This window comes from Mycobacterium sp. SMC-21, from assembly GCF_045310825.1.
Taxonomy (GTDB): domain Bacteria; phylum Actinomycetota; class Actinomycetes; order Mycobacteriales; family Mycobacteriaceae; genus Mycobacterium.
Genome location: NZ_JBJIAO010000005.1, coordinates 57672 through 114302, shown reverse-complemented (window position 1 = coordinate 114302; position 56631 = coordinate 57672). Strand labels below are relative to the sequence as shown.

58 protein-coding genes, 1 riboswitch and 1 other annotated feature (1 of these 60 cut by a window edge) are annotated in these 56631 nt (G+C 64.7%); of the genes, 29 read left to right on the top strand and 29 right to left on the bottom strand.

The features are described from left to right. The first annotated feature begins 204 nt into the window (after positions 1-204). The gene (efeO, locus tag ACJH6H_RS07725; protein ID WP_082934829.1) at positions 205-1371 is read left to right on the top strand and encodes an iron uptake system protein EfeO; all 1167 of its coding nucleotides are present in this window, start codon (positions 205-207) and stop codon (positions 1369-1371) included. Positions 1372-1393: 22 nt separating this feature from the next. Here efeO and ACJH6H_RS07720 read toward each other — a convergent pair whose 3' ends face one another. Then, positions 1394-2656, bottom strand: coding sequence for a glycosyltransferase family 4 protein (locus ACJH6H_RS07720; RefSeq protein WP_064860136.1), 1263 nt, complete (start codon positions 2654-2656; stop codon positions 1394-1396). A 339-nt stretch (positions 2657-2995) separates the two neighbouring features. Here ACJH6H_RS07720 and ACJH6H_RS07715 point away from each other — a divergent pair, with 339 nt between their 5' ends. The 8 genes from ACJH6H_RS07715 to ACJH6H_RS07680 all read left to right on the top strand — a co-directional run bounded on the left by ACJH6H_RS07715 (position 2996) and on the right by ACJH6H_RS07680 (position 12800). Next, positions 2996-4501 (top strand): lipopolysaccharide biosynthesis protein, encoded by a 1506-nt coding sequence (locus ACJH6H_RS07715; RefSeq protein WP_064860124.1) that lies wholly within the window; start codon positions 2996-2998, stop codon positions 4499-4501. After that, entirely contained in the window at positions 4498-5076 is a 579-nt protein-coding gene (locus tag ACJH6H_RS07710) for a hypothetical protein (protein WP_064860125.1), read from the top strand. Before ACJH6H_RS07715 ends, ACJH6H_RS07710 begins: the two co-directional genes overlap by 4 nt. Beyond that, positions 5046-6938 (top strand): O-antigen ligase, encoded by a 1893-nt coding sequence (locus tag ACJH6H_RS07705; protein ID WP_064860126.1) that lies wholly within the window; start codon positions 5046-5048, stop codon positions 6936-6938. Before ACJH6H_RS07710 ends, ACJH6H_RS07705 begins: the two co-directional genes overlap by 31 nt. Further along, positions 6935-8140 carry a glycosyltransferase family 4 protein gene (locus ACJH6H_RS07700; protein WP_406774596.1) on the top strand — a complete coding sequence of 402 codons (1206 nt, stop codon included), beginning with the start codon at positions 6935-6937 and terminating at the stop codon, positions 8138-8140. The genes ACJH6H_RS07705 and ACJH6H_RS07700 overlap by 4 nt, the downstream gene beginning before the upstream one ends. Positions 8141-8190: 50 nt before the next feature. Then, positions 8191-9087 carry a hypothetical protein gene (locus ACJH6H_RS07695; protein WP_234789732.1) on the top strand — a complete coding sequence of 299 codons (897 nt, stop codon included), beginning with the start codon at positions 8191-8193 and terminating at the stop codon, positions 9085-9087. Positions 9088-9098: 11 nt separating this feature from the next. Beyond that, the gene (locus ACJH6H_RS07690) at positions 9099-10226 is read left to right on the top strand and encodes a glycosyltransferase family 4 protein (protein WP_244872546.1); all 1128 of its coding nucleotides are present in this window, start codon (positions 9099-9101) and stop codon (positions 10224-10226) included. Between the two features lie 245 nt (positions 10227-10471). Continuing rightward, complete coding sequence (locus ACJH6H_RS07685) at positions 10472-11431, top strand: glycosyltransferase family 4 protein (protein ID WP_406774595.1); 960 nt, start codon at positions 10472-10474, stop codon at positions 11429-11431. Between the two features lie 97 nt (positions 11432-11528). Then, on the top strand, positions 11529-12800 hold the full coding sequence (locus ACJH6H_RS07680) for a hypothetical protein (protein WP_406774594.1): 1272 nt from the start codon (positions 11529-11531) through the stop codon (positions 12798-12800). On the opposite strand, the gene ACJH6H_RS07675 is transcribed toward ACJH6H_RS07680, so the two are convergent. The 3 genes from ACJH6H_RS07675 to ACJH6H_RS07665 form a co-directional block, all read right to left on the bottom strand. Continuing rightward, positions 12745-14274, bottom strand: a complete 1530-nt coding sequence (locus tag ACJH6H_RS07675) for a serine aminopeptidase domain-containing protein (protein ID WP_234789599.1) — start codon at positions 14272-14274, stop codon at positions 12745-12747. The two genes, ACJH6H_RS07680 and ACJH6H_RS07675, sit on opposite strands and share 56 nt — an antisense overlap. Positions 14275-14675: 401 nt before the next feature. Next, positions 14676-15937, bottom strand: a protein-coding gene (locus ACJH6H_RS07670; protein ID WP_406774593.1) for an IS3 family transposase whose coding sequence is annotated in 2 segments (ribosomal slippage) — positions 14676-15634 and positions 15634-15937 — 1263 coding nt in all. Because the reading frame shifts where the segments join, the coding sequence is not laid out codon by codon here. Then, positions 15507-15638, bottom strand: a sequence feature (AL1L pseudoknot). It overlaps the preceding gene by 132 nt. A 134-nt stretch (positions 15938-16071) precedes the next feature. Beyond that, positions 16072-16317, bottom strand: coding sequence for a hypothetical protein (locus ACJH6H_RS07665; RefSeq protein ID WP_064858246.1), 246 nt, complete (start codon positions 16315-16317; stop codon positions 16072-16074). Positions 16318-16879: 562 nt separating this feature from the next. Here ACJH6H_RS07665 and ACJH6H_RS07660 point away from each other — a divergent pair. After that, positions 16880-17398 (top strand): fibronectin type III domain-containing protein, encoded by a 519-nt coding sequence (locus ACJH6H_RS07660; RefSeq protein ID WP_212811439.1) that lies wholly within the window; start codon positions 16880-16882, stop codon positions 17396-17398. Positions 17399-17447: 49 nt separating this feature from the next. On the opposite strand, the gene ACJH6H_RS07655 is transcribed toward ACJH6H_RS07660, so the two are convergent. After that, entirely contained in the window at positions 17448-18443 is a 996-nt protein-coding gene (locus ACJH6H_RS07655; protein WP_165605494.1) for a hypothetical protein, read from the bottom strand. A gap of 94 nt (positions 18444-18537) precedes the next feature. Here ACJH6H_RS07655 and ACJH6H_RS07650 point away from each other — a divergent pair, with 94 nt between their 5' ends. Then, positions 18538-18879 carry a hypothetical protein gene (locus ACJH6H_RS07650; protein ID WP_131808694.1) on the top strand — a complete coding sequence of 114 codons (342 nt, stop codon included), beginning with the start codon at positions 18538-18540 and terminating at the stop codon, positions 18877-18879. Continuing rightward, on the top strand, positions 18867-19697 hold the full coding sequence (locus tag ACJH6H_RS07645) for an alpha/beta hydrolase (RefSeq protein WP_406774592.1): 831 nt from the start codon (positions 18867-18869) through the stop codon (positions 19695-19697). Before ACJH6H_RS07650 ends, ACJH6H_RS07645 begins: the two co-directional genes overlap by 13 nt. Before the next feature lie 88 nt (positions 19698-19785). On the opposite strand, the gene ACJH6H_RS07640 is transcribed toward ACJH6H_RS07645, so the two are convergent. Both ACJH6H_RS07640 and ACJH6H_RS07635 read right to left on the bottom strand, forming a co-directional pair. Continuing rightward, the gene (locus ACJH6H_RS07640; protein WP_406774591.1) at positions 19786-22095 is read right to left on the bottom strand and encodes a putative bifunctional diguanylate cyclase/phosphodiesterase; all 2310 of its coding nucleotides are present in this window, start codon (positions 22093-22095) and stop codon (positions 19786-19788) included. 308 nt (positions 22096-22403) lie between these two features. Then, entirely contained in the window at positions 22404-23615 is a 1212-nt protein-coding gene (locus ACJH6H_RS07635) for a diguanylate cyclase (protein ID WP_406774590.1), read from the bottom strand. 659 nt (positions 23616-24274) lie between these two features. On the opposite strand from ACJH6H_RS07635, the gene ACJH6H_RS07630 reads away from it, so the two are divergent. The 4 genes from ACJH6H_RS07630 to ACJH6H_RS07615 all read left to right on the top strand — a co-directional run bounded on the left by ACJH6H_RS07630 (position 24275) and on the right by ACJH6H_RS07615 (position 27920). Then, positions 24275-25642, top strand: coding sequence for a sugar transferase (locus ACJH6H_RS07630; RefSeq protein ID WP_406774589.1), 1368 nt, complete (start codon positions 24275-24277; stop codon positions 25640-25642). 149 nt (positions 25643-25791) lie between these two features. Continuing rightward, complete coding sequence (locus ACJH6H_RS07625) at positions 25792-26322, top strand: Chromate resistance protein ChrB (RefSeq protein WP_406774588.1); 531 nt, start codon at positions 25792-25794, stop codon at positions 26320-26322. A 42-nt stretch (positions 26323-26364) separates the two neighbouring features. Beyond that, positions 26365-27543 (top strand): MFS transporter, encoded by a 1179-nt coding sequence (locus ACJH6H_RS07620; protein WP_406774587.1) that lies wholly within the window; start codon positions 26365-26367, stop codon positions 27541-27543. A gap of 53 nt (positions 27544-27596) precedes the next feature. Next, the gene (locus tag ACJH6H_RS07615) at positions 27597-27920 is read left to right on the top strand and encodes a hypothetical protein (protein ID WP_406774586.1); all 324 of its coding nucleotides are present in this window, start codon (positions 27597-27599) and stop codon (positions 27918-27920) included. A gap of 140 nt (positions 27921-28060) precedes the next feature. On the opposite strand, the gene ACJH6H_RS07610 is transcribed toward ACJH6H_RS07615, so the two are convergent. Together ACJH6H_RS07610 and ACJH6H_RS07605 are read right to left on the bottom strand one after the other, a co-directional pair. Beyond that, the gene (locus tag ACJH6H_RS07610; protein WP_406774585.1) at positions 28061-28408 is read right to left on the bottom strand and encodes an aminopeptidase; all 348 of its coding nucleotides are present in this window, start codon (positions 28406-28408) and stop codon (positions 28061-28063) included. A 23-nt stretch (positions 28409-28431) separates the two neighbouring features. Continuing rightward, positions 28432-28662, bottom strand: a complete 231-nt coding sequence (locus ACJH6H_RS07605) for a hypothetical protein (RefSeq protein ID WP_061007354.1) — start codon at positions 28660-28662, stop codon at positions 28432-28434. A gap of 150 nt (positions 28663-28812) precedes the next feature. Here ACJH6H_RS07605 and ACJH6H_RS07600 point away from each other — a divergent pair, with 150 nt between their 5' ends. Next, a complete protein-coding gene (locus ACJH6H_RS07600) occupies positions 28813-29733 on the top strand; it encodes an MBL fold metallo-hydrolase (protein WP_406774645.1) in 921 nt (306 codons plus the stop codon). 37 nt (positions 29734-29770) lie between these two features. Here ACJH6H_RS07600 and ACJH6H_RS07595 read toward each other — a convergent pair whose 3' ends face one another. The 6 genes from ACJH6H_RS07595 to ACJH6H_RS07570 all read right to left on the bottom strand — a co-directional run bounded on the left by ACJH6H_RS07595 (position 29771) and on the right by ACJH6H_RS07570 (position 32345). Continuing rightward, complete coding sequence (locus ACJH6H_RS07595) at positions 29771-30337, bottom strand: hypothetical protein (protein WP_406774584.1); 567 nt, start codon at positions 30335-30337, stop codon at positions 29771-29773. Continuing rightward, a complete protein-coding gene (locus ACJH6H_RS07590) occupies positions 30334-30894 on the bottom strand; it encodes a DUF6286 domain-containing protein (protein WP_406774583.1) in 561 nt (186 codons plus the stop codon). The genes ACJH6H_RS07595 and ACJH6H_RS07590 overlap by 4 nt, the downstream gene beginning before the upstream one ends. Continuing rightward, complete coding sequence (locus tag ACJH6H_RS07585; protein WP_406774582.1) at positions 30894-31292, bottom strand: Asp23/Gls24 family envelope stress response protein; 399 nt, start codon at positions 31290-31292, stop codon at positions 30894-30896. The genes ACJH6H_RS07590 and ACJH6H_RS07585 overlap by 1 nt, the downstream gene beginning before the upstream one ends. Then, complete coding sequence (locus tag ACJH6H_RS07580) at positions 31285-31464, bottom strand: hypothetical protein (protein WP_406774581.1); 180 nt, start codon at positions 31462-31464, stop codon at positions 31285-31287. Before ACJH6H_RS07580 ends, ACJH6H_RS07585 begins: the two co-directional genes overlap by 8 nt. A 100-nt stretch (positions 31465-31564) precedes the next feature. Further along, a complete protein-coding gene (locus ACJH6H_RS07575) occupies positions 31565-31891 on the bottom strand; it encodes an Asp23/Gls24 family envelope stress response protein (protein WP_061007358.1) in 327 nt (108 codons plus the stop codon). After that, on the bottom strand, positions 31881-32345 hold the full coding sequence (locus ACJH6H_RS07570; protein WP_061007359.1) for an Asp23/Gls24 family envelope stress response protein: 465 nt from the start codon (positions 32343-32345) through the stop codon (positions 31881-31883). The genes ACJH6H_RS07575 and ACJH6H_RS07570 overlap by 11 nt, the downstream gene beginning before the upstream one ends. Positions 32346-32538: 193 nt before the next feature. Between ACJH6H_RS07570 and ACJH6H_RS07565 the strand changes: the two genes are divergently transcribed. Both ACJH6H_RS07565 and ACJH6H_RS07560 read left to right on the top strand, forming a co-directional pair. Continuing rightward, positions 32539-33111 carry an RNA polymerase sigma factor gene (locus tag ACJH6H_RS07565; RefSeq protein WP_061007360.1) on the top strand — a complete coding sequence of 191 codons (573 nt, stop codon included), beginning with the start codon at positions 32539-32541 and terminating at the stop codon, positions 33109-33111. Next, positions 33108-33566, top strand: coding sequence for a hypothetical protein (locus tag ACJH6H_RS07560; RefSeq protein ID WP_133427403.1), 459 nt, complete (start codon positions 33108-33110; stop codon positions 33564-33566). The genes ACJH6H_RS07565 and ACJH6H_RS07560 overlap by 4 nt, the downstream gene beginning before the upstream one ends. Here ACJH6H_RS07560 and whiA read toward each other — a convergent pair. Next, positions 33532-34506 (bottom strand): DNA-binding protein WhiA, encoded by a 975-nt coding sequence (gene whiA / locus ACJH6H_RS07555; RefSeq protein ID WP_406774580.1) that lies wholly within the window; start codon positions 34504-34506, stop codon positions 33532-33534. The genes ACJH6H_RS07560 and whiA overlap by 35 nt on opposite strands. Before the next feature lie 58 nt (positions 34507-34564). Between whiA and ACJH6H_RS07550 the strand changes: the two genes are divergently transcribed. Beyond that, positions 34565-35790 (top strand): IS3 family transposase gene (locus tag ACJH6H_RS07550; protein WP_406774644.1). Its coding sequence is split into 2 segments (ribosomal slippage): positions 34565-34796 and positions 34796-35790, totalling 1227 coding nucleotides; the frame shifts between segments, so codons are not numbered across the junction. A gap of 145 nt (positions 35791-35935) precedes the next feature. Here the strand turns inward: ACJH6H_RS07550 and ACJH6H_RS07545 are convergent. Next, positions 35936-36175, bottom strand: coding sequence for a hypothetical protein (locus ACJH6H_RS07545; protein WP_406774579.1), 240 nt, complete (start codon positions 36173-36175; stop codon positions 35936-35938). Positions 36176-37286: 1111 nt separating this feature from the next. After that, complete coding sequence (locus ACJH6H_RS07540; protein WP_061007363.1) at positions 37287-37742, bottom strand: helix-turn-helix domain-containing protein; 456 nt, start codon at positions 37740-37742, stop codon at positions 37287-37289. A 138-nt stretch (positions 37743-37880) separates the two neighbouring features. Between ACJH6H_RS07540 and ACJH6H_RS07535 the strand changes: the two genes are divergently transcribed. Beyond that, positions 37881-38408: an MFS transporter gene (locus ACJH6H_RS07535; RefSeq protein ID WP_406774578.1), complete on the top strand. Its 528-nt coding sequence runs from the start codon at positions 37881-37883 to the stop codon at positions 38406-38408. Positions 38409-38570: 162 nt separating this feature from the next. Continuing rightward, a complete protein-coding gene (locus ACJH6H_RS07530) occupies positions 38571-39059 on the top strand; it encodes a hypothetical protein (RefSeq protein WP_406774577.1) in 489 nt (162 codons plus the stop codon). Here the strand turns inward: ACJH6H_RS07530 and ACJH6H_RS07525 are convergent. Then, positions 39034-39639, bottom strand: a complete 606-nt coding sequence (locus tag ACJH6H_RS07525) for a TetR/AcrR family transcriptional regulator (protein WP_406774576.1) — start codon at positions 39637-39639, stop codon at positions 39034-39036. The genes ACJH6H_RS07530 and ACJH6H_RS07525 overlap by 26 nt on opposite strands. Positions 39640-39843: 204 nt before the next feature. Between ACJH6H_RS07525 and ACJH6H_RS07520 the strand changes: the two genes are divergently transcribed. Further along, positions 39844-40290: an MmpS family transport accessory protein gene (locus tag ACJH6H_RS07520; RefSeq protein ID WP_406774575.1), complete on the top strand. Its 447-nt coding sequence runs from the start codon at positions 39844-39846 to the stop codon at positions 40288-40290. After that, complete coding sequence (locus ACJH6H_RS07515) at positions 40287-43166, top strand: RND family transporter (protein WP_406774574.1); 2880 nt, start codon at positions 40287-40289, stop codon at positions 43164-43166. Before ACJH6H_RS07520 ends, ACJH6H_RS07515 begins: the two co-directional genes overlap by 4 nt. Here the strand turns inward: ACJH6H_RS07515 and ACJH6H_RS07510 are convergent. Then, complete coding sequence (locus ACJH6H_RS07510; RefSeq protein ID WP_061007368.1) at positions 43153-44754, bottom strand: FAD-binding protein; 1602 nt, start codon at positions 44752-44754, stop codon at positions 43153-43155. The two genes, ACJH6H_RS07515 and ACJH6H_RS07510, sit on opposite strands and share 14 nt — an antisense overlap. A gap of 120 nt (positions 44755-44874) precedes the next feature. Here ACJH6H_RS07510 and ACJH6H_RS07505 point away from each other — a divergent pair, with 120 nt between their 5' ends. After that, on the top strand, positions 44875-45474 hold the full coding sequence (locus ACJH6H_RS07505; protein WP_406774573.1) for a TetR/AcrR family transcriptional regulator: 600 nt from the start codon (positions 44875-44877) through the stop codon (positions 45472-45474). A gap of 192 nt (positions 45475-45666) precedes the next feature. Continuing rightward, positions 45667-46149, top strand: a complete 483-nt coding sequence (locus ACJH6H_RS07500; protein WP_237162975.1) for a hypothetical protein — start codon at positions 45667-45669, stop codon at positions 46147-46149. 46 nt (positions 46150-46195) lie between these two features. Here ACJH6H_RS07500 and ACJH6H_RS07495 read toward each other — a convergent pair whose 3' ends face one another. Genes ACJH6H_RS07495 through ACJH6H_RS07485 form a run of 3 tightly spaced genes read right to left on the bottom strand, consistent with a single transcriptional unit; the run spans position 46196 to position 47584 of the window. After that, on the bottom strand, positions 46196-46492 hold the full coding sequence (locus tag ACJH6H_RS07495; protein ID WP_406774572.1) for a DUF1330 domain-containing protein: 297 nt from the start codon (positions 46490-46492) through the stop codon (positions 46196-46198). A gap of 26 nt (positions 46493-46518) precedes the next feature. Beyond that, complete coding sequence (locus ACJH6H_RS07490) at positions 46519-47082, bottom strand: hypothetical protein (RefSeq protein WP_406774571.1); 564 nt, start codon at positions 47080-47082, stop codon at positions 46519-46521. A gap of 10 nt (positions 47083-47092) precedes the next feature. Next, positions 47093-47584: a universal stress protein gene (locus ACJH6H_RS07485; protein ID WP_061007371.1), complete on the bottom strand. Its 492-nt coding sequence runs from the start codon at positions 47582-47584 to the stop codon at positions 47093-47095. Between the two features lie 233 nt (positions 47585-47817). Here ACJH6H_RS07485 and ACJH6H_RS07480 point away from each other — a divergent pair, with 233 nt between their 5' ends. After that, on the top strand, positions 47818-48471 hold the full coding sequence (locus ACJH6H_RS07480) for a VC0807 family protein (protein WP_406774570.1): 654 nt from the start codon (positions 47818-47820) through the stop codon (positions 48469-48471). Here ACJH6H_RS07480 and ACJH6H_RS07475 read toward each other — a convergent pair. From ACJH6H_RS07475 to gcvT, 5 genes are all read right to left on the bottom strand, one after another. Next, positions 48449-49297 (bottom strand): sugar phosphate isomerase/epimerase family protein, encoded by an 849-nt coding sequence (locus tag ACJH6H_RS07475; protein ID WP_406774569.1) that lies wholly within the window; start codon positions 49295-49297, stop codon positions 48449-48451. The two genes, ACJH6H_RS07480 and ACJH6H_RS07475, sit on opposite strands and share 23 nt — an antisense overlap. Beyond that, complete coding sequence (locus ACJH6H_RS07470) at positions 49294-50298, bottom strand: Gfo/Idh/MocA family protein (protein ID WP_406774568.1); 1005 nt, start codon at positions 50296-50298, stop codon at positions 49294-49296. The genes ACJH6H_RS07475 and ACJH6H_RS07470 overlap by 4 nt, the downstream gene beginning before the upstream one ends. Continuing rightward, on the bottom strand, positions 50292-51668 hold the full coding sequence (locus ACJH6H_RS07465) for an L-serine ammonia-lyase (RefSeq protein WP_406774567.1): 1377 nt from the start codon (positions 51666-51668) through the stop codon (positions 50292-50294). Before ACJH6H_RS07465 ends, ACJH6H_RS07470 begins: the two co-directional genes overlap by 7 nt. A 118-nt stretch (positions 51669-51786) precedes the next feature. Then, positions 51787-52185 carry a glycine cleavage system protein GcvH gene (gcvH, locus tag ACJH6H_RS07460; RefSeq protein WP_406774566.1) on the bottom strand — a complete coding sequence of 133 codons (399 nt, stop codon included), beginning with the start codon at positions 52183-52185 and terminating at the stop codon, positions 51787-51789. A gap of 31 nt (positions 52186-52216) precedes the next feature. Continuing rightward, positions 52217-53365, bottom strand: coding sequence for a glycine cleavage system aminomethyltransferase GcvT (gene gcvT, locus ACJH6H_RS07455; protein ID WP_406774565.1), 1149 nt, complete (start codon positions 53363-53365; stop codon positions 52217-52219). Positions 53366-53518: 153 nt separating this feature from the next. Continuing rightward, positions 53519-53609: riboswitch (glycine riboswitch) on the bottom strand. Positions 53610-53720: 111 nt separating this feature from the next. Between gcvT and ACJH6H_RS07450 the strand changes: the two genes are divergently transcribed. Together ACJH6H_RS07450 and ACJH6H_RS07445 are read left to right on the top strand one after the other, a co-directional pair. Further along, complete coding sequence (locus ACJH6H_RS07450) at positions 53721-54500, top strand: DKNYY domain-containing protein (RefSeq protein ID WP_406774564.1); 780 nt, start codon at positions 53721-53723, stop codon at positions 54498-54500. An 83-nt stretch (positions 54501-54583) separates the two neighbouring features. Continuing rightward, positions 54584-54952 (top strand): hypothetical protein, encoded by a 369-nt coding sequence (locus tag ACJH6H_RS07445; RefSeq protein WP_406774563.1) that lies wholly within the window; start codon positions 54584-54586, stop codon positions 54950-54952. A gap of 9 nt (positions 54953-54961) precedes the next feature. Here ACJH6H_RS07445 and ACJH6H_RS07440 read toward each other — a convergent pair whose 3' ends face one another. Then, positions 54962-56631: the 3' portion of a DUF222 domain-containing protein gene (locus ACJH6H_RS07440; protein ID WP_406774562.1), read on the bottom strand. The gene runs 217 nt beyond the window's last position; only the last 1670 of its 1887 coding nucleotides appear in the window; its start codon lies off the right edge, out of view — the gene reads right to left on this strand; it ends in the stop codon at positions 54962-54964.

Below are 56631 nucleotides of genomic sequence, written 5' to 3'. Positions count from 1 at the left end.
CGGAGCTCTGATCGGTCGACGCGAGTTGGCGACGCCGGTGCGGCAGAATGCCAAGCTGGCGACCGGGACCGGCCGGGAGGCAGCTGATGTCGCCGTGCAGGAACACTTGCGCGTATCGCCACAGCTTTGCGGCTAGGTTGTTGTTACCGATGATCGGCCGGCGTTACTCGCCTTGAGCCCCACCAGTCACGAAAGGCCTCCCAAATGACCCGTGCTGCGAACGATGCCACGGCGGTCGGGACCGCCACCGTGTTGCTCAGCCTGGTCGCGGTGTCGCTGGCCGGGTGCGCACCCACGCCGCCACCGGCCTCCGACGGCAAACCAGGGCCCCACCAGATCACGGTGGCTGCAACCGATCATGAATGCACGCTGTCAAAAACCTCGACCGAGACGGGCCGGACCGACTTCGTTGTCACGAACAACGGCACCAAAGTGACCGAGTTCTACCTGTACGGTGCCGGCGCCCGGGTGCTGGGTGACGTCCACAACATTCAGCCGGGGCAGCAGCGAAACCTGTCCGTGGCCCTGAACGAACCCGGCTACTACTTCACGGCCTGCAAGCCCGCACTGATCGGCGACGGCATCAGCGCCGATTTCAAGGTTGACGGAAACCCCATTGCCGCGGACCGACAGGACGAGGCCGAGCAGAGCTACAAGCGATACGTCAGCAACCAGACCGGCGCCCTGGTGACCGCCACAGCGGCCCTTGTCGGCGCCGTCAAGAAGGGGGACGTCACCGGCGCTCAGGACCTGTACCCAACGGCACGGACGTACTACGAGCGCATTGCGCCTGTCGCACAGCGGTTTCCGAACAACCTCCAGACTCGGATCGACCTCGGCCCGGCCGAAGTGCATCCAGACGACAAATGGACCGGCTTCCACCGGCTGGAAAGGGATCTCTGGCTGAGCGGCCTACAACCTGATACCAACGCGGTGGCCGACAAGTTACTGGCCGACGTCAAAGAGCTCGATTCGGGTCTGACGAGTCCGGAATGGGCAGTCAGCGCCGACGAGGTGGTTCACGGCGCCCAGACCGTGCTGGCGACATTGGCCAAGGAAGCCATCACCGGTGGCGGTGAGATATTCAGTCACACCGATTTGTGGGACGTTCAGGCCGGCGTGGACGGTTGCCGCGTCGGGGTGGGTTCGGTACGGCCGGAAGTCGACCAACGTAGTCCCGAGCTCGGCAAGCGCATCGACCAGGCGTTTGCCAACGTTCAAGGATTGCTGGACAGACTGCAGTGGAACGGCGGCTTAGGCTTCGGACCCTACGACAGGGTGGCAGAGCCCCAGCGGCAAGAGCTTTCGCGCGCGATCGACGCGTTGAACATCGAGGTCGGCCAAGTGCCCAGCACTGCCGCCTCGCGATGAGCGCTGTCGGTGACCACCGCGATTACCGGCCTATTGCGAAAGCCTGGTCGTAGCAAGCGAAGACGGCGTCGCGCGCGTACATCGTGCCGAATTGTCCACGGGCGCCCTCCGATACCGCGCGGTTGCGTGCAGGATCAGTCAGGTCACAGAGGGCCTCGGCGAACTGCTCGGCCTGATCGGCCACCAGCACCCCGTGTTCCGTGCCGGTGGCGAACCCATCGGCACCGATATTCGTGGACACCACAGGCAATCCCCGGCCCAGCGCTTCGATGACTTTGAGTTTGATACCTGATCCGAACCTCAGGTAATTGACCAAGCCTGCCGCCGATGACAGGACCTCGGTGAGATCGGCGACGTATCCCTCCAGCGTCACGGACTCGCCCTGCCGCCCCACGATTTCGGCCAGCTCCGGTCCGCAGTCTCGCCCGATGATCCGCAGCCGCGCTTTCGGCATCCGGCCCAGCACCAAAGGCCAAACGTCAGTCAGGAACGCACGCACGCCATCCTCGTTGTGCGGTAGTGACAGCAACCCGACAAACACGAATTCCGGAGCTCCACCGTATTGGCGCGCACGGTACGGCGGCGGCTTGACCAACGGAGGCACCGCCATCACGTCGGCAGTTCCGCGGTGCGCGACTCGAGCCCGCAAGCGGGCTGCTTCACCGTCGTTCACCAGCAGATTGCGACGAAACCGCAATGCCGCGCGATCCTCGCTGCGCCGAGCCAGCAAACCTTCCATTCGCAGAAGCATCCGCTGCGGCAACTTGCTGTCGGCCAGCGGCCGCAATGGGCCGGGCACATGCTGCTCGAAATTGCCGAGCGGCCGGATCGTCACATCCGGGTACCGATTGCCCGCATCGAGCATCGCTGCGTATCGCTCGGAAAATAGGTCATCCAAATAACACAATTGCCAATCAGCACGCGCCGCATCGGCATACTGCGCCATGCGAATCGTGTCATAGATTTCGAAATCAGGGCCGATGCGGGCTATCGCTGCAGCTACTGCGCGTGCCACATCTGGTGAATACAGCAAAGATTCCTGTAGGGTCGATCGTCCAAACGGAAGGCGGGTGGACACCGCAGTCAGCGCCGCCCTTCGGCTCGGGCGCGGCAGTGGATGCAGGGTGACCGGAAACGCCTGCTGGGCGCGACCGCCGACGAGCAGGTAATGCACGTTGCCCGCGCCGAACCGCTCGCGGAAATACTCCAGGAAACCCGCCAGCACCACCTTCTTGCCGGCATCGGTCGGATACGGATCGACGGCACTGACCAGAGTCACCGACACCACAGCACCTGCCTCGATTCGCTACGCCGCCCCTACCCAACACCAGCAGCGGAAGTGTTCCCCACCTTACGGCGGTAGCCTGACACAAGCACCGCAAGGATGCAGTTTAAGCAAACATGTAGATGATCGACCAGCGCACAGAAAGTGGGTCCCCGACGGCGAAGTCTTCGACTCCTCCGAATACACTGACCACACGCCGGAGGATAGCTCGTCCCCAAATCGCGCTAGACAGTCTCAGCGCTTTTGAATGGAGTGATCGAAGTGATGGGACGCCACACGTCTGCGCGAAGGGTCGCAGCACCGGGGCTGTCAGAAAATTCGGCGACCGTCAGGGAAAGTGTGACGGAACCAGTCTCGGCCGATCCGCCGGAAGACACATTTCCGGAGTCCGCGGCAGCCAAAGCGGCGAATCTTGGCAAACAGACGATCTGGAACTACCTCGTCTTTGCGGTGAGCAAGAGCTCCACGCTGTTGATGACGATCGTCGTCGCCCGCCTGCTCACTCCCGAGGAATTCGGCGTCTTCGCCTTGGCGTTGTTGCTGGTCAACCTATTCGATTACGTCAAAGATCTCGGCGTCGGCCCAGCGCTGGTGCAGGTTCACCACCCGTGGAAACGAATCGCCCCGACCGGATTGACCCTTTCGATCGGAATAGGCGCCATCACCGGTGCACTTCTCGCCGCGACGGCGAGCAGCACCGCACGCCTGCTTCACCACCCAGACATCGCGCCGCTCATTCAGGTCCTTGCTGTCGCCCTAGGGATTTCGGCACTCGGCGTCGTCCCACTGTCTTGGATGCGACGCGATTTGAGCTTTCAGCGACGCTTGATGCCGGAGTTCGTCGGGGCCGTTGTCAAGACAGCGTTGACCATCTGGTTCGCGGCGACCGGCCACGGCGTATGGAGCCTGGTCTACGGCCAGATTGCCGGTGTCTCGATCACCACGGTCATGTACTGGTGGAGCGCTCCGACCTTCATGGCGCCGCGATTCCAATTGAGTGAAGCACGGGCGCTACTTCGATTCGGCATCCCGGTAACCGGAGTCACACTGCTCGCGTACGCCATCTACAACGTCGACTACCTGGCCATCGGAACCCGGCTCGGCACAACCGAACTCGGCCTCTACACACTGGCGTATCGAGTGCCCGAGCTGGTCGTGCTCAGTCTGTGCTCGGTCATCAGCGATGTGCTGTTCAGTTCGATGTCGCGCCTGCAACACGATCGGCGGGCGATGTCGGCGCAGTATCAGAAGGCGTTGAGTGTGGTTGTCGCACTGACAATCCCGATGGGCATCGGCCTGGCCGCCACAGCGCGACCGTTACTGGAAACGATGTACGGCACACGGTATGCCGCCGCCACGCATATCCTTGTGGTGCTGGCGTTGTACACCACGGTTTACTCGGCTTCCTTTCATGCGGGAGACGTCCTCAAAGCGGCGGGCCGCCCCGGCCTGCTGACAGCCATCAATGCTGCCCGGCTCGTGCTGCTGATCGGGCCCGTCTGGTGGGCTGCGGGCCACAGCGCCACGTTGGTGGCCGTCGCGCTTCTCAGCGTGGAAGTCGTGCATTTCGTGATCCGAATGATCGTTGTTCGCAAGGTGATTCCCCTAGGGTGGGCATCGGTTCTCTCGGTGATCGGCCGCCCGTTGGCCGCGGCTGTCCCGATGGGCGCCGCGCTATTCGGTATCGACGCTCTGCATATCCGTCTACCAGCACCGATCCAGCTTGCCGTTCTGGTTCTACTGGGCATGATTATCTATGCTTCGGCATTGTGTCTCACCGCACCTCAGCTGGTTCGGCCAGTCGTCAACCGGCTGGCGATAATGATTCGAAAGGGCCATCCATGAGTCGTCCGAAACGCCTGTGGCTGAACCCGCTTGTCGCGATCCTCGCGATCATCGGCGGGGTCCTGGGCGGAGTCGCCGGCACCCAATTGCTAAATTCAGCGACCTATCGCGCGACTGCACAGGTGGCCCTGGTTCCCGGGCCCGACTTGACGACAGCGGATTCGTCGGCCTATTGGGAGGTGCTCACTCAGGGACAGGTTCCGCGCACGGCGGCGACGGTCTTGTCCGATCCACGTTGGCAGGCAGGCGCCGCCGCAGCAGCGGGCGTCGACCCGTCGAAGCTGACGTTGTCCGCAGGCGCGGTACCGGAGACAACCATCGTGTCGATCACGGCCGACGCACCGTCGGAACACGCGGCGCAAACCGCTGTTGCCGATCTGCTCGAAAAAGCCACGCCTGAGGTCAAGGCGGTTTCGGCACCGTTCCAGCTCCGCGTGATCTCGCCGCCTAGCGCGGTGGAGATGGCGACGTCACCGATCCAGCTGATCCTGATCGGCGCCATCGTCGGCCTCATCGTCGGCGCCGTGGTCGGTATCGGGGTGACATGGCTACGCTCGCGCCGCGGCACCGCGTAACCGAGGCCTGGTCCACGCGGTGGATCGTCGGCGTCCTCGTGGTCATGGTGGTCATGGAGATCGCCAACATTTCCGAGGTCGCTGCGCAGTACACAAAACCCCCGCTGTTCAAGACCAGCATGGCGTTGGGTGCGGTCGCGGTCGTTTTCGCCCTACGTGATACTGAATCCCGAGCACGACTCAATCGCTGGACAGCCATCGGTGTGGCCCTCGTCGGCGTGTACCTGGCCGGTCAACTGATCGCGATGGTGGGCACTGTAGACCTGACCGCATCACAAGGCGTCTTATGGCGATCCGTGGTGGATTTGGTCTATCTCCTGATCATCCTCGTACTCACCCAAGCCACCGGTAAGCCGTGGACTGTGGCGATGGCGGTGGCCGCCACCCTGGCGGTGCTGTCGATTCTGACGATTGTCAATTACCTGAGCGGCGGACATCTGACGTTCGGTGGGCTCGCTTCAATTTCGCAAGCACAAGGGCAATTGATCACAACCCAGCGTTTCGGCGGCCCCTACGGTGACTCGAATTTCTGGGGCCGCCTGTTGGTCCTCGGCCTTCCCATGGGCTGGGCATTGGCACAGCGCAGTCGCCTCGCCGGCAACCAGTTGCTCAGTTTGTTCTGGCTGTTCACCACCGTACCCATGGTGATCGCCGTCTACCTCACGCAATCGCGCGGCACGTTGCTGGTGGCTGGTCTCGCGGTGGTGTTGTGGTTCATCGCTTCGGGCAAGCCGGCCAAGCTCGCATTGATTCCCCTTGCCATCGCAGTGGCGTTTGTAATTCCTGGCATCGGCAACCGCATCATCGCGCTGGGAAGCGACTTGTTCAGCGCCGACCGTAAGTACGATATCGATCCGTCTGTACTCGGCCGCCAAGCATCACAAGAAATGGCCTGGCAGATGTTTCAGCAACGGCCCGTCTTCGGTTTCGGACCGGCTACGTTCGGCGGCCAAGTCCCCTTCTACACCGACAGAGTGTCTACCGCGGTTCACGAAGGACTCGTGGCCCCGCACAATCTGTATGCGCAACTGCTCGCCGAATCCGGCGTCGTCGGCCTGATCACCTGGCTGATCATGCTGGGTGGCGTGTTCACGATCCTCGCACTGCGGATCTCTTCGGACCCCATTTCGGTGGATCGGGCACTGGCAGCGGCGACGCTGACCGGCGTCGTCACTTGGTCGGTCGCCAGCATCTTCCTGCACCTCGCGTACTTCCGCTCGTTCGCGATCGTGTTGGCCCTGGCCTGCGCACTCGGGCCTGCCGAGCCGGTACCAACTGCGATCAAACGGCGGATGCTACGGACCACCGCAACGTGGATGGTCGCGGTGATCGCCGGCGCCGCAGCCGCCGGCGTCACCATGCTGACGAGGACCACGCCAGCAGTGCAGGCCGCCCAGAAGGCGATCGTGGTGCCCGCCGGCCGACTAGACGGGTGGTCCTCCTACGCCATGAACGTCCGTGCTCGCACAGCGTTCCTGCCGACGATGGCCGAAGTCATGCACAACACCGAAGCCCCTGCCAAGATCGACGTCGACCCGGTCCGCGGAATTTTGACCTTCACCGTCACGGGTTCCGACGGCGATGCCGCGAGACGAAACCTTGCCAACGCGCTGGCGGTGGCGCGTACCCGTATCGATGACAACGTTGGTCACATGCAGTACAGCATCGCGGCGATAACCGATGTACAGCTGGAGCCCGTATCTCTGCGGTCCAAAGTGACGATCGTCTACGCCGCGGTTTGGGGTCTGGTGATCATGGTGCTCACCCGACTCGCCATCGGTCTCCTTGCCCGCCGCTTCCGGGTCAGCAATCCCGAACTGCCGACCGAGGCTGAGCACGAGTCCGCTGGAGCACCAGCGTGACGGACAACCGCACGGTGCTGGTCGAATTTTCCCCGTCGGGCGGCCTCTTCCAATTCGCTGCCCAACTCGGGGCGGCGCTGGCGGACCGTGGCGAACACGTTGAGCTGTGGACCGGTCCGGACCCCGAAATCACCTCCGAGGAAGCCGGATTTCTGGTCCGCTCGGTATTGCCCACCTGGCACCCCAATGACAACGACGACGCCGGTGGCCGTTTGCACTACTTGTTACGCCGTGGCACGCGCGCGGGTCGGCTTGTCCTGGCCTGGCTGACGCTGGCGGTCAAGCTGCGCCGGCGGCCGCCGCGCGCCGTGCTGTTCTCGCAGTGGCGGTTCACCTTCGAACCGTGGTTCGTCGTCGCAATCTGCAAGCTGCTGCCGCGCACAGTGTTCGCGATAGTCGCCCACGAACCGCTCCCCCGATCCGACGCGAAGGACACCAGCACCCCGAAGCAGGGACACCTGCTGCAGGCATCGTTCGCCGCCGCGTGGCGGCACATGGACGCTGCCTTCGTTCTCGGTCCGCGGACCCGGCAGATCGTCATGGAACATTGGCGGCCCAGCTGCGACGTCGTCGTCATTCCGCACGGCGACTCAGGCGTGATCAATCGAGGCCGCCCCGTGGTACCGGTCACCCAAACGGAACCGATCGCGCTGTTCTTCGGCACCTGGACCACCTACAAAGGCATCGACGTCCTGATCGAGGCCTTTCGCCGGGTCAAGACCGGCATGCCGACCGCCCGCCTGGTCATCGCGGGGGCGATCGGTGCCGACGTGAACGGCCCCGAACTGATTGCCAAAGCTGCAGCAGTCGGCGCGGAAACCCGTCCTGGCTACTGCGCGATGGATGAAGTGCAGAACCTCTTCGACTCCGCCAGGGTTGTTGTCACGCCCTACATCCGAGCCAGCGCAAGCGGCGTCGCGCACCTCGCGTACACGTTCGGTCGTCCGGTCATCGGCACCACCGTGGGCGATCTACCGGCCGCTATCGAAGACGAAGTGACCGGCCTGCTCGTGCCTCCGAACGACCCTGCGATGCTCGCCACAGCAATCCTCAAATTGTTGCAGAATCCCCAGTCAGCGGCCACACTCGGGGAGGCCGGGAGAGCCGCTGTGCAACGTTCCTGGGCTGTCGCAGCAGCCGCGATCAGCAATGAATTGACGGCGGCCACTGAACTGATCGGGTCGACAGAATGCGAGCCATGAGGACCAAGCGATTGCGACGGCGGGCCGCCGCCATCGGCATCGGAGTAGCGGTGGCGAGTCTCGCCACGACCCCGATCACCTCGCATGTCACAGCAAGTGCATCAGATTTTGCCCAGCCGTTTGCTGCGGACAGCCCGTTCCGAACGCTCATCCCGGCCGATGCTCCTGTCGACCCCAATAGCGCCGCGATGATCAGTGCCGTGGCCTGGGACCACAGCGCGAATGCTTCGACCATCGAATTCGGCATACCGATATATACCGCCGGCCCGAGAACGCCCCGATACACCGTCCCGTGCACCATCCCCGAATGGGGTCATTGCCCGTTCGACGGCCTTCAGGTACCGATCCCCGACGGGGCGCGACCGCAGGAGGGCTCGGACGGCGCCATGGTGGTGATTGACCCGGCATCCCGGACCATTTTCGAGTTCTGGCTCGCGAAGCCCGGCAACGGTTCGTGGACGACCGGGTTCGCCGCCGTCAACAGCCTCGACGGCTCCGGCTGGGGCGGCGCCAGCACAGGTTCGGGCGCCTCCCGGTTGGCTGGTGTGGTTCGCGTCGCAGAGATCGCGCAGGGCTCGATCCCCCATGCGCTCGCGATGCAGAGCTACAACGTATGCGCCAAGGTCTTTCGCCCACCGGCGTTGAAGACCGACGGCCAATCAACAAAGTCCGACTGCCTGCCCGAGGGCGCCAGGGTTCAGCTGGACCCGAGCCTGGATTTGGGCAGCCTGAACCTTACTCGTGCGGAGCGCCTCGTCGCCGAGGCTCTGCAGCGATACGGCGCCTACATCATGGACGTCAGCGCATCCGCCCTCAGTGTCAGCTTCGAACGCGATGACTCCGCCGCGCCCGGAACTGTTGGGGAAACATACGCGGCAGCCGGACTGCAATGGGATTACGACGGAATGACGAATATCCCCTGGAAGAAACTACGGGTACTCAAATGAGGCCGATTCGGGTGCTGACCCTGATCGATGGATTCCGGATGGGTGGCGCCGAAACGCTGCTGGCGCACTTGGCCGTCGCCATGCGCGACACCGAGGTCGAGATGGACGTCGTCGGCCTCGATCGTGCCTCGGTCAACGCCGAGAAGACGATGGCGATCCTGTCCGAAGCCGGCGTGCACCCTCACTCGCTGGGTGTACGCCGATTGCTGGATCCCACCGGTATTCCCCGCCTGGTGCGCGAGATCCGCAGGGGTGACTACGATCTCGTGCACACGCACCTTGAAATGGCGGCAACCTTCGCGGTGCCGGCAGCGAAGCTGACCGGCCGTCCGGTGGTATGTACGTTCCATCACGTCACGCAGCGCTGGCCCGGCCGCGCGCACTGGCGCGAGCAGATCGCGGCTGAAGCCGCGACGCTTGGCGATCGAGTGCTGTTCGTTTCCGACGCCAGCCGTACATCGTGGGCAGACGTGCACCGCCGAGGGCGCATCCCGAGAAACTGGGATGTGCTGCACAACGGAATCGACGTAACCAACTTTCAGCCCGGGGAGGTCAAGCCCGCGGTTCGCGCGGAATTGGGCGGTGGCCCCGCGCCGCTCGTCGTGTTACCTGCAGCGTTCCGCTTTTTCAAAGGCATCCCGGTGGCAATAGAGGCGTGGCCGCAGGTTTTGCGCAAACACCCCGACGCAATTCTTTCACTCGTCGGCGGTGGGCCCGACGAGGCCGCATTCCGGAAATTGGTCAGCGACGCCGACTTGGAGCAGTCGATCGTGTTCGCCGGCGTTCGGTCAGACATGCCGGACGTCTACCGCGCTGCCGATGTTGTGCTGCTGCCATCGACGTTCGGCGAGAATCTGCCCACTGTCCTGATCGAGGCGTCGGCGTCGGGTAAGGCCATCGCGGCATCACGCATCGGCGGCATCCCCGACATCATCCTCGATGAAGGAACTGGGCTGCTGTTCGAGCCCAATGAACCGGCAGCCCTGGCCGCTGCGGTGAATCGACTACTGGACAATCCTGACTTGCGAAAAACGCTGGGCCAAAACGCAATCGAGCGCGCGCGCAACGAATTCTCGTCAAGTTCGTGGGCCCGCCGACTCAGCAACCTCTACTCTGATCTGGTTGAGCGTAAGCGTTGAGCGCCAAGGCGATCGACTACCTGGTGTCGCGATTTCCGATCATTTCGGAGACATTCATCGTCCGCGAGCTCGACGCCCTCGCAACCGGGGACGAGCGGGACGTCGGGCTGCGGTCGTTGTTCCCGTCTCCTGACCCACAGGTCCACGACATCGCGCGGCCATGGGTCGACAAACTGGCGCAGCCGGGCATGGGGCGAAGCATTGTCGGCCTGTCGTGGGCACTCCTGCACCACCCGCTGATCACCATGTCGATTCTGGCCGACATCGTGCGCGGCTACGGTCGACGGCCCGCATTGTTGCTGCGCGCCTTGGCTACCGTCCCGATCGCCACCGCTCATGCCCGAGAATTGCACGCATCCGGCGTGGCACGGCATATCCATGCGCACTACGCGACATATCCCGCCTTGGCCGCTTGGATCTGCTCACGCCTGGCTGGTGTGTCCTACAGCGTCACCGTGCACGCACACGACCTTTACGTGGACCAATCTATGCTGAGCCGCAAACTCGACGGCGCCGATTTCATCGTCACGGTGTCCGAGTACAACCGCCGTCTACTGTCGAAGTACACCGTCACCCCGGTGCAGGTGATCCACTGCGGAATCAACACCGCCGCATACCAATTCCGCCCCCGTACCATCCCGGAACGCGGCGCCATCAGGGCACTGTGTGTGGCCTCACTTCAGGAGTACAAGGGCCACGAGGTGCTCCTCCGCGCACTGTCCCTCGGCGGGCCCGGCGTCGATCGGATCGAACTCGATCTGATCGGCAATGGACCGCTGGACAATGAATTGCAGGCGCTGGCGGCACAGCTCGGTCTCTCAAAGCGCGTCCGGTTCCAAGGCGGACAGTCCGAGGCAGCAGTGAAGCAAGCGTTGGCGGACGCGGACTTGTTCGTGTTGCCGAGTATCATCGCAGCCAACGGCCAGATGGAGGGCCTGCCGGTCGCCCTTATGGAGGCACTCGCGAGCGGAATACCAACGGTGTCAACAAGTTTGTCGGGAATCCCGGAACTGGTGGTACCCGAACAGACCGGGCTGTTGGCAAGGCCGGCGGACGCACAGAGCCTGCGTGACACCCTGGAACGGCTGATCGCGTCCGGCCCCGTCCTCGATGACTACGCCCGCGCCGGACGCCGCCTCGTCGAACAGCAATTCGACATCGCCTCTACCACGGCAGTATTGCGGGCACTCTTCGCCAAGGTCTAGGCAGTTTATTGGCCCACAAGCCACCATCGCAGCTCACCGTGAGCTATTCTCGCGAGACCACACAGCGAATCCACTGAAAAGATCGGCCGGGTGTGCCGTGAGTGACGCTATTAATGTGCGGTCACGGGGCCACCGCGGCGCGCCGCCCCGCCGGCAATCCGGCGTGTTCGTCTTCCTCGACCACGACTCGCTCTGGCACAGTTTCCATCAAGTAGCGGCCCTGATCCGCCGCAACGGCATTCCATCCATCAGAATCACCACCGCCACGGCCGGCAGGCTCGAACGTCTTGTCCAATCGCTGCTCTATGCGCGGTGCTACTACCTGCCGGACATTCAGGAATTGGAACATCTACCGGAACTTCTCGAGCCGTTCACCGTGGCGCAGGTGTTCCTGACGGAACCCATGATGGTGGGCCTGCCCGACGATCTCTATGACAGCCTGCCGGCGGCAGTGGCCGACGATGTTCGACGCAGGGTGACATACAGTGACAAATCACGTGCCGCATCTTTTGCCGCCGCGTTGGGAATCGAGACTCCCCAGCAATTGGCGGCGTGCGCGGTCACGCCGACCGACGCGGCCGAGCAACTCGGTCTACCGCTCGTCGTCAAGACCAAGCTGGGAGCGTCAGGCGCGGGCGTGGTGATCGCGAGGACCATCGGCGACATCGAATCTGCCGTTGCCAGGTTGGATCTCGGAGGCGACTGCTTCTTCGAGCGATACGTCGCGGGTCAGATCGTGTCGTATGCCGGAGCGGTATTCCAGGGACAGATCGTCCAGGACATGACTCATCAGGCCGTCAAACTCCCCACCGATCCGACGTGTGCGCCACTGGCTTTCGAAGTGGTCAATGACGAAGTTCTGCTCAGCGTCGGCCGGGCGCTTTGTCAGGCGCTGAATCTCAGCGGGCCGATCAATCTACAGAGCATCCGTGATGCGGCCGGGAAACACTGGCTGATCGACCTCAACCTCCGGCCCTACGGCCCGATGCTTTCCTTTGAGCAGGACAAGGTCGATACCGCCGCTGCGTTTCTCTATGCCACCGCGATCAGCAGTGCGTGTCCTCGACAACGGACCGCGGTGCCGGGAACTCGAGTTGAGGCCTTTCCCTACGATGCCGAGAATCTCATCCGAGGCGGGCAGCCGTGGCGCGCCGTGGGCCTGTATCTTCTTCGTTCGTCGGCATTTTGGCGAATCCTTGGCGCAAATTATGTGCTGTACGTCTTACTGGCCGCTGCCGCTCATCGGGCTGACGCCATGCGGGCGCGTACGTGCAAGAAGAGCGGCTCCGCAATTGCGGAATTGACCGCGGCCGTCACGGCGACGCGGAAAATTCTCGTCGCGCCGCATCCACCAAGTACTTCCGCATAAATATTTGCAGTCCGCGATGTAGGACAGCGTGATCCCCGCCGGGCACGGCGGTCAGCTTCGGCGTCGACCCGCGACGTGCCAGTCGATTCGCCCCAATTGGGCCACGATGCGCCTGATACCACTCGTAGTCAGATGGGGACAAGACGAGCTCAGTACGCACACCCTTTTTCATAAGGGGAGTCATCAGCACTTCGGGAGCCTGCGTGTAACCCAAGTGTCCCAGAAGCAACCAGCCTGGATATGGCAGGTCGTCCCGTAGCAGTTTCTTGACGGTTTCCCACGTCCGCTGTCTCAGTCGCGGTGGGTTGTCGGGTGCCTCGGCCATGTATGCGAAGCGTTCGGCCACACCATCGACTCGCCGCCACGAATACAGCAGGAGATTCAGGAGCACCACCAGACGCACGCCATATCGCGAACCCGCGTACGCGGAATTCCATGCACCGGAGCAGATCCCAGTCATCATCAGGTTGCGAGACGGCACCCCCAGTGCATGGACGGCAGCCGTCACGTCAGATTGAGCGGCTGCTGAATGGATCCCGGTGTATTGGTCGTTCGCGATACCCGTCTCACCGACACCGCGGCGGTCGTAGCGCACCACGTTGACACCTAGCGTCGCCAGCTCCCGCGCTGAATCTGGCCAGATCCGCCCTGAGCCCACACGATGTTCGCAAGCCGTGTTGTGGATCAATACAGTGGGACCGTCCTCACGAGTTCCGGCGATTGCAGTTCTGATGCCAAACAACCGGTCAGGCCCGAGCTCGACGAACGACTCGACAATCTCCCGACCGTCGGGCAACACCTCGACGACGGCGGAACCCAGCAGGCCAGGACGAAACGGTACCGATTCCGACGCGCTGTTCGCATCCATCCACTTCTCGATCGCAGCCACCGTATCCGTCGGGATTTTGAAGAACACGCTTCGCGGCTCGAGAAACTCCGGTTGCCCAGAAATCACCTGCGCTTCGCAGGCCTGGACGTCGAGGCCGGCGAGCCGACGGTCACCGACATATTCCGGTCTGGTCAGCACCAGCAGGCGAGCAGCGTTGACCACACTCGGCATCTTCAAAGCGCTCAACTCAGCAGCAGCGGCGGACGACAACGGCATGCCGAGGAGTTGTACTGCGCCTACCTCGTCGGGCAGTTCGTCCGAGCCGCCATCGGAAACTGATACCCGGTAGAGCGACTGCTGTTCGCGCACATACCGACGACCATCGGTCACGGGGTCCCACAGGACCACGCACTCGAGCCCGGCAACCGACTCGGCGGCCACAGCCGCCAGCAGTGCGCCGGCTCGCACGCCGACGAGCGATACCCGCTGAACCCCAGCGGACCTCATGTAGTCGACCGCGGTTCGGACGCCCTCGACAAAGTCCGTCACAGCACTGTCGCGAGACTGCGCTCCGGTCGAGTCCCCGGTACCCGGGTAATCGAACCGCAACACCGCAAAACCCTTGGCGCACAACTCCTGCGCCAACAACTTCAACCCTCGATACGAATATAGCTGCTGCCTGCCGAGCGGCGGACAGATGATCACGCCCGCCCGCGCAGCTCCACCCTCAGGCGAATGCACAACGCCAAACAGTCGCGATCGCTCTGGTCCGAACCACGTCGGCTTCCCCCTCATGGCCGATTCCGGCCCTGTCTGCCCATCCACCGCGCCCCCGGTAACAAAAGTATTTGCCCAATCTACATGTATGTGCACACTATTGCGTCATCGCCGCCGTCTGTCGCGCACGTCCAACCCCCCGTTGCGAAGTGGACGAAATTGGGCTCGACAACACCAGTGTGCGCTTATGGACAGCAGTTTTAGCCAAATCGTGACTAGCCTGCCGCACCAGTTTCAATGAATCGCCCTGGTTGCGATGGAGGCTCGGGCTATTGGATTTCGACCAGGGGTTGGTCGGTCCGTTTCGTAGCGTAGAACGCGGCTTCGAACTCTGCGGGCGGGACGTCGCCGAGGTAGCCGTGGAGGCGGCTGGTGTTGTGCCAGTGCACCCAGCCCAGGGTGGCCAGCTCGACCTCCTCGACGGTCTTCCACGGCCCCGGACGGGCCGGTCCGTAGATCATTTCGGACTTGTAGTAGCCGTTGACGGTCTCTGCCAACGCGTTGTCGTAGCTGTCGCCCACGGTCCCGATGGAGGGCACGGCACCGATCTCGGCGAGGCGTTCGCCGTACCGGATGGACGTGAACTGCGATCCGGCGTCGGAGTGACATCGCAAGTCCGGCAAAGTCTTTCCGCGTGACCAGCGGGCCATCTCGATGGCATCGAGGACCATCGTGGTGCGCATGTGGGATGCGACCCGCCACCCGACGATCATCCGGCTAAAGGCATCGGTGATGAAGCAGACGTAGGCCACCCCGGCCCAGGTCGGGACGAACGTCAGATCGGTCACCCAGAGCTGATTGGGAGCGGTCGCGGTGAAGTTCCGCCGGACCAGGTCGGGATGGCGCGCCGCGGTGGGGTCGGGTTTGGTGGTGCGCACCCGCCTGCCGCGGCGGACCCCGGTGATGCCGGCGGCCCGCATGTGTCGGGCGACCTGATCGCGTCCGACGTCGTGACCGGCCCGTTGGGCGGCCTTCCAGAGCTTGCGGGCGCCGTAGACCTGGTAGTTGTCCTCCCAGAGCTGCGTGAGTGCGGGACCGATGACCGCGTCGCGGCACGCCCGCGCGGATGGCTTACGGGCCTGGGTCGCGTAGTAGGTGCTCGGGGCCACCTGCACGCCTGCCGATCGCAGGACGGTGCAGATGGGCTCGACCCCGAACTCGCCGCGGTTCGCGTCGATGAAGGCGACTACTTCTTGTGTTGGCGGTCGAGCTCCGCCCCGAAGAAACTCGCCGCTCGCTTTAGAATCTCGTTGGCGCGCTTGAGTTCTCGGTTCTCCTGTTCGAGATCCTTGATCCGCTGTGACTCCGTGGTCGACATCCCGGGTGCGTGGCCGTCGTCGATGTCGGCCTGACGTACCCAGGAGCGGACCGACTCGATCCCGTAGCCGAGTTGACGCGCGACCCGTTGGACGGTTCCGTGGTCGGTCCCCAACTCTTCCCGCAGGGCCCGCACCATCCGCACCGCGGACGCCTTCTCATCGGGTGTGTACCTGCGCGTCGTCGGCTTCCCGGGCGACTGTTCCTTCGGCATGGCTCCATCCTCGTTTCCAAGGTCGGGAGCCTCCAGCATTTCCAGGGCGATTCACAACTCTCGGAACGTATTGTTTGGCGGCGAAAGCACGATGTCGCCCGGACCACAGTCCGCTGAACCCGGAACATTTGCCATCATCGACAATTTAGAGGGTTTGACATGACGACCAAGGGGCGGGGTGCAAAAACGTGGACGGCACTGACTCGAGCGGTGAGCATCGCGTCCACCGCGATACTGATCGCGCCGACGGCAGGTGCTGAATCGTCTTTCACGGGGGCCGCAGGCCGCCCATTCGCGAGCACAAGCGTGTGGAACAGCGCCATCACATCCAACCCGGCGTTGATAAGCAACTCCGCGGCCATCGTCGCCAGACTCAGCATCGGCCAGCACGTCGCCAATCTCAACGAGTTCGGAATACCGATCTACAACGCATCGGCCTCGTCGCCGGTCGTCTCCGTTCGATGCACACAAGCTTGGGGTCCATGCCCATTGCCCACCGCGGTGCGTCTACCGGCAGGTGCACTGCCCAACACAGGCAGCGACCATGCGCTGATCTCCATCGACTGGACCGCGAACCCCCCTGTTTCGTACGACTTCTGGGGTGCTGCGCAGCCGTCCGGCGGAACCATTTCGACCAGCTGGGGTGGCATCACGTACGACCTTGCAAACGGTTCGGGCATCGGGCCGGGCGGCGGCACAAGTGGATCCGCCACAGCCACAAACGTTTCGCGACTCGCCGGCGTCGTCAGGATGCGCGAAATCCAGGCAGGTTTGATTCCGCACGCACTGGCCATTGCATCGAGCCTCGCGTGTCCGGGGTACTTTCGCTACCCCGCATCGCATACCGACGGTTTCGACGCAAGCGCGAACTGCGTCCCCGAAGGCTCACGGGTTCAACTGGATCCGTCGATCAACGTCGGCGCACTGCCTTACGGGCAACAAGTGATCGCGAAGGCACTCCAGACATTCGGTGCGTACGTCGTCGACAATGCCGGGGCGTCCATCGCGGTGGTTTTCGAAAGTGATCCGAGCCTGATCGGCAAGCCCGGCCAGATTCCGGCTGCCTACCAAAGTGCCGGTCTCGCATGGGACTACTACGACATGAACGCGATTCCGTGGAGCCGCTTACGCGTGCTGCAGCAATGGGACGGCAACGTCGATGTCACCCCGCCGACCGCACCGGCGGGCGTCACTGCCGTCAGCGTCGCCCCGACCAGCGTCACGGTGGCCTGGCAGGCATCGAACGACGGACAGGGTTCCGGAGTCGTCGGTTACTACCTCTGGCGTGGCGACCCCTCGGGACAGTACTGGACCATGGTGGCGTCGGGATCGTCGGCTACCCTCGCCGACCGATCGGCCCTACCCGGCCAGACCTACCTGTACGGAGTGCGCGCTCAAGATGGTGTCGGCCGGCTGTCTTCGTCATCGAACATCATCTCGGTGCGGACACCTGTCGGTTGATCCGACCGGCAGATGACGGCCGAGCACGCGGTTGGATCACCAACCGAAATCACAGCGCAGACAGCAGTTCCGTCAGCTCCGTGTACATCCGGTCAAGCGCCGCCTCCACAACTTCCCCCGACACGGTGGCTTCGCAGTATGTGACGGAGACGTTGCGACTGTTGGTGGTGTCGGAAATCAGTAGCGTCATCGCATCGGGTCGATCGAGGTCGACGAACGCAGTCGCCAGTTGCGGCGCATCACGCACCCACGGTAGGTGATCGAATGGAAGCCGGCCCATATCACTCACGGACAGCCGAATCCGTTCTGTGCCAACGTCTGGTTCTGCGGCTCTCGTGCGGGTAAAGCCACCCAACAACGAGCGGAGCGCGCCGATCCCGATGGACATGATGGGCCATCCTGTTTCAGTCACTTTGCGCAGCTGAGCCGTGATCTGGTCCGGCGGCAATGTACCTATCCTAAGTGGAATCCCGATCGCGAAATTTCCCAGGGCGGCCGCATATTCGCGAGGCAGGTACCGCCGGCAATTGAACAACACCACCACATGCTCGTCGATGGGCAGCTGCACTGATCGCAGCGCGGCGAGCCACAAGGCTGACATCACCGCCACCCGCGTCGAGTCGGGCGCATGCTTGTCAACCCAATCCTGCAATCGACCGATCTGGCGCGCATCGAACCGACGTGTGGCGACTCGCCTCAACGACCGCCAATCGGCCACGGCGCCGGCTTCGGAAATACCAGAAGTTCTGCGCCGCTGTTCTTTTCGCAGAGTCCAGAGCGATCTCAGCAGCGCAGGGCGCCTAGCGTAGTGCCGCCACAACGCCCGCCAAACCACGGTATGCGGCAGATCCGACGGCAACTCCGGTAGTCCGGCAGCCAGCGCACCGATGATGCTCAACCCGTAATGTCCGTCACCGACCGCGTGTGGGTATTCGACGGCAAGGAAACCGCCGGAGACGAAGACGTCGGTTGGATTCCGCCGACCCTGGCGGTGTCCGATCCCGGTGAGAAAGGCGCCGAGATCGATTGAGGCAGTGTCTGCCACGACGTGAACCGCATCGTCGATGAGATCAGGACGGTACGGCCAGCACGCTTGGCTCTGGCTTGGCGCGATCGCAATCCTGGGGGTTGCCGAACTTGTGACTATCGTCGACAGTCGGGATTGCACCTCATCGGCGGTGAGCCCCTCCAAGGGTCCGACGACTGCAACTATCCGACTGCCGGACCAAGACCTGTCCAAGGGAGTGGAGCGATACACCCCGGTCACGTTGCCCCACCAGCGCTTTCGCATCGACATCAACATGCGGCTCCCCGCCATAATGGTCGCCACCGGTCCAAAGTTACCGCAGACGCGAAAACTTCCCGCGTCAGATGGTCATTTCGACATCATCGAACTCCATTTGCGTCGCTACGCAGCTCTGGGCAAATCGCCACGCCTGCTGCGCCGGGTTGATGGCATGATGGCGCCATGGCCCAGCTGACCCGGCGCGCCTTCATCGGTTGCGGCGCCATCGCCGGCGCCGGAGCCGTCGGCGCGTATGTACTGGGCACGACTGTTCGCCGGCCCCGTGCCACCGCACATCCGGCCCCCGCAACGAGCGGAGCCAATACTTTCCTCTCCGAGGCGCGGGGCGGCGTGTCAACCAGGTGGGCCATCGCACGGCCACCCGGCCGTGGTGGGCCGCTTCGCCCTGTCATCGCGTTGCACGGCAGGGGCAGCAATCTCGACGAGACCATGTCGGCAGACTTTCCGGACCGCCTGGATGAGATTGTGAAGGCAGGATTGCCGCCGTTTGCAGTCGTCGGCGTCGACGGCGGCGACAACTTTTGGCACAAGCGGGCCAACGGAGACGACCCGGGAGCCATGGTGCTCAATGAGCTGATACCGATGCTGGCCGGGCAGGGCCTGGATACGTCGCGGGTGGGGTTCCTGGGCTGGTCAATGGGCGGGTACGGCGCACTTCTCTTGGGCGCCCGGTTGGGTCGCGCCCGGACGGCGGCGATCTGCGCTGTCAGCCCAGCACTGTGGACCTCGCCTGAAACGGTGCCGGAGGGAGCCTTCGACGGCCCGGAAGACTATGCCGCGAACTCGGTATGGGGACAGCGCTCGTTGGCCTCGATTCCGATCCGGATCGACTGCGGTGAGAGCGACGGGTTCGCTGCCGCAACCAGAGCTTTCATCGCTCAATTGCCGAACGGCGCCGCAGGCGGTCTCTCACCCGGCGGTCACGGCCCCGCGTTCTGGAACCCACTGATGCAAGACGAACTCGCGTGGCTCGCGCCGCTCATGGCCCGATGATTGGTGCAGACTCTCAGCGCTTACTCGCTCTCGGTGCGCCCATAGATCCGCACAATTTCCGAGAACGCGGGTCACAGAACTCGGCCCGCTAGATGCTCGCTGCGACGGGCCGCGGAATGCTCGGCGGAAAGTCTCGCCGTTCACGAAGCCAGGCGGGCACGCGATCAGCGGCGATGGGCGTGCTGTAGAGATAGCCCTGCACAACGTCGCACTTGAATTGCTTGAGCCGAGCGGCAGTTTCGCCGTCTTCCACGCCCTCAGCGACGACGCGGGCACCCAGATGATGGGCCAGCGAAATGATGGAGCGGACGATTTCGGCGGCACGATCGTCCTTGAGGACAGATGCGACGAACTGCCGGTCGAGCTTGACTTCGTCCACCGGAAGGTCGCGCAGGTAACTCAACGTTGAATAGCCGCTGCCGAAATCATCGATCGCGACCCGTACTCCGGTGTGGCGCAACCCGTTCAAGACGTACTGAACGCGTCCCAGCTTGCTCAGCATGAAGTCCTCGGTGATCTCCAGCGTCAGGTCGGCCGCAGAGATCCGGCGTTCTTCCAGCGCCTTGGCGATCCGCCGGGGCAAGGCGATGTCAGTGAGGCAATTGGCGAATACGTTGACTGCCACGGGAACAGCCAGTCCCTCACCGCGCCAGCGGGCAACGTCGTCAAGCGCCCGCTCGATCACCAGATCGTTCACCAAGGTGGTCAGGCCATGCGAACGCACCAACGGCAAGAAGCGGTCGGGGGCCAGCAGGCCGAGTTCGGCATGGGGCCAACGCAATAGGGCTTCCACGCCCATCATGGCGCCCGAGATCAGGTCGAACTTCGGTTGGTAATACAGGCAGAGTGCCTCACTGTCGATCGCCTGGCGTAGCTGGCCCAGCAGCCGGACCGTCTCGGTCGGCCGTGCTCCCAAGGCCGCGGTGCGCGTTGTCGTCGCAGCGTCGTCGTCAATGTCGCTGTCCCTGCCGTGGATGTACGCACTTCGCAGGTGCGAGTTCTTGGCGATTTGAACGGCCGCCGCCGCTCGCGCGAGCAGATCGTCGGCAGTCAGGTCGGCTTCGCCCTCGGTGGCCACCGCCAGGCCGACGCTCGGTCGGATCAGCAGGTCGTGCCCGTCGATGATGAACGGGTCGGCGAATGCCTGGACCAGGCGGTCTGCCACGGCCCGGCCGCGCTCGACACCGCCGTCCATGAGTACCGCGAACTGCCCGCTGTCCAGCCGTGCGATGACATCGTCGAGGCCGACGCTCGATCGGATACGGCCGGCGGCCAGGTTCAGCAGGTCGTCTCCCGCACCACGGCCATAGGCCGCGGTCACCAACGCCAACTCGTCCATATCGAGACGCGCAACCGAAACGCCTTCGGCGGCATGGCCGGTCCGGGACAGCAAGGAAGACAGTCGGTCGCGCAACGAGATCGCGTTGTCGAGGCCGGTCACCCGGTCCTGCTCCAAGAGTTCTCGCGCGGCGGCCCGTAGGCGTTGGTTCTCGTTGAACGTCACAATCTGACGCACCACGGTCGTCACTACGAGCACGAGGGCCGTGATCGCCATCGGGACGCAGCAGGCGGCCGCCACATGCAGTAATTCGATGCAGCAGACCGCGGTGGCGATGACCAATGGCACCACAGGAATGGCCGCGGACCATCGCGGCGCGGCCGCTGTGTCAACGTCGGTGGCGGACACCGTTTTTCCCTGGTGTCGGCTGGCCAACGCAGCGAATGCTAGGCAGATCAGCGCCGCACTCCAGCCGAGATCCATCATTCGGTGCGCCGTGCCGCTCCCCCACATGTCGACGAACAGCATGGCGATGTTCGAAACCGCACCCAGGACGTTGCCTATCGTCAGCAGCAGAAGCACCAGGCGGTGTCGGCGATCGACAGCGCTCAACACAGCAATGGCGACGGCAACCAACACCAGATCGGCGATCGGGAAAACCATGGCGAACCACGATTGCCAGCGGTGCTCGGCACTCATGGCAAAGCCGTCTCTGAGCGCCACCACCCAGGCCAAGGCGAACACGGCAAGGCCGATGATCGCACCATCGAGAACCAACCGGGCCCTGGTCCACGGTGAGGTACCGGATGCCAGCAGGACCAGACCGACGCACGCCGCGACCGGATACAGCAGCCCGACCAGGTCGACTGCGGCCGGAACCACCACCGGGGTGCCTCCGAGACGGAGTTCGGACAGCATCCATATCGTCTCGACGACCGACCAGCCACACAAGCCGACCATCAGACTGATCCACGCCGCACGGTGTCGACCGTGCGATCCCACTGCGGCGGAGATCGCACACGCCACGGCAAACAGCGCGAGAGCGACCATCACGGCATCGACGACGACTGCGCCGGCGACGCCGCTGTCCGCGCTCGCAATCAGAACCTGCCGCACCACAGGTGCCTCCAGTCCGGTGTGTTCGTGCAATCGTAGCGACAACAGTGGGGTTAGCGTGAACGACCCGCCCAACCCTGCCCGGTCACAACCAGCCTAGGTTCCCGCGGGTAGAAAACAGCTTCTATCACGCCATTTCTTCGCATACCGGCGAACTCGCGCCTGCGAGTCGGGGCTCGGATTGCCGCGCATCGGCATATAGTACCTCAGTTGCAGCAAAGTTTCGGAAGCGACAATTCAGCCGCGGTTTTCCCATGCGCTGCAATGGCCGCGGCGGTGGCCGGCAACGCAATGCACAGCCGCAGAACCGGTCAGTGACGCCTCGACGGGGAGGGGTCATCGCATGACGTAGAAGTGCCGTCGCAACGGCAGACGATGTCGTTGCCGACGGCGAACGTCAGGCGCACGGCGGCATTGCCGCCGCTTCGCTTTGCCGAGAACATCGCGTGATCGGCACACTCGATCGTGGCGTCCAGTACCGATTGAGGGTCCTCGTCTCCCCCGGAAAAGTCCGGGAGGGCGATGGAGGCGACACCGATGCTGGCGGTAACCGGCGCCATGTCGGCCGTTGCGGCAATGGCCGCCCGTATTCGCTCACTGATACCGAGTACTTGCTGTGGCGTGGTGACATCGACGACGACAAATTCTTCTCCGCCCACTCTGGCGACGAGTGCGCTGCTGCGCACGACACCCCGGATCCGTTCCGCGCTGCGCATCAGGACGGCGTCACCGACAGCGTGCCCGTACGTGTCGTTGATGTTCTTGAACCTGTCCAGATCGATGACCAGCACCGTTACGCAGGCGCCGGCAATGGATCGGTGCGCCCGGTCGGCGAGGAAGCTCTCGATTCTCAGATTCAAACCCCGACGGTTGAGCAGCCCGGTCAGCTGGTCGGTCACCGAGTCGTGCGCGTCGTTGCGGAGCACCCAGATGCCGAATTGCACGACAGCAGGCAGCACTACGAAAGATGCGATGGCCGCCAACGTCTTCGCGAGCGCCAGATAGGGGTCTCCATCCGGCCCCCACGCGATATCGGCTGCGAAGACCGTGGTCACCATGAGCACCCACGCCATGTGGAGCGCCAGGACCTTGGGGCCTTCGAAAAACTTCGTATAGACGGAGATGAGTAGGAGCGCGTTCAAGCCGAAGAATCCAGCCAGCCGGTTGGAGTCGAGCAGCGCGACGACGCTGATGCCGATGTCGGCGTAGACGATGAAGGCGATCGACGTCGCGCGCGACGGCCACGGCCCGAACCACCACAACAGTGCCCAGACCAGCGCGGAAACCGCAAACACCGACGAGACGCCCCGAGACAAGTCGGTGGACGGCCCAGCTGGCGAAAACTGAATGACGATCGAGATTGCGGCGAGGAGAGCCGCGCAGCCTCCGACGAGCAGTTGTATGCCCCCAAGCAGGCCGCGCTGGGCGAAATACCCGATTTGCGCGTCGTAGTCGACCGGCTCGGACCACCACACACGCGCCAGCCGAGCAACAGCCAATAGCTCGCGCAGCCGTGTCAGCACATCGAACCCCGTTTCAGGTGCACCTGATGAATGCGATCTCCCCAAATCGCGACAGCAAAGCGAACGCTAGCAGCCCGATTTGGCAATGTCCATGGTGATTCATTTCCGCTAGTCAAACCAGCTAGATCTCCCATGCGGCAAATTTTCATAGCTCATCCACAGCCGCCCGGTCACGTCATGCGGCCATCGCGGCCCGCCGGCAAGTGCCGCGACCTCACCGCCTCACACATTGAAGTGTGATGGCCGTAACAGGTGTTGGTTAGGTGTCCTACTTGCCCGCTCCAAGCCTTCGGTATAAATTTGCTGAAAATCGCATTCGTTAACAAGTACTGCATCGCGCGAGACCACCGTCGGTCCGCGTGTCGATCCCGAACTGGCAGGTGAATCCTGCAAGCACCGCGGGGTCGAATCCACCGAGTGAGTCCCGCCCAGCAGAGAGCGCCCCGGTAGCCATGTCGACACCCGCCGTAGATATATCCCAGCTCACGAACGATATCGGCCCTGCTCGCGTGCGTTCCGGCGCCGCAGCAGGGGCCCCGCTTCAGCTACCGCCAGCTACCGCAACCAACCACCGAGGACGCTCGATCCGTGAGCAGCGTCACCAGAAACTTGCGCGATTACTCATTTTCAGCGACGCCATAGTTATTTGCTCTTCCGTCATGTTCGGGCAAATTTTCCGGTTCGCCACCACCAGCGGCCACCCCGTCTACGTGTCCCTCGATGGCGGTCCGCATGTGCGGTATCTGGCCGTGTCGGCCGTCATCGCGGTGGCGTGGATGGGCTTCTTGTCACTGGGCAGCCGGTCGGCCAAGGTCGTCGGCCGAGGCTTCGATGAATACGTCACCCTCGCCGCGGCCACGTTGCAGCTGTTCGGCCTCATCGCCATCGCCTCGACGCTGTTCCACTTCGACATCTCGCGCGGCTACCTCGCCATCGCCCTGCCCACGGGCCTGGTCGGTCTGATCACCACCCGCTGGATCTGGCGCCGCGTCGTCGCCCGGAAGCGTCTGTCAGGAGACGACCAGAGCCGTCTCCTGGTTGTCGGTGCCACCAGTGCTGCGACGGACATCGCCACCGAGTTCGCGAAAGACCCGTGGGCGGGGTACCACGTCGCCGGGTTCTGCACCCCGATGGGACCGACGCACGCCAAGGAAGTCATCACGATCGCCGGCCGCGACATCCCGATCGTCGGCACCGACGAGGCCATCCTCGCCGCCGTTCAGCGCACAGGGGTGGATACCGTCGCACTGGCTGCGACCCATCACCTGAGCCCCACCGACATCCGACGGCTCATGTGGGAACTGGAAGAACACGGAGTCGATCTGATGGTCGCGCCCGGCCTCATCGACATCGCCGACCAACGCCTCACCAGCCGCCCGGTTGCCGGCATGGCCGTCTTCGAAATCGCCAAACCTCAATATAGCCAGGCCAATTCACTGATCAAGCGGACCTTCGATGTCCTGTTTGCCGCGACAGCGCTGGCAGCCGTAGCGCCCGTGATGATCGTGACGGCACTGGCGGTCAAACTCACCAGTGCCGGGCCGATCTTCTACCAATCCGAACGCATAGGCCTGGACGGAAAACCGTTCCGCATGACCAAGTTCCGCAGCATGTACCAGGACGCCGACACGCGCCAAGCCGACATGATCGCCGCCAACGGCGGCAACGCCCTGTTCTTCAAGATGAAAGACGACCCCCGCGTGACCCCGGTGGGCAAGGTCATCCGCAAATACTCCATCGACGAACTCCCCCAGTTCCTCAACGTCCTCACCGGACACATGAGCGTCGTCGGACCACGACCCCAAGTCCGCCGCGAAGTCGACACCTACGACGACCTCGTCAGCCGCCGCCTTGCCGTCAAACCCGGCCTCACCGGCCTCTGGCAGATCAGCGGACGCTCCGACCTCAAACCTGACGACGCGATCCGCCTCGACCTCACCTACGTCGAAAACTGGTCGCTGCTCCAGGACATCCTCATCATCGGCAAGACTGTCCGCACCGTCCTCGCCGGTGACGGCGCCTACTGACACCGAGGTGCGGCCGGACATGAATATGAGCTCGCCATGATCCGGCGCGCGGCACTCTTTACGCAGGTGAACGACCGAAATCGACTGTTGTGCACCACCAAAAGAAACATCCGTTACATTCTTGTTTGTGATTGCGAGCGTGACGCTTCGTGCGGTGGCTGATTCTGGTGGTGCGGATACCTGCAGTGCCTTCTCGGCACCGGGTGGCGACGTGGCGCGAGCTGCGGCGCGGTGGTGCATTGCAGATCGGGCAGGGTGTGTGGGCGATGCCGGATGTTCCGGTGTTCGCCGACGGTGTCGCGCGAGTGGTCCAGTTGGCGCATCGCGGCGGCGGCGAAGTGTTGACGCTCAGCGCGGCCGGTCGTGACAGGTCGGAGTCGGCGCGACTGCAGGAAATGTTCACCGCTGAACGAGCCCACGAATGGGCCGGCTTCCTTTCTGGTTGCGTGGAGTTCGACGCTCAGATCGACACGGCGATCGCCAACGGTGAACTCACGATCGCAGCACTCGTCGAGCAGGAAGAACGACTGGAGCGGTTGCGTCGGTCGCACCGAGACATCAAGGCGCGCGACGTCTTTGGCGCGCCAGTCGCCGCAGAGTCCCATCTGCGGCTCGAACGGTGCGCGGCCCACTTGGCCGACTACGCCGCACGGGTGTATCGAGCAGTGCACCAGATCTAACTGCTGCGCAGCGCACGCGATCAAGCCACCGCGGACGCTGCGATGAGTACATTGCCCGGAGATTCGGCTGGTGTACCTCGCGCGGGCCTGCTGCCCGTCTATGGCGCCGGATTCGCAATTGCGTCGAGCGCCAGCAGCATTGCGGCAAATCTGGCGAGCTGTCTGCGGATCAGCCATGGGATGCTGCTTACGTTGGGACTGCTGCTGGCGCTCTATCCTGCGGCCGAACTACTGCTCAAACCGCTGATCCGGGCGCTGTTCTCCACTCTGGGTGTTCGGGGCGTGCTGCTGGGCGGGTTGGTCGCCTCCGCAGTGGCATCGGGGGCGTTCACCATCGCGGAGGACGCGTTCGGCATAGGTCTGGCGCGGCTCGGTCAGGGCGCAGCTGCCGCGGCCGTCGGACTGAGTGCCGACGCGGTGCTGACCCGGTTGACCGTTGCCGGAACGAGGCGCTCGTTCGGCGGGTACCGCACCTGGAAAGCGGCGGGTTACACGCTGGGCCCCCTGCTCGGCGGCATTTTGGTTGCCGTTGGCGGGCATTCGGCGCTGTTCCTGCTGCTCGCTGTCCTTGCCGCGGCACTGACCGCGTGGGCAGCATTGGCCGTGCCGACGATTGATACCGCGGCCCCGGCGAGCGAGTCGACGACGGATCTTGTCCGGGCTCTGTTCAAGACATCAGGTGTGCGGCCTGCGCTGGCCCTCGCTGCCGGCACGGCGGCAGTGTCCATCAGCCTCGGTTTCCTGCCCGTGCTGGCTGCCCAACGGGGCCTGGGCGTGTTGGCCTCCGGGGCACTCGTGTCCGCTCTGGTTGCGGTCGCTGCCTCCGTACAGCTTCCGGTGCGCCGTCTCCGCGATGCCGGAAAATTGGCCGACCACACCGGGATCGGAATCGGGCTGCTGTTGGTGGCATTAGGTTTCGCCTCGGCGTCACTGGCGCCGACCATCGTGGTCCTGATGTGTGCGGGCGTGTTACTCGGTGCCGGCGCGGGTGTGATCGCGCCACTCGGGTTCAACTATCTGGCCCGGAGAAATCCACCCGAACGGCTCGGTCAGGTGGTGGGCGTCGCCGAGATCAGCCGTCTGCTGGGCGATTTCGCCGGCCCGCTGCTGGTTGGCGTCATCTCGACCGCGTCCACTCTGACCGTGGCGCTCCTCGCTGTGACGATCTGCCTCGCTGCCGCAGCCAACTTCCTGGCAGTGGGCGCCCGCGGATCCGGTTGATCAGACTCAGCCGAATCTGCTGTCACGGCATTGGAATCCGCGGCGGCGACGGAATGGGCGGCGGCGAGGGGATCGCCGGTGGTGACGGAATGGCCGGCGGCGGGACCATCGGCGGTGCGGGCATGACCGGCGGCTCCGGGACCATCGGCCCACCGGTCTCGGTCGCAGGCATCTGTGGCGCGGGCGATTCTGTGACCGGCGCCGACGTACTCACGGTCGGTGCACCCGATGTGGGAAGTATTGTCGTCGTGGATGTTTCGGTGGACGGCGTCGTCGTGGTGACCGATGTCGTCGATTTTTCGTTCGAGGCCTTGTCGCCACACGCGGCAAGGCCGGCCACCGCCAGCGCCAACGCGCCGGCGCACAAGGTCAGGTGAACTCGGAACAGCGGTTTCGGGTTGGTGGTCATGGCGCATCTCCCTGGTCCGACAGTGTTGTGGCAGCGCATACCCCGTATCCCGCTGGCCAAACGCCGTCACGGATTGATCGTGCGCTCCCCCAACCTGACGCCCCGGGATCAGGCCGATGTCGCGCTTGCGTCGGACCGTCGCCGAACCACGGCAGCCGACGCCGCGACGACAATCCCGACGATCGCGATAGGGATGGCCCAGGTCCGGCGGCCGGACAGGGCAGATTCACACAGCGCGACGTAATCGGTATGCGGCACAATCTCATTGAGGATCGGCACACCCGCGATGCTCGACGCATTCGCCGAGCGGGCTTGATCAAGATCCTGGAAGAGGGCACTGCCGCAACCGATCTCCTTGCCGTCATTGGACGAGGCAGAAACGGGCACCAAGAGACCAATCGCGCCGGCCAACAACAAGATGGCCCCCGCGAGCAAAAGCATTCGTCGAACAGACATGGTTGCTCCTAATATCCGTTGGCTCAAGACTTCTTCGACGGGATGACGATCACGACGATCAGGGTCAGGATCGAGAAGAACAACCCCAGAATCCCCCAACCGAGGGCGCTTCGGCCCTTCGTGCCGGCGATCACCGCACAGATGATCGCGGCGATGACGCTGCCGATGGCGACGAAGATTCCCTTGATGCCCCGCAGGATGAATCCGGCTGCTTCGGGCTGGCTCTGCAGGGCCAATACCAGTTCGTGGACCATCTCGATTCCTCACACTGAGTGACGCGCCGACGGCATCAGCTAACTTCACCTATTCCCTGTCGCCTGATGTGCCAAACGTCGCCACCCGATCGATTTCCCACGTTTGACGTCGCCGGAATAGATAGGGGGTCAACAGCGTTGGCCACCTCCGTGCACACGTTTTGCGCCGGGAACGCGACCGTCACGCAGCTCACGGAGTTGGATGTCTGGCCGATCCCGCCTCGGCACTGGTATCCCGCCATCAACGACTCTCAGCTGGATGCTGCGCGGAAACTGTTCGCGCCGTCGGCCATCACCGATGACGCCGGCACGATGCTGTTCGCGATACACAACTACGTGATCGAGATCGACGGCGTCGTGATCGTCATCGACACCTGCTCCGGCAATCACAAGAACCGTCCGTACTTCGCGGATCTTCATATGCTCGACACCGACTATCTGAACCGGCTTTCGCGTGCAGGGTTCGAACCGGCCGATGTCGACATCGTCATCAATACCCACCTACACCTGGATCACTGCGGATGGAACACCCGACTGGTCGACGGCGTATGGGTGCCGACCTTCCCGAATGCCACCTACGGGTTCCACGGCGCCGAGCTCGAATATATTGAAGCACAATGGAAGTCGGCACGTGCCGGGCAATGGCGGAGCGACGCGGGCTGGGTCTACCAGGACAGCGTGTTGCCCATACTGGACAGTGGCGCACACCGCGGCGTCAGCCCGGGTGACGTCATTCATTCGAACGGGGCCACACAGATCCGAGCGGCCGAGGCCGCCGGACACACGCCCGGACATCTCGCAGTCGAGATCGCCAGTCCCGGAGGCGGTTTACTCATCGTCGGCGACGCACTCCACCACCCCGTGCAGGCGCTGTATCCCGACCTGGAGTTTTTTGCCGACCACAACCCGCAGCAGGCGATCGACACGCGCCGCGCCATCCTCGAACGCAGCGCGAACGAGGGCATCGGCATTGTGACGGCCCACTTCCCCGCGCACGGCCCACTGTATGCCGGCCGGGACGGTGACAGCTTCCGGTGGCAAAACTACGTCGACGCTGTCCAAGTTTGCTGAAATAGGCAGCGAAGGGACCAGCCGCCGGCCGGCGGAATCACCCGGAGCGTTTGGTTTTGGCGATCTGCAGGACCGCGCGTGCCGCCACGGTCTTGCCGGTGCCCCCGGTGACCCGGGCGATGTCGGCAAGGGTGGTGTCGATCGCGGAGATGACATCGGAAAGGCCCGCCGGGTGTGCCGTGGTGACGGTCAATTCCACGGTCGGGGTGCCTCTGTCGACGATCGTCTTGCCCTTGGCGGACTGCACATTCGAATCCTGCGCCAGCGCGGCGGCGGCCGCCCCGGCGACGCCATCGAGGTTCACGGTGATGAATCCCGGGTCGGTCGTACCGGGAACGCGTAGGACCTGCGTCTTGCGGACCGGCACATGCGCGATGAGCCAGATCAGCCCGAGTATCAACAGCAGCGCGCCCGCACCGGCCAGTTCCCACGGCCACCACGTCGATGCGGTGGCCCGCACGACCGGCCCCGTACTGATCTGCTCTGGAGCCGCATGCACGACATGCGTCGGCCACAGCGCCGCCGCGGCACCCAGGGATGCCACGACGATCCCGGCGACCAGTGTCGCCGCGCGATCCACGAGATCGGTCGGCAGCAGGCTCATGCAGCCCCGCTCGTGCCGATGCGCACGACGATTCTCGGTGTGGGGATTAGGATCTCGGTCGCGCTGCCGACGGCCGCGGCGACCGCGCCCTTCGCTGCGGTGTCGGACTCGATACCGGTGATTCCGACATACATGGTGACCTTGCGACGAGTGGCCGCCGAGTTCAGCACCTCCACGCCCGGTACGCACGATGCCGCATGGGATGCCAGCCGGGCCACGTCGCGCGGCTGCATCCACACCGATCCCGCCGCGTCGACGGCGACGACGGTCTTGCGTCGGGGCCGCAGCGCCACGAACACCAGCCAGAGGCCGAGCAGCAGTGTGCCGACGCCGGCGGGCACCATCCACCACTGACTCCGCAGGCCGTTGAGGGCTGCGATGGCCGTGCCGATCCACGGCGTCCCGCCGATCCAGCCCAACACGACACCTGCTTCTCGCAGGGACACGACGCCGACGAACATGACGACCAGTGCCAGCGCCACCGCAACGTAGCGGGCGGTGGCCGCGGCAGCCGGAGACCGGCCGGGTGCGGGAAGTACGAGGTTGTCGGCAGTCATCAGCGGGTCCTCTTCGTGTCCTTGGTGACGGTGCTCAGTTGCTCGACGGTGACGTCGACACGGTCGACCTGCAGCCCACCCATGCTCGACAAGGTCTGCACGACATTGCGCTGTACCGCACGCCCGACGTCCACCGCCGGTGCCGGCCACGCCACGGTGACCTTGAGATGGGCGGTGACGCGGTCGCCGGTGACCGTCAGCTGCGCTTGCGGCAGAGACCGGCCCGGGATTTTGGCGCGTCCTTCCGGGAACGGCAGCACGTCGGGAGTGTCGAGCGCGGCGCGGACGGCCAGCCGCTGCGCGACCTTCTCGCGGACGGTCAGGGTGCCGCGCGTGGCACCGTCGTCCTCGGAGTCAGCCTGCGGCGCAACGGTTTCGGCAACCTCTGGCTCAGTCACGGTTGCGCCTCTGCAACAGGGCGGACAGATCGAGTTCGCCGTCGCGGTGTGCGCCGATCAGGTAGCCCGCCGCGCCGAGAAGCAACGCGATGAGAAACCCGCCGAGGCCGCCGGCGGCCGCAGCGATGCCGAGTAGCAGACCGGCAACCAGACCCAGCGTCGATGAGGTCATGATGTGAACCTTCCGCGTTACGAAGTTGTAGTGGCACTTGAGAGTTCGTAGCCCGTGGTGGGGCGGCGCGCCCCTCGTCGCGCCGCCACACCACGGCGGTCTACAGCAACCCTCGACCAGACGTTGGTGTCACCGGCACGAGATCTTCGATCGTGACGTCGACCGGTAGTTGGATCAGCTCGGCGACGGCGCGCTGAATTGCGGTCGCGGTGGGCCGCACCGGCACACCGAGCACCAGACTCACGTGTACGTCGACCCGGTCCGCCGCGATCCGGACGCCCGATACCCGGCGCCCCGGCAGGTAGGTCGCCACCTCGCCGAACATGCCGGCATGCAAACCGGCCACGCCCTCGACGGCAGTCACCGCAGCGGCAATGCGTTCGGCGTCCTCGAGAACTCCATCCCCCGCCGGGGCATCACTGGACACGGGCGGGAGCGGCGTCGGCGTCGTCACCGCTGTCACCGTCCAGATGCACGTCGTGGACGGTGATGTTGACTTCCGTGACCTCGAGGCCCGTCATGCGTTCGACCGCGGCGATGACGTTTCGCCGGATGCCCGCTGCCAGGTCGGCGATTGCCACGCCGTACTCGGCAACGATGTCGATGTCGACAGCTGCCTGCTTCTCACCGATCTCGACCGATACGCCCTGGCTCTGGTTGACGCTGGCGCCGGGGATCCGCTCGCGGAGCGCACCGACCATCCGCGACGCCCCGCCGCCCAGGTCATACACGCCGCTGACCTCGCGGGCCGCGATCCCGGCGATCTTGGAGACCACCACGCCCGCGATGGTCGTCTTGCCCTGCGAGCTCACCAACGGTGAACCCTGGTAAGGGCTGACTTCTTTGCCGGACGGCTCCGTGTCGGCCTGTGCGCTGGTCATCACCGCTCCCCTTTCGACGTCGTTACATGGGTAGTCGTTACTCAGAACTCGAACCGAACGTCCCATTTGAGTGATTCAGGACACATCGCAAATCTACTCAGCCGAACTTGTCTCAGACAGCCCGGAGGGCATTCAATTCTGGTACGAAGGCCTATATTTCAGGAGCGGTGGAGCGTACTGAGAGCGGAGTGTGGTGACAGCGCCAACCGGTGGCGACCTACGCGACGCTGACGACGAGGCCTTACGGGCCTCGGCGGTGGTCGGTGATCGCGAAGCGTTCGACATCATCGTCAACCGCTACGGCCCGGTGCTCTACCGGTACGCGCGGCGAATGCTCGCCTACGAGGCCGACGTGCCGGACGTCGTGCAGGACACCTTCGTTGCCGCGTGGCAGCAGATCGGCTCCTTCCGCGGAAGCTCATCACTGCGAACGTGGCTGTTCGCGATCTGCTACCGGAAGATCGCCGACACGCACCGGCTCAAACGCGCACGGCCAGTTGAAGATTGGGTACTGGAACCACTGGCGGGACCTGACACTTCCGCGGATCCCTTCACCGCGGCATCCAATGCCGCCTTCCTGGACGCCCTCGAGCTGGCGCTGGGCGAACTGCCGGTGCGCCAGCGCGCGGTGTGGATGATGCGGGAGGTCGAGCAGATGACGTTCCCCGAGATCGGCGAGGTGCTCCACATCAGCCCCGACGCGGTGCGCGGTCACCACCACCGGGCTGTGAAGACTTTGCGAGTTCTGTTGAGGAGGTGGCAGTGACAGAGCCTGATCCCTTCCTGCACAGCGCAGCTTCATACCTGAGAACTGTGCCCGAACCCGGCTGGGACGCCATCAGCGACAGGGTGCGCGCGGCGGTGCATGCAGCGAGCCGGGTGGGTTGGCCCATCCGCGCGTCGCGGGATGCCGGCGCCGGCGTCGTGTACATCACCGACCACGCTCTGCGCAGCCTGCTGGCCCGGGAGTTGCGTCGCAGCTTCGTCTGCCAGCCGACCCGCATCGCTTTCACCCTGGACGGCGCCGTACTGCGTGCCATCGACATCGACGTCACCGGAAGCTACGGAACCCAACTGCGCGACCTCGGCGACGACATCCGCCGGCTGGTGCTCGACACGATCCGAACCATCCTCGACGACCTCGACCAGGACGGCAGCAGTCCGGCCGGCCCGATCGACGTCACCATCACGGATGTTGTGGAGGGTGACCCACTGGGGTGACGTCCGCACTGGTGTCGGCGATTCCGGCTCGCTGGGCTTCGCGGTCGGCCATTCCCAGCACCCGCCGGAGACGACCCGCGGCGGCGTGCTTCGTCAACGGCGGCTCGGCGAGCCGACCCAGATCCTCCAACGACAGGTCAGGGTGCTGGACGCGCAAGCGTGCGATCTCGATGAAATGGTCGGGCGCCTTGTCGCCGAGGATTTCCAGCGCTCGTTGCGCCCGGATGGCAGTCGTCATCGCCGACTGCTGCGCGCGGCGTTGATTGGAGTCCACCAGTGCCGCGCCGGCCGTGGCGGTGCCGCCACGATCGCGGTACGACTGCCAGACCTCATGAGTCTGTTTGGCGCCAATGAGATTCAGCAGCGAGGAGATGGTGTCGGGGTCACGAACCGTGACCCGGTCGGCCCCACGCAGCTGTCGCGCTTTCACGTGGACGCCGAGGCGTCGCGCGGCCCCCGTCAGCGCCAAGGCGGCTTCCATACCAGGGCATTCCACATCCAGGCCCCGTGCGCGACCGGCCAGAGCCAGCGATCCCCGGGCGAGAAACGCGCCACGCCAAACGGCTTCGGCATCGGCCCTGCTGCCGCCCACGATCTGCGCGGGCATCCCCCGGACCGGCCGCCCCCAGCGGTCGATGAGTCCGGTCCATCGGGCGACGTCCTCCGCCTGGTGAGCGACGTGCACCAAGTAGCGACGACGCGAACCGACGCTCGGCAATACGCGTACCTCGGGCGCGGACCCGCACAAATCTTTGAGGTCCCGGCAAACTCGGCTGGCGACGGATTCGCGGTCCACGTCAGCGTCGATCACGACGCGCCCGTTGGCCACCCGAAGTCCGCCCGCGAACTGCAGCAGCGCAGTCACTTCGGCCTTGCGCGCACTGGGCTGATCCACCCCGGCGTGTCTGGAGAGTTCTTCTTTTGGGAAGGATGGGTCCATGGCTGCAGGGACGTCGAGACGGCGGTATCCGGAGGAATTGAAGGCGCGGGCTGTGCAGATGGTGGCCGATCTGCGCAGTGATTCGGTCTCGGAGTGGGAGGCCATGGGTCGGGTCGCTGATCTGCTGGGTGTCGGTAGCGCCGAGACCGTGCGCAAGTGGGTGCGTCAGGCCGAGATCGACGGCGGTGCGCGGGCCGGACAGACCACAGAGGAATCCGAGACGGTGCGCAAGCTGCGCCGAGAGAACGCCGAACTCAAGCGAGCCAACGCGATCTTGAAGGCGGCGTCGGCTTTCTTCGCGGCCGAACTGGACCGGCCACATCAGTAGTCGTGGAGTTCATCAGCGCCCACCTGGGTCACCGGGTGGGCGCTGATGGTCTCAAGTGGGGTGTCGAGTCGATGTGTGCCGTGCTTACCGAGTACGGCATTGCTATCGCCCCGTCGACGTATTACGCACATCGAGTCGGTGACGGCCCGTCAACGGCCGATCTGGCGGACGCGCAGATCATCGACGCGATCTGGCGGCTACGTAAGTCATCGGCATTGTTTAAGGTACTGGGCGCGCGCAAGACATGGATTGTACTGCGCACCAACGGAATTGATGTTTCTCGGTGCGTGGTGGAGCGAGTGATGCGGGAAATGGGGTGGCGCGGGGCGTGCAAGCGGCGCCGGGTGCTAACCACCGTTGCTGACCCGGCTGCGATGCGGGCTCCGGATCGGGTGCAGCGGTGTTTCGTCGCCGCGGCGCCGGACCGGTTGTGGGTGGCCGATTTCACCTATTGCCGTACCCGTGCCGGCTGGGCCTACACGGCGTTCGTCACTGACGTCTACGCCCGCAAGATCGTGGGCTGGAAGGTGGCCACCGAGATGACTCAGAAGCTGGTCACCGACGCGATAAATCACGCTATTGATACCCGGAAGCGTTCTGGTGCAACAACTTTGGCAGATCTCGTCCATCATAGCGATGCGGGCTCACAATATACGGCGGTCGCGTTCACTGAACACCTTGCTGCCGAAGGGATCTTGCCGTCGATCGGGACCGTCGGTGACAGCTTCGATAATGCCCTGGCCGAATCAGTGAACAGCAGTTACAAGACCGAGCTCATCGACAACCAGCCGCTGTATCCGGGAGCTACCGAGCTGTCCCTGGCAACGGCCGAATGGGTCGCGTTCTACAACCGTCAGCGGCCCAACGGCTACTGCCAGGACCTGACACCGGACCGGGCCGAAGCGCTCTACTACCATCGCCTCCAGCACCCTCAAACCGAGGAGGCACTCACATAACAGAGCCTCCGAACACGCCGGGGCGGATCAGGCAGGTGCACGACGGTACTGGCGAGCTCGTCTTTCACTCTCGGTGTCAACACCACAAATCCCCCACAACACATCGATTCCTTGATCGCCATCACACCGAGAATCGCGAAGGGGCTCACCGACCGTCATGCGACGCCGAACGCACCACATCAATTCCCCGCATGTCGGCGAGAAGCCTGCGCAGGTAGTTCCGCTGGTCAAAGGTCAGTCGCTGCAGAAAGTTTGCCAGAGCTGACGCTTCGGTGCCGTCGTCGGGCATGTTCCGAGGAAAGACGACCCACACCGACTCCCCGTCCGTCACCTCGATCTCAGCGATGAACCCGCCACCGGCGAGCTGCTCTCCCAGCGCGCGCAAGCGCCAACCCTGCGCCTGGAGAGCGTTGGCCCACCAATACGCCACCCGAACGGAACGATGTGGCTGACAGATCATGCCTGGGATGTACGCACCGTTGCGCGACGCGGGACGTGGCCGCCTCGACAGCTGCGAGCCAATCAACGCCGCCGGGACGTCGGCGGCCTCTTCAGCCCATCCTGCGCAATCGTCCTGTGAGCAGCCTTGCCGTCCAACAGAATTCATTCAAGTCCCCATATCGTGCACGGCGTCTCCGTTGGCCTGCACCACCGGCACACTCTTGACCCGGTTGCTCGGTGGCGGCGCACCAGCAACCACCAGACGACGAACCCTCACAACGGCAGTTACGGCTATGTGAGCAGCACCCCGGCCGACACGACACTCCGCGGTACCCGCGGCAGAACACGAATCACTGCATCCCCCTTGAGAAGACCGGCCCCAAGCCCCCCGGCTTTACTGGCACTCAACTGATGTCACGAGAATTCCATGAACCTACCGAAGCGTCAACTCTTCGCAAACATTAGCTGTCGTTGCATTCACAGGAAAGTGAGCTAACGTTCGTGCGACGGGCGCGCGCCCGAACCTCACCCTGTGGCGTCTGGCCCAGACGCCGCACCCCCGGGCGGTCATCGACTGAGTGAACGTAAGTCAGTGCACTGCAGCTTGATTCAAGGGGGAATCCGATGGTCAACAAGACAAGTCGCCAATATTCGGTGGGCGCAGCCACTTTCGCCGAACGACTCAACCGACTGTTCGCCGCCGTCTGGCCGCCCGGGCGGGGGCCGTATCGCAGCTTCGAGGTGACCGGAGCCCTCGCCCGGCGCGGGTACCAGTTGTCGGCGCCCTACCTGTCGCAACTCCGTTCGGGCACCCGGAAGTACCCATCCCCGCGCACGGCGGAGATGTTGGCCGAGTTCTTCGGCGTAGAAGTCGCGTACTTCGATCCCGATACCAGCTATGCGCGGATGATCGACGCGGAACTGGCCTGGCTCGAACTCGCCCACGACAAGACCGTCCGCGAGCTCACCACGGCACTCATGACGCTGACATCCGATCAGCGCGAAGAACTATTGGGACCCGGGCCGAGTCCGATGCTTCAACAACAGGATTCGTCTCATGGGGAGACCCAGCCGTCGGGACGCACGGGCCGGGTGTGCTCGGGCTTGATCTCGTCGCCGTCGGGCGATTGGTACTGCAATCTCGGTAACGGCACGCCGGTACGAGAGTCGACATACGACGTGCGCGGCTCATCGCCGGAGAACGCATTGTCGACACCCCATTCCCGCAGTGCGACCATGAGGTGAAACAGCTTCTCCCCCTTGGGGGTTAGTACATACTCGCGATAGGACGAACCGCCGGCGCCGGGACGCGACTCCATCACGCCGGTTTCGACGAGATGCTGCAGCCGGCCCGACAAGATGTTCTTGGCAATGCCGAGGCTGCGTTGGAACTGCGAGAACCGCGACAATCCCTCGAACGCGTCGCGAAGGATCATCAACGTCCACTTGTCCCCGACGATGTCGACGGCGCGCGATACCGGACATGTCGATCGAGCCAACCGACTGTTCATGACACCCCTCGTGTAGTTCTGGTTGCAATTTGCAACCAGACTGCTTATGGTCTGGTTGCAATCTAGTACCACTTTGTCGGATGCTCCAGAGGGATGGCCCATCGAATGTCGTGCACGACCCAACCCGATACCCGGCAGATGCCGACAATCAGCCCGCGGATGGCCCTACTCCTTGCCTTCGTCAGCGGCGCGGCAGTGGCCAATGTCTATTACGCGCAACCACTCCTGGACGATCTCGGCGTTCAGTTGCGCATGTCAACGGCCCAGTTGGGCTGGGTGACAACGGCGACGCAGGGCGGATATCTGGTCGGGCTGATCCTCGTGGTGCCGCTGGGTGATCGCCTCGACCGACGCCGGATCATCCTCGTGCAACTGGCCGTGACCGCGCTGGGACTGCTCGGGGCCGCCATCGCGCCGTCGGCGTGGACCTTCCTGGCCTGTTGCGCACTTTTCGGCGCGGCGTCGACGGTGGTTCAGGTGATCACCGCGTTCGCCGCGGCAACCAGCCGGCCGGACCGGCGCGGCCGCACCGTCGGCGTCGTCACCACTGGAGTCGTTCTCGGAATCCTTTTGGCCCGTACAGTTTCCGGATCGATTGCCGGACTCTGGGGCTGGCGCGCGGTCTTCGTCGTGGCCGCACTTGTCATGGTTGCGGTCAGCGGATGATTGGCCGCGACGCTCCCCCGCGACGACATCGAGAAAGTCGCTGTGCCCTACCGCCATGCAATCACTTCCGTCATCACTCTCACCAGACATGACAACGCATTTCGCGTACGAAGCCTCATCGGGGGTTTGATGTTCGCCGGCTTCGGCGCTGCCTGGGGATCAATGGCGCTCCCTCTGGCCGCGGAGCCGTGGCAGCTGACCGCGACGCAGATCGGACTGTTCGGCATCGTCGGCGCGGCCGGGGCGCTCGGCGCCTCGGGCGCAGGCCGCTGGGCCGACGCAGGTCACGCGCAACTCGCCACCGGTGGCATGCTCGTCGTCTTCCTGGCTTCGTGGCTCGCCGTCGCTCAGGCGCCGACCTCGTTACTGCTACTCGGAATCGGCTTGGTCGCACTGGATTTCGCGGGCGAGGCATTACACGTCATCAACCAGCACATCATCGTCGAGTCCGATCCCACAGCGACCACGAGCCTCATCGGCGGTTACATGGTCTACTACTCGGTCGGCACCGGTCTCGGAGCCATCGCCGCCACCGTCGCCTACGCGCATGCCGGGTGGACCGGCACCACCCTGGTGGGCGCCGGATTCGCGCTGGCCGCCCTCGGCGTGTGGATCGCCGACCGCGTCAGCTCATCGACCGGCGGCCGGTGAGGCTGGGCAGCAACACGTCGTCGACCAGGATCCGTACGGTGTCCTCGGTCGGCGGTCGATCGGAGACCAGCGCCCGGAACACCAGGTATCCCGGCAGCAGATCGAATATCTCCTCATTGATCGCCGCGGCGTCGATCTCGCCGCGTTCGACGGCATCGGCGAGAACTCCGTCCAGCACCAATTTGCGCTGCAGGACGAACTTCTCCTGCATCACCGCCTGCAGACCGGGGCTGTGTGACAACTCGTTCAGCACCGCCCGCATGGTCGGGGTGTGTTCATGCGCCTGTTCGCAGGTGGCGCGCCCGATCTCCAGCAGGTCGCCGCGCAGCGAGCCGGTGCGGGGTGGCACGGCGGATTGCCGGGTGCCCTCGATGAACGCGGCCAGCACCAGATCGGCCTTCGACGGCCAGCGCCGGTACATCGTCGCCTTGCTCGCTTTGGCCTTGGTCGCCACGGCTTCCACACTCAACCGGTCGTAGCCGTGCTCCCGTAACAGTTCGAGTGTGATGGCCAGCAGTTCGGCTTCCCGCTCACTCCATGGGCAGCCAAGGCTCTCGGGCATGTCCTCTGACATCGCCATGCCCCTTTCTGCCGCACTCACCCAAGATGGAATACCAGAGTTACACCGTGGCGTTGCACTTCGTTGCGGCAATGTGCGCAGGCTTTTGCTCATATGTCAATCCGGTTGCGATCGCACGTACGGTACCGTACCGTTCTGTTTCACGGGACGATTTGACGAGGTTGCTGCGGCTGTTCGTCTTCGGGGGCGTCGAAAGGCTGTGGCTTGAGCAAGTTTTCGGTGAGCAAGTTGGCGCGCCGGCATTGGATCGCGCTCGTGGCGATCGTGGTCGTCGTTCTGGTCGCATTCAGTGTCGACCGCTTACGCGGCATCTTCGGCTCAGACAACGAGATATCGCGACCAGGCTCAGAAGCCCTGGAAAACACCGGCTACAACCCCAAACAGGTGCTGTTCGAGGTATTCGGCTCGCCCGGATCCGTGGCCACCATCAATTTTCTGGACATCAACGCGCAGCCTCAGCGGGTGGAAAACGTCACGCTGCCATGGTCGCAGGCCCTGACCACCGATGACCCGACGATGTACGCCGACCTTCGCGCACAGGGTGATGGCAGCACCATCGGGTGCCGCATCACCGTCAACGGCATCGTCAAGGACGAAAGGTCCTCGAACCACGTGAACGGTTACATCGCCTGCTTGGACAAGACGGCATGAGCGAGCATCGCGTCGACGCCGCCGTGGAGAGTTCGCTTGCCGCACGGCTCATCCGGAAGCTCTCGCTGCCGATCCTGTTGATCTGGATCGCGATCGCCGGCGTTTCCAATACCATCTCGCCGCAGCTCGAAGTGGTCGGCTGGGAGCGTTCCGTCGGGCAGAACGCGGCGGACGCGCCGGGCATTCTCGCGATGCGGCACATCGGCGAGGTCTTCCACGAATTCGATTCCGACAGTGCGGCAATGCTCGTGATCGAGGGCGACAAGCCGCTCGGTCCGGAAGCCCACAACTACTACGACGGCTTGGTGAAGCGGCTCCAAGCCGACAAAGAGCACGTCGAGCATGTGCAGGACTTCTGGGGTGACCCGCTCACCGCCGGCGGCTCCCAGAGCAAGGATGGCAAGGCGGCCCTGACGCAGCTGTATCTGCGCGGTAATCAGGGCGAGGCGATGTCGAACATCTCCGTCGACGCCGTCCGCAAGATCGTCGCCGCAGATCCGCCTCCGCCCGGGATCCGGGCATACATCACCGGAGCTTCGCCGCTGGTGACCGACAACTTCGAAGTCGGCAGTGCGGGCACCAACGAGGTCACCGGTGTCACCTTCCTGGTCATCGGCATCATGCTGCTGTTCGTCTACCGCTCACTGGTTTCGATGGTGATCGTCCTGCTGACCGTCGCCGTCGAACTGGCGGCTGCCCGCGGCGTTGTGGCGGTCCTCGCGCACGCCGGCGTCATCGGGCTGTCCACCTATGCGACGAACCTCTTGACCCTCCTCGCCATCGCGGCAGGCACCGACTACGCGATCTTCGTCGTCGGCCGCTACCAGGAGGCACGCGGCAAGGGCATGGACCGGATTTCGGCCTACCACGACATGTGGCATGGCACGGTGCACGTGATGGTGGGCTCAGGATTGACCATCGCCGGCGCCGTTGCCTGCATGAGCTTCGCCCGGCTCCCCTACTTCCAGACGCTCGGCATTCCCGCCGCGCTCGGCGTCCTCGTGACGTTGGCCGCTGCGCTGACGTTGGGGCCGGCGGTGTTGTTGATCGCCACCCGGTTCGGACTCCTGGAGCCCAAGGTCGCCCAACGGGCACGGGGCTGGCGCAAGATCGGCACCGCCATCGTGCGCTGGCCCGGACCGATCCTCGTGGTGACCGGCGCGATCGCGCTCATCGGCGTGTTCGCGCTACCCGGCTTCGAAGTGAGTTACGACAACCGCCCGTACATTCCTGCCAGCGCACCCGGCGTCGTCGGCATGGAAGCCGCCGAAAGGCACTTCACCGAGGCGCGCATCAACCCCGAACTGCTGATGATCGAAACCGATCACGACATGCGGAACCCGGCGGACATGCTGATCCTCGAGCGGGCCGCCAAGTCTGTGCTGCACACGCCGGGAATCGCTCTGGTGCAGTCGATTACGCGCCCGCTCGGCACGCCGATCACCCACAGCTCCATCCCGTTCCAGATCAGCGCAACGAGCGCGAGCCAGATCATGAACCTCGGCTATCAGAAGGACCGGGCCAACGATCTGCTCAAGCAGGCGGGCGAGATCGACAACACGATCAGCGTGCTCAAGCAACAACTCGCGCTGCAGAAGCAGAGCGCCGCGGCGACCCACGACCAGGTCGAGGCATTCCACGACACCGTCGAGACGGTCAACGACCTGCGGAACAAGCTCGCCGATTTCGACGACCAGTTCCGCCCCCTGCGCAACTACTTCTACTGGGAACCGCACTGCTTCGACATCCCGATGTGCGCGGCCCTGCGGTCGGTGTTCGACTCCTTGGACGGGATCGCTGATCTCTCCGACAAGTTCGGCACCATCACGGCCAGCCTCGACCGGTTGGATGCTCTGCAGCCACAACTGGTGGCTCTGATCCCGCCGCAGATCGCCATTCAGGAACGCAACCGTGAACTGACCCTGTCGAACTATGCGACCAACGGTGGCACCAACGCCCAAAGCGACGAGGCACTGCGGAATGCCACCGCCATGGGCAAGGCGTTCGACGACGCCAAGAACGACGACACGTTCTACCTACCGCCCGAGGCCTTCGACAACGCCGACTTCAAGCGTGGCCTCAAGCTGTTCCTTTCCCCGGACGGCAAAGCGGCGCGAATGATCGTGACGCACCAGGGCAACCCGGCCAACCCCGAGGCCATCCCGCACATCAATGCCATGAAGGAAGCGGTGTTTGATGCGCTCAAGGCGACGCCGATGTCGGACGCCAAGATCTACGTCGCCGGCATCGGCTCCACCAACAAGGACATTCAAGAGGGCACCAAATACGACCTCTTGATCTCCGCGCTGGCGGCAGTCGCGCTCATCCTCCTGATCATGGTGATCGTGACCCGCAGCATCGTGGCCGCGGCCGTCATCGTCGGTACCGTCGTGCTGTCGTTGGGCGCGTCGATCGGCTTGTCAGTTCTGGTGTGGCAGTATATCTTCGGCATCCATCTGTACTGGGTCGTGGTGCCGCTGGCCATCATCCTGCTGCTCGCGGTGGGCGCCGACTACAACCTGTTGTTGGTGTCCCGGTTCAAGGAGGAGATGCACGCGGGCCTGAACACCGGCATCATCCGGTCGATGGGCGGCACCGGCAGCGTCGTCACCGCGGCCGGTCTGGTGTTCTCGGCGACCATGGCAGCGTTCATCTTCAGTCCACTCGTGATCCTCGGGCAGATCGGTACGACCATCGGCCTGGGCCTGCTGTTCGACACGTTGGTGGTGCGATCGTTCATGACGCCGTCGATCGCCGCGCTGCTCGGCAAGTGGTTCTGGTGGCCGCAGATCGTCCGCCAGCGGCCCGTTCCCGCCGAGTGGCCGCGCCCTGCGCAGAAGTTCGACGAGGACGAACTGTCGTTCAGCGAGCGCTGACCGACGGGAGTTGGACGGCGTGCAGGCCTGCACGCCGTCCGGAGTAGACGCAGTCGGCCAGCGAGAGTCCGCTGACATAGGAGTTGGCACAGATTCCCACGGCCGTACGCCCTGCGGCGAACAGGCCCTCGATCGGCTGTCCCTCTTGGGTTTTCACGGCGCCGGTCTCTTCGTCGACAACGAGGCCGCCGAGGGTGAACATCGGGCACGGATTGATCAGGCTGCGCTTGATCGAGATCGCGATCAGCGAGTACGGACCCTGTTCGATGGGGTGCACGTATTCGGCCGGCTTGCCCATCGGGTCCGGGCGCCCCGCTGCCGCGGCCTCGTTGTGCTCAGCGACTGTCCGGCACAGTCCAACCGGGTCGACGCCCGCCTTGGCGGCGACAGCTTCGATGGTGGCCGCCTCCACGCGATCGGTCCGCAGCATCGCCTCCATCTGCAGGCGCTGGAACCAGATCGCCTGCTGCGGAAGCTGTTCGCGCGCCTGCTCGAGCAGCGTCCGGTCGGCCAGGATCCAGCCCCGCCCATTGTGGCCTTGCACCATCGCGTTGCCGATGGCTGCGCCGTAACGGGTTTCGTCGATGAAGCGCTGTCCGTGTTCGTCGACGACAAGGCCGCCGAGCATCGCACTGGGCGGCGTGATGAACCGCCACGCTGATACGTTGTCCAGCCGATCCACGGCCGCACCGACGTCGACAGCCAACCGCATGCCGCTGCCGTCGTCCGCGCTTGTCCCGAGCTGCAGGCCATCGCGATAGTCCGGAGCGTACTGCTGGATCAACTCGCGATTGGCGATATATCCACCGGCGCAGAGGATTACCCCTTTACGCGCATATACGTCGACCGTTCGGGCGTAGCGACGTTCGAGGGCGGCCAGCCGCCGGTCCATCGCCGCGCGCAGCGGCGGGTAATAGATACCGGGTTTCACGGACAGCGCGGCGTATGTCGCGTAGCGACGCTGCACCCACGCCGGAGCCTGCGCCAGGGTGCTGGTCCGGACCCCCACGACCCGGCCCGCGGCATCGGTCAGAAGTGACTCGGCTCGCGTGTGGAACATCGTGCGCACGCCCGCCCGACGCGCTGACGCCGCCAGCGGCTGATAGATCTTTTTGCCCGACGCGCCTGCACCCTTGGCCCGGTGGCCGCGCTGCACCGGCGGCGTGAGCGCACGAAAGTGCCCGGAGTTCTCGCTACCCGAGTAGTAGAGGTAGTACTTGTTGTTGGGGTAGGACGTCTTGTAGGGACATACCGAGGCCTCGAACGGCACGCCGTGTGCGGTGAGCCAGTCGATCATCGCGGGGCTACCGTCGACGAACCGCCGCAGTGTTTCCGGCCGCACCGAGTCGCCGACTTCGGCGTGGAGGTATTCGTACATCGCATCGGCAGTGTCATCGATGCCGGCCTGTTGCTGGACCCACGTGCCACCGCCTGCGTAGATGATCCCGCCGGACACCTGCGTGGCGCCGCCCCCGTTGAAACGATCGATGGCGAGGACGTCCGCTCCCTGAGCCCGCGCTTCGAGCGCAGCGCACAGGCCCGCGGCTCCGTAGCCGACCACAACGACGTCTGCGGTGACGCTGCTCATGGTGATCCCTTCCGACAGGTCTAGAACTCACAGTTTAGACTCTGAGTACAACATATCAGTTTGGATGTCGGTTCCACCTTCGCGAGGTCCCGCGGATCGCTCCCTCGTACACTTCGACTCGTGGTTGAACAGACCGGACGCGCAGTGCCCGCGGCAGTGGCGAGCAAGCTCTATGCCGCGGCCGACCTGATCGCCGCCAAGGGCCTGGAAAACACGAAGATCGAAGAGATCGCCGCCGCGTCCGGTGTCCCGAAAGCCACGCTGTACTACTACTTCACCGGCAAGGACGACATCCTCGGCTTCCTGCTGCGGGATTCACTGGGCGACCTGGCTCGTGACGTTGCCGCGGCCGCCGATTCCACGGGAAGCGGGCGGGAACGGCTCATTGCCGTCATCACCGCGCAGGTCGCGCACACCATGAATCGGCCGGGGACGAGCATGGCACTGGTCGGTGACCTGGGCCGCGCCATCCGACTCCCCGACCTCGCTTCGGCGGTCCAGCATGCGTTCTACGAACCCATTTCCCGCGTGCTCGACGCCGGCGCCGCGGACGGCACCTTGAAGCGTGTCGCGGATCCGCACACCGATGCGGTCAGCATTTTCGGCGCGGTCATGATGACGGCGCTGTTGCACAACGCCCTGAGTTCAAACAAGACGCAAAGCGACGTCGCCGGTGACGTCATCGACTTCGTCTTGAACGGCGTTGCCCCGGCGCGCTAGTGACGCCGCACGCGCCGGCATCGTGCCGTGGGTGGCGGCCGATACCTACCCCGGGAGTAGGAAGTCTTCGACCGATCTCCGACCACGGCACGATCCGAGCTGACCCCTCACCTTCATAGGCTGTTGAACACGTAGTGCGCCAATCTATTTCACGCACGAGCAAGAAGGTTCACAGTGAAAACCGTAGCGACCGTGAGGGGCGAATTCGCGCGAGCCGTGGCCATCTCGGCAGCATTGAGCGCGGCCATGACGATGGTAGCCACGTCGGCGTCCGCATCGCCGGCACATCGAATGTTCCTGCTCGCCAACCTGCACACCTGCGACTTCCAGCTGGTGACAACACAATTGGGTCGCGCAAGCGCAAAACCCTTCGCCGAGATCACCTCGGACGGGCGCATCGCGGTCGCTCATATCGACTTGACGAACGGCGCCGACGACGCGCGGTACGTGGTGCGGGTGATCCCGGCACCGCACGCCGTGCTGGGTTGTCTGCCCGGTGACCGCGGCATCACCACCGGCACACTCGTCACCGACGCCTTCGGTAGCGGCAGCATCACGCTGCAGGCGCCCATCCCGGCCGGCGCCACCGGCATGTGGCTGGCCGTGGACCTACCGTCTGCGCATTCGCAAGTCCCGGAGGAGTTCTACAGCAGCAACTACATCGCGCCGGTCTGATCGGTCGCCGAATCGTCCGGCCGCGGGGTTGTTCGGTACGCCGCCACTACGGCGCACCGATTCCCTTGACGAGCAGGACGACGGCGTCGGATCCGGCCCGGCGATCGACCGAGATTTCATGGTACTCAGGTGAATTCGCCCATGCACGGAACGACGACTCGTCGGGGAACGACATCAGGACCACCTTCTCGCGATCCCAGTCGCCTTCGATGACCGCGGGTGCCTCGTCTGCCGCGAGGATGGTCCCCGCGTATTGCGCGAAGACGCCCATGAACCGACTCTGATACCTGTCGTACGCGGGTCGATCTGTAAACCGAAGCTGCGCAATGGCATACACCGTCATGCGGGCACGCTACCCCGTCGGCGCCGTCAGACGCCGGTCCACGCGCTGGCGATGCGCTTACCGATGTCGACGACCTTCGCCTGCTGCGCTTCGGGCGCCTCGATCCGGCGGCCGACCTGCTTGGCGATGACGCGCTTGATCTCCGAGTCGACGTCGGCCACGATCCGCAGCAGCTCACCGCGCAGTGTCTGCGACGTCACGTTCACGGTGATGTCTTTGCGCTCCGGCTTCGGGATATCGATGATCAGCAGCAGCGGCTCGGCAGCGCGAGCCGTGGCGATCAACGCGATCTCGCCGGTCACCTCGAACCGGGACCGGTCCACGCGCAGGTCGATGAGCAGATCGATGTCGAGGGGAATTCGAACGTCGAAAGCGATCATGTCGCCGTCTCTGCGTGTCACCTGTGGCTGCTCGATGCTGACCCGCGCCGTCACCCGCGCGATCCCGGCGGGGCCGGCCGGAAAGGGCCCGAGCTCAAAGGTGTCGCCGGCCATCGTGCCGAAGCCATCGGCAACGCGATCGGCGGTGACAGCGACCTCGAAGAACTCTCGGCCGAATTCCTCGTAGGTGGCAAAGTCGTGGGTCGACATCGGCACAAGGTCAGTCGACGGTGTGCACGATCAAGATGTCGATCTTGGCCTTGCGCGCAACGTCGGCGGGAACCGAGCCCAACAGGCGTCCTGCGGTCGTGTTCAGGCCGACATCGCCGACGACGATCAGGTCGGCGGCGACGTCGCGCGCCAGCGTGGTCAGCGCTTCGACGGGTGCGCCGATGACCGACCGCTCTTCCACGTCCTGGGCGCCCGCGCCACGCGCGAGTTCGCCTGCGTCGCGCAGAATCTCGTACACGTGCGCGTCGCCGTGCACCCGGTAGCCGGCGTCACGACCGAGTACGTCCTCGGCGCGACGATCACTGGCCTTTTCCGGTGCGGCCGCTCGTGCCCAGCTGCCCTTTTCGACTTCGTGGAAATGGGCCGTCGCGATCACCAGCTTCGCGCCCTGCTGAGCGGCGAACGTAGCGGCGTGCTCGACTGCCTTCATCGATGAGTCTGAGCCGTCAGTTCCGACCAGGACCGTCCGATAGCTACCCATGGCTGTCTCCTTACGGCAGTGACGTCGAGACGACATTAGCGCGGACAATCCGGTTGACGTGGACTTTTGGCGTGGCTCGGAGGTACGCGCCTTCAGTGGCTCCGCCGATCGGTGGACATCGGTTTCCTCCCCCTCATCAACCGGTCGCCCGACAGACCCGGGACTGCCCGAGCGAGACGCTGTAGGCATCGCTGCACGGCGACGCCACCGACTCGTCCGGGAAGGACATCTCCATGACCGCCATGTCGATCGACACCATCGAACCGGAGCCGGTCGACCGCCCGGATGCCGCCCGATCCGCCGCCAAACGCCGCGCGATCGTCCGGACCGTCCTCGAGATCGGCACGCCGCTGGTCGCCTTCTACGGCCTCCGCGCCACCGGGCATTCCGAGTACTTCGCGCTCCTGGCCGCGACGGTCGTCGCCGGTGTCCCGGTCGCGTACGGGCTCGTGCGGGTTCGTCGGCTCGATCCCTACTCCGGGTACCTCATGCTGATGTTCGGGCTCACCCTGGCCGTCGCCCTGGTGACGACCGATCCCCGGCTCGTGCTGGCTGGGCAGACGCTCGTCGGCGGTGTGGCGGCGGCGGTGTTCCTCGCCAGCTGCCTGCTCGGCAAGCCCATGACGCAGTTCGTCGCGGCCCGATTCATGCCGGCTGCCACGGCGCACACCCCGACCACCGCGCTGCACGCGTTGCACATCCGGCTGAGTGCCGTGGTCGGCATCGGCCTGTTGATTCAGGTCGCCATCCTGCTCGGCATCATCTTCACGTTCCCGTTCGACGTCGCCAATGGCTTGGTCAACGTGGTCGGTTCGGTCGTCGTTCTGGTCCTCGGCGCGGTGGTGGCTCTCATGGTCCGCCGTTTCAAGCAGACCCTCGCCGGCTGAGCTGACGCCGCCGCAACAGACCCTGCGCCGCTTCGACGCAGGGTCTGAGCCGCTCTGCCGGACCGATGCCGGCGAGCGCCGGCGCGCGTTGCGGGACTTCCAGGCCGATGACGACGTCGTCGGGAAGCGCCGCAAGGATTTCCAGCAGCGGCAGCTCGCCCTCCCCCGGCACCATGCGTTCGAACATGGCCTCTTCTGCATAGTTGTCGGTCCGCGGCGTGAGCGTGGTGTCACAGAGTTGGGCGTAACCGATCTGGTCGGGAGCGATCGCCGAGATCTCGTCGGCGCCCGAACCCGAGCGCACCAGGTGCATGGTGTCGACGAGGAGCCGGACATCGGGCCGCGAGACCTGTTGGAGCACAGCCAGTGCCGTCGACAGATCGCCGATCGTCAGGCCCGGCACGGGTTCGACGACAGTCTCGATCTGCCGCTCGGCCGCGTGCTCCGCCAGCGTGCCCACCTGATCACAGGTGCGGTCGAGATCCGGGTCGAGGCTGACCACATTGATGCGCGGCACCCCCAGCTCGGCCATCAGGTCAAGATCCATTGCGAATGACCGCATGTCGGCGTCGGGCAGCACCAGGAATCCATCACCCAGCGAGATGCTGACGCCGCGGTGATGCATGGCGGCCAGCAGGTCAGCCCGCAGCCGGCTGTCGTCCATGAGCGCGAACGGCGGATAGCCCAGTGGCAGCACGGCGAGGTTCCGGAGGAAGACCGTGATGTACCGACACCCGAGATCCGCGGCCAGTTCGACGAATTCGACCGGCGGCAGGCCGAACACGCTCAGCGCCTCGATACCGAGCCGATCCGCAGGCGGTGTCATGCGGGCTGCCGCACCGGAAGGCCGGCCGCCCGGTAGACGGCATCGATGACGGTCATGTTCTCGACCGCATCCTGCGGAGTCGTCTTGACCGGTTCACCGCGCAGTACCGCACCGGCGAAGGCGTCCAGCTGATAGCTGTAGGACGCTCGTCGTGAAAATCGTTCCACGCGTTTGCCGTTCGTGCTGCGGACCGCGAGGCGGTGGTACAGCTGGGGCAGCACGGGATTGACGACCCGCAGCTCGCCGTGCTCCCCGATGACCCGCGCGCTCATCGCGAGCAGGCTCGTCGACCACATACTGCAGCGCACGCGGCCGGTATGCCCTGCGGGATAACGCAATTCGGCGGTCATCGCGCGATCGACCTGCCCGTCACGGAGTTTCGCCTGCGCCGACACGACCTCGGGAGTTCCGCCGCCGAAGATGCGCGCCATGTGGATGGCGTAGCACCCGCCGTCCATCGTCGCGCCACCGGCGAGCGCGTAGTTGTACCGGATGTCGGAGAACTTGGGCAGCGGAAAGCACATCGCCGTCTCTACGTGCTGCAGCTTCCCCAGCTCGCCGGAGGCGATGATCTCCTCGACGCGCAGGGCCAGCGGATGATAGCGGTAGTGGAACGCCTCCATCACCACGCGGTCCGATGCCGCCGCCCGCTGTGCAATGTCCGTCGCCTCAGTTGCATTGGCGGTGAACGGCTTTTCGCAGAGCACATGCTTACCGGCGTCGAGGGCGGCCCGGATCCACCTGCCGTGCAGACCATTCGGCAGCGGGATGTACACCGCGTCCACCTCGGGATCCGCGATCAGCGCGTCGTAACTCCCATATGCGGTACCGATGCCGTGACGCGCGGCGAACTGGTCGGCCCGCGCGGTGTCACGTGCGGCCACCGCCGCCACGACGACATCGCTGCGGCCCCTCGCCGGTTTGATGAGCGCCAGCGGCCCGATCCGCGCGGCGCCCAGGATGCCGATGCGCACCGGCGGGGCCGTGATGTCGTTCAGCATTCGACGACATTAACGGTGACGGCGAGGCCACCGGTCGAGGTTTCCTTGTATTTGGAGCTCATGTCCATGCCGGTCGCGCGCATCGTCTCGATGACCTGGTCAAGGCTGACCCGGTGGGTGCCGTCACCGCGCAGTGCCATGCGAGCGGCATTGATGGCCTTGCCCGCCGAGATGGCGTTGCGTTCGATGCACGGGATTTGCACGAGACCTCCGATCGGATCGCAGGTCAGGCCCAGGCTGTGCTCCATCGCGATCTCGGCGGCGTTTTCGACCTGTTGGGGTGTGCCACCGAGGATTTCGGCGAGGCCACCGGCAGCCATCGATGCCGCCGATCCGACCTCACCCTGGCAGCCGACCTCTGCACCCGAGATCGATGCACGTTCCTTGTACAGGGAGCCGATGGCGCCGGCAGTCAGGAGGAAGCGGACGGTGACGTCGTCGGGATCGGCCTTGCCCGCCGCGGTGTAGTGCAGCGCGTAGTACAGCACCGCCGGAATGATGCCGGCGGCACCGTTGGTCGGTGCGGTGACGATGCGACCACCCGAGGCGTTCTCCTCGTTCACCGCCAGTGCCACCAGGTTCACCCAGTCCTCGGCGAAGGCCGGGTCGCGCCCGGCGTCTTCGGCGCTCAGTCGGACGAACCAGTCCTTGGCCCGCCGGCGGACCATCAACTTGCCGGGCAGGTAGCCGTCGCGGGACATGCCGTTGGTCGCACACGCGAGCATCACATCGCGGATGTGTAGCAGCTGTCGACGCACCTCGGTTTCGGTGCGCGTCGTCGACTCCTGGCTCATCATCACCGCGCTGATGGGGATGCGCTCGCGGTCGGTGAGCGCCAGAAGTTCTGCCGCCGACGTGAAAGTGTCCGCATCTCTGCCACATTCGGGTGGCTGCGCCAAGTCGTCTTCGGTGACGACGAAGCCACCCCCGACAGAAAAATACGTCTCGCCGAAGAGCACTTCGCCGTCGGCCGAACGGGCAGTGATCGTCATCGCGTTGGGATGACGGTCGAGCTGCTGCGCCGGGTGCAGGGCGATGTCAGATTCGGCGAGAGGGAGCTCGATCCGGCCGCCCAGCCGGACCGTACCGGTGGCCCTGATGGCCGCCAGCCGCCGTTCCATCTCGTCGGTCTCGATGGTCTCGGGACGGCAGCCCTCCAGTCCGAGCAGGATGGCGGGCATCGTGCCGTGGCCGCCGCCGGTGGCCGCCAGCGATCCGTACAGATCGATTCGAACATCGACGACGTCGTCGATCGTCTTGCGGGCGATGAGTTCGTCGACGAACATGCCGGCCGCCCGCATCGGGCCGACGGTGTGTGAACTCGACGGCCCGATCCCGACGGAAAACAGGTCGAACACGCTGATCGCCATTACAACTCCGGGTAGAGCGGGAACTGTTCGGCCAGGGTACGCACCTGCGGGTCGAGATGTCCGGAATCGGCTGCACCGTTGGCGAGCGGAGCGGCCGCGACGACCGAGATGCTCATGGCTACTCCTCGTTACGTGCGGCGTAATCGGCTGCGGTGAGCAGGTTTCCGGCCGCGGTCGGCTGTACCTCGAAGAGCCAACCGGCATCGTAGGGGTCGGCGGTGATGATGCTGGGATCGTCGACCGCGGCGCTGTTGACCGCAGTGACCGTGCCGCTCACCGGCGGGTACAGCTCCGACACGGTCTTGGTCGATTCGACCTCGCCACAGGTCTCGCCGGCGGTGATGGCGGACCCGACTTCGGGCAGGTCGACGTACACCAGATCACCGAGGGCCGCGGCCGCGACCGCGGTGATGCCGACCCGCACCGGGGCGTCGGGAAGGGCGGCGCCGGGCGCGATGAGTACCCATTCGTGCTCCTCGCTGTAGCTGCGATCGTCGGGGATGACGTTGGTGGCCATGGTGGTCCTTCCTGAAGTGGTCGTCTCGTATTCAGGGGCGACGGTAGAACGGCGCCGGGGTGACTTCGAACGGCTCTTTTCGCCCTCGGACGTCGACCTGCACCCTGGTGCCGGGTTCCGCCAGCGCGGCGTCGAGATAGGCCAGCGCGACGGGGTATCCCAGGGTCGGCGACAGCGTGCCCGAGGTCACGGTGCCCACCGCCTCGTCGTCGTGATGGATGGTGTACCCGGACCGCGCGGCGCGTCGGGTATCGCCCTTCAGTCCGACCAGCACCCGCTGGCCGTTCTGCGCAGAAAGTTGTTGCAGCGCATCACGTCCCACGAAGTCCTTGCCCAGGCGCACCACCTTGCCGAGGCCTGCCTGGTAAGGGTTGATGTCCGCGGTGAGCTCGTGCCCGTAGAGCGCCATGCCGGCCTCCAGCCGTAGCGTGTCGCGGCAGGCGAGACCCGCGGGTACGCCGCCGGCCTCGGAGGTGGCTGCGAGCAGCGCTCCCCACAGTGCCACAGCCTGACCGTTGGGCACGTAGAGCTCGAAGCCGTCTTCGCCGGTGTAGCCGGTGCGCGCGAGCAGCACGTCGATGCCGGCCACCTGAGCATCGATCACCGCGTAGTACGGGAGCTCGGCAACGGCGGCTCTCCGGCGGTGCGGCACCAGCGAGCTGACGATGGCCTCGGACGCCGGCCCCTGCACCGCGATCAGTGCGGTCGCCAGTGACTGGTCATCGACAACCGCGTCGAATTGCGCTGCGCGCCTGACCAGTTTGCGAGCCACGGTCGGCGCGTTGGCCGCATTGGCGACGACCAGGAAGGCGTCAGTGCCCAGCCGGTACACCACCAGGTCATCGATGACACCGCCATCGGCGTCGCACATCAACGAGTATTTGGCCCGCCCCACACCAATCTTGGAAGCCTCACCGACCAGCGCGAAGTCCAGCGCTGCCGCCGCTTCCGGTCCCGTGACCGCGACCTCACCCATGTGCGACAGGTCGAACAGGCCCGCCGCCTCGCGTACCGCCCGGTGCTCTGCGAGTTCACTGCCGTACTTGAGTGGCATTTCCCACCCGGCGAAGTCGGTGAAACTAGCTGCCAGGGCCCGGTGTTCGGCCAACAGCGGAGATGCCGGACCAGTGCGGTCACGAAAGCTGTTGTGGTTCTTACCAATTATTGTACGGACAGACATGAGGTGACTCCGGTTCGCGGGGCGTCGACTGCTCGACGCGTCGTTGGGTAGCACCTCCCCGCTCTGTCCTGAAACCTGAGAGTTTTGACGCGTAAGCGCCGTTCACCTTCGGTAAGCGCGGATCTGTTGATCCGCACTGTTCTCCAGAGTTGCCTCGACGCTGCGGTATTTGGGCCTGAGAGATTCCCGGGGAGGACTTGCTCCTACGGCGCCCCGTTTCCGGGGGTTCTCCCACAGCGCGTTGTCGGCGTATTGAGTTGTCTGCGGCAATCGTAGCCTGTCATCTCGATAGATAGATGCACGGCCCGCGTCTTTGTGCGAACGTCTAATCCTGGGATCGACAGGAGGTGGGCAGGTGCGTCGATGGGTTACCGCGCTGGCTGTCTCGGCAGTGCTCCTGGCGCCTGCGTGTAGCCCGAAGGTCGTCGGCGGCTACTACGTCGACGATGGCAAGGTGTACTGGACGGGCGGCATCGACTCGTCACCTCGCGAAGTCGCCGGCGCGGACGCCGGCTCCTTCCACAAGCTCTCCAGCGGCTACGCGCGGGACAAGGCGCGCGCCTACTACCGGGGGGCTCAGATCGGCGGTGCGGATGTCACCACGTTCGACTGGCTGAATTACGGCTGGGCCAAGGACCGCAACCACATCTGGGCCGGCACCCTGCCCCTCAGCGGCGACCCCGACCACTTCGAGACGATCAACAGCGATCTCGCGAAGGACAGCGGTGCCGTCTACTGCAAGGACCGCGAGATTTCGGACGACCCCGCGCACTTCGAGATCCTGCGCTTCACCCCCGACGACCGAAACCTGGACTACACCAAAGATATTCACGCGGTGTACTACCGATGCGAAGCGATCCCCGGGGCGGACGCGGCGACCTTCCGCCGACTCAACGACAGCGTTTTCAACTACGCCGTCGACAATCAGCGGGCCTACTACCAAGACCGGGTCATCGCCGGCGCCGATCCGCACACCTTCCGGGTCCTGTACGACACCGCCAATGAGGGCTGCGCCGCCGACGCCCAGCGCGCGTATCGCTGGGACACCGTCATCCCGGATGTCGATCCGCAAAAGTTCCCACCCGGCAAGTCCGTGACGGGATGCGACGGGACGCAGGTTACGTTCGGTCCATGACAGCTGACCATGGAGAACCGCGCCGACCGAGCCGGTTCCTCGTCATCGGAGCGGCGTGCGTTCTTGCGGGGGCGCTACTGGCGATGATCGCCATGAAGACACACGGGTTCGGCCTCGTCCGCCCCGAGCCGCGTCTCGCGCAAGACGTGGCCCGCGACAGATGCCAAGCCGACGTGCGCAAGCAATTGGCATCGCCCGATTCGGCTCAGCTTTCCGACGTGCGCTCGGTTGCCGGCACGCTGGAGACGGATGGGCAGGACATGTTTCCGCTGATGACCGACGAACCACTGAAAGGCGTTGACCACAGCCGCATCACCGTGTGGAACGTGTCGGGAATGGTCGACGCCAAGGCCGAAGCCGGCGGCACGATTCGTGATCCTTTCACCTGCCGCGCCTACTTCGTCGACGGCAACTTGGCCGACACCTTGGTTCTGTTCGACCACGCACACTAGCCATCTGCCTCAGTGCGGCGGCGGGATGTCTTGCTGCTCTGCTGATTCAGCGGCCGCGGCTTCTGCGGCTTCGCGTTCTTGGCGTTCTTTGCGCCGGCGGGCGAAGGCTTCTTGGGCGGCTTCGCGTTCGTCGATGTCGGCTTGGTTGAGGGCGCGTTCGTAGGCGATCTGCTGGGCCTGGTTCTGGGCGCGGGTGCGGCGCCGGATGGGCATCATGACACCCCGGCCGGCAGCCGCGGTGGTGTCCAGATCGGTTCCCTCTGGTGGTGGGTTCGGCAGCGGGGTGTCGGTGACCGTGCGGGGAAACAGGATTCGACTTTCGGGCACGCTGATGTAGGTGTGGCCGGTGGGTGCGGTCCACACAATCGTCCCGTCAGGCTGTTGACGGTCCTGCCACCCATCCGGCCCGCCGTAAAACGTTTTCAGCAGGTGGTGTTTGCGGCACTTCGGGCTCAGGTTGCCCGGATGCGTCGGCCCGACCGGCCACGCAATCGTATGGTCCACATCGCAGGCGGTGGCAGGCTGATCACAGCCCGGGAACATGCACGTCATGGCCCGCACCCGCACGAACTCATCCATCGCCGCCGACGGCCGGTACCGCGGCACCTCAGCCAGATCGGCGGCCGAGGCGACCGTGCGCACTTTCGCACCGCGGGCCACCAGATCCGCCAGCACCGCCGGGGGCACCACACCGCCGCCGAGGACATAACCGACCGGTGTGCGCACCGGAGCCGGGGGCTTGGTGGAAGTCGGAGCGGAAGCCGGGACCGGCGGGTGCGCCGCATGAGCTTCAGGGGTGGGCGCCGACTCAGCCGCCGGAGCAGGTGTATGCGCGGGTCTGCTGGCCGGCACTGGCGTGGACGTGCTGTCGCCGGCCCGTTCGACCCCAGCAGGAGTCAGGGTTTGGGCAGACCGCGAATCGGCCGCCGGTGCAGGCGCGGGCATCGGCGCCACGTCATCCGCCGGCGCGGGCTCAGGCTCAGGTTCGGGTGTGAACACCGGCTCAGGTGCAGGCTGGTTTGGCGCCGGGGTCAGCGGCGCGGCCGGATCCCCGTGCAGCAGCGGATCCGCCACCGGCGTCGGCAGCTGATCGGTGAGCACATGAATCATCACCGCCGCCGCCCGGGCATCAGGCCCAGCGGCCGGGCAATCCGGATTGCCGCACTGGCACGCCAGCCGATCCCCACGGGCCGCCAACACCCCCAACGCGTCAGCCCGCCGCTGCCCGAACGTCCGCGGATCGTCCTCGCACACCTGCCGGGCCATCTCGTCCAGCACCCGATCCAACAACTCCGCATCGGTGGCCAACAGCGCACCCCAGATCGACGCCACCCCAGTCTCATCATCGGGCTTGCCCACCCCGACCCCACGCCGGCGGGCAGCCGAGCGCACCTTGATCACCGCAGCCGGGTCGAACTTCTGCACCCAACCGTCGATCTTGCGTTCAATCTTCTTGCGCGACAACCCCGCCCACTCCGACAACGCCCCCGCCAACGCAACATCGATCACCGCCAGCGTATTGGGATCCTCCACCAGGCGGGTACGCCAACAGATCGTGCCGACCGTCCGCGCCGACACCCCACCATCGGCGAACACCGCCGCCACCCGAGGTAACCGAAACCGCAACGCGACCGCAATCGACAACTGCCCCGACGCTTCACGCTTCCCCATCCCCAGCG

Excerpts from the sequence above, each read along its gene's own strand:
- efeO (WP_082934829.1), top strand. The coding sequence starts at position 205 with ATGACCCGTGCTGCGAACGATGCCACGGCGGTCGGGACCGCCACCGTG.
- ACJH6H_RS07710 (WP_064860125.1), top strand. The coding sequence starts at position 4,498 with ATGAGTCGTCCGAAACGCCTGTGGCTGAACCCGCTTGTCGCGATCCTC.
- ACJH6H_RS07705 (WP_064860126.1), top strand. The coding sequence starts at position 5,046 with ATGGCTACGCTCGCGCCGCGGCACCGCGTAACCGAGGCCTGGTCCACG.
- ACJH6H_RS07685 (WP_406774595.1), top strand. The coding sequence starts at position 10,472 with ATGTCGATTCTGGCCGACATCGTGCGCGGCTACGGTCGACGGCCCGCA.
- ACJH6H_RS07665 (WP_064858246.1), bottom strand. The coding sequence starts at position 16,317 with ATGCTGAGTCTGGCGACGATGGCCGCGGAGTTGCTTATCAACGCCGGG.
- ACJH6H_RS07645 (WP_406774592.1), top strand. The coding sequence starts at position 18,867 with ATGGCCCAGCTGACCCGGCGCGCCTTCATCGGTTGCGGCGCCATCGCC.
- ACJH6H_RS07630 (WP_406774589.1), top strand. The coding sequence starts at position 24,275 with ATGTTCGGGCAAATTTTCCGGTTCGCCACCACCAGCGGCCACCCCGTC.
- ACJH6H_RS07620 (WP_406774587.1), top strand. The coding sequence starts at position 26,365 with ATGAGTACATTGCCCGGAGATTCGGCTGGTGTACCTCGCGCGGGCCTG.
- ACJH6H_RS07615 (WP_406774586.1), top strand. The coding sequence starts at position 27,597 with ATGGGCGGCGGCGAGGGGATCGCCGGTGGTGACGGAATGGCCGGCGGC.
- ACJH6H_RS07610 (WP_406774585.1), bottom strand. The coding sequence starts at position 28,408 with ATGTCTGTTCGACGAATGCTTTTGCTCGCGGGGGCCATCTTGTTGTTG.
- ACJH6H_RS07605 (WP_061007354.1), bottom strand. The coding sequence starts at position 28,662 with ATGGTCCACGAACTGGTATTGGCCCTGCAGAGCCAGCCCGAAGCAGCC.
- ACJH6H_RS07595 (WP_406774584.1), bottom strand. The coding sequence starts at position 30,337 with ATGAGCCTGCTGCCGACCGATCTCGTGGATCGCGCGGCGACACTGGTC.
- ACJH6H_RS07590 (WP_406774583.1), bottom strand. The coding sequence starts at position 30,894 with ATGACTGCCGACAACCTCGTACTTCCCGCACCCGGCCGGTCTCCGGCT.
- ACJH6H_RS07580 (WP_406774581.1), bottom strand. The coding sequence starts at position 31,464 with ATGACCTCATCGACGCTGGGTCTGGTTGCCGGTCTGCTACTCGGCATC.
- ACJH6H_RS07570 (WP_061007359.1), bottom strand. The coding sequence starts at position 32,345 with ATGACCAGCGCACAGGCCGACACGGAGCCGTCCGGCAAAGAAGTCAGC.
- whiA (WP_406774580.1), bottom strand. The coding sequence starts at position 34,506 with ATGGACCCATCCTTCCCAAAAGAAGAACTCTCCAGACACGCCGGGGTG.
- ACJH6H_RS07540 (WP_061007363.1), bottom strand. The coding sequence starts at position 37,742 with ATGAACAGTCGGTTGGCTCGATCGACATGTCCGGTATCGCGCGCCGTC.
- ACJH6H_RS07535 (WP_406774578.1), top strand. The coding sequence starts at position 37,881 with ATGCCGACAATCAGCCCGCGGATGGCCCTACTCCTTGCCTTCGTCAGC.
- ACJH6H_RS07530 (WP_406774577.1), top strand. The coding sequence starts at position 38,571 with ATGGCGCTCCCTCTGGCCGCGGAGCCGTGGCAGCTGACCGCGACGCAG.
- ACJH6H_RS07525 (WP_406774576.1), bottom strand. The coding sequence starts at position 39,639 with ATGGCGATGTCAGAGGACATGCCCGAGAGCCTTGGCTGCCCATGGAGT.
- ACJH6H_RS07515 (WP_406774574.1), top strand. The coding sequence starts at position 40,287 with ATGAGCGAGCATCGCGTCGACGCCGCCGTGGAGAGTTCGCTTGCCGCA.
- ACJH6H_RS07510 (WP_061007368.1), bottom strand. The coding sequence starts at position 44,754 with ATGAGCAGCGTCACCGCAGACGTCGTTGTGGTCGGCTACGGAGCCGCG.
- ACJH6H_RS07495 (WP_406774572.1), bottom strand. The coding sequence starts at position 46,492 with ATGACGGTGTATGCCATTGCGCAGCTTCGGTTTACAGATCGACCCGCG.
- ACJH6H_RS07490 (WP_406774571.1), bottom strand. The coding sequence starts at position 47,082 with ATGTCGACCCACGACTTTGCCACCTACGAGGAATTCGGCCGAGAGTTC.
- ACJH6H_RS07485 (WP_061007371.1), bottom strand. The coding sequence starts at position 47,584 with ATGGGTAGCTATCGGACGGTCCTGGTCGGAACTGACGGCTCAGACTCA.
- ACJH6H_RS07480 (WP_406774570.1), top strand. The coding sequence starts at position 47,818 with ATGACCGCCATGTCGATCGACACCATCGAACCGGAGCCGGTCGACCGC.
- ACJH6H_RS07475 (WP_406774569.1), bottom strand. The coding sequence starts at position 49,297 with ATGACACCGCCTGCGGATCGGCTCGGTATCGAGGCGCTGAGCGTGTTC.
- ACJH6H_RS07470 (WP_406774568.1), bottom strand. The coding sequence starts at position 50,298 with ATGCTGAACGACATCACGGCCCCGCCGGTGCGCATCGGCATCCTGGGC.
- ACJH6H_RS07465 (WP_406774567.1), bottom strand. The coding sequence starts at position 51,668 with ATGGCGATCAGCGTGTTCGACCTGTTTTCCGTCGGGATCGGGCCGTCG.
- gcvH (WP_406774566.1), bottom strand. The coding sequence starts at position 52,185 with ATGGCCACCAACGTCATCCCCGACGATCGCAGCTACAGCGAGGAGCAC.
- gcvT (WP_406774565.1), bottom strand. The coding sequence starts at position 53,365 with ATGTCTGTCCGTACAATAATTGGTAAGAACCACAACAGCTTTCGTGAC.
- ACJH6H_RS07445 (WP_406774563.1), top strand. The coding sequence starts at position 54,584 with ATGATCGCCATGAAGACACACGGGTTCGGCCTCGTCCGCCCCGAGCCG.